General features: G+C 67.6%; 53 protein-coding genes, 1 tRNA gene and 6 pseudogenes (2 of these 60 running past the window's edge). 36 read left to right on the top strand and 24 right to left on the bottom strand.

Going from position 1 to position 55,492, the window contains the following annotated elements; all coding sequences use genetic code 11:
• The 18 genes and pseudogenes from secG to AAG689_RS16130 all read left to right on the top strand — a co-directional run.
• Window positions 1-127, top strand: the 3' end of a protein-coding gene (gene secG, locus AAG689_RS16215; protein ID WP_406622875.1) for a preprotein translocase subunit SecG. Its footprint begins 251 nt before the window's first position; the window shows 127 of its 378 coding nt (coding positions 252-378); its start codon lies beyond the left edge, outside the window; the stop codon is at window positions 125-127.
• Window positions 128-262: 135 nt separating this feature from the next.
• Window positions 263-347 (top strand) — tRNA-Leu (locus AAG689_RS16210).
• Window positions 348-424: 77 nt separating this feature from the next.
• Window positions 425-784 (top strand): NADH-quinone oxidoreductase subunit A, encoded by a 360-nt coding sequence (locus AAG689_RS16205; RefSeq protein WP_020226908.1) that lies wholly within the window; start codon window positions 425-427, stop codon window positions 782-784.
• 25 nt (window positions 785-809) lie between these two features.
• Window positions 810-1,287: pseudogene (locus AAG689_RS16200) on the top strand (NuoB/complex I 20 kDa subunit family protein).
• A gap of 9 nt (window positions 1,288-1,296) precedes the next feature.
• The gene (locus AAG689_RS16195) at window positions 1,297-1,905 is read left to right on the top strand and encodes an NADH-quinone oxidoreductase subunit C (RefSeq protein ID WP_406622874.1); all 609 of its coding nucleotides are present in this window, start codon (window positions 1,297-1,299) and stop codon (window positions 1,903-1,905) included.
• A gap of 27 nt (window positions 1,906-1,932) precedes the next feature.
• A complete protein-coding gene (locus AAG689_RS16190) occupies window positions 1,933-3,186 on the top strand; it encodes an NADH-quinone oxidoreductase subunit D (protein ID WP_406622873.1) in 1,254 nt (417 codons plus the stop codon).
• Entirely contained in the window at window positions 3,183-3,674 is a 492-nt protein-coding gene (gene nuoE / locus AAG689_RS16185; RefSeq protein ID WP_020226912.1) for an NADH-quinone oxidoreductase subunit NuoE, read from the top strand. The genes AAG689_RS16190 and nuoE overlap by 4 nt, the downstream gene beginning before the upstream one ends.
• Window positions 3,671-5,032, top strand: coding sequence for an NADH-quinone oxidoreductase subunit NuoF (nuoF, locus tag AAG689_RS16180; RefSeq protein WP_406622872.1), 1,362 nt, complete (start codon window positions 3,671-3,673; stop codon window positions 5,030-5,032). The genes nuoE and nuoF overlap by 4 nt, the downstream gene beginning before the upstream one ends.
• Before the next feature lie 16 nt (window positions 5,033-5,048).
• Window positions 5,049-7,184: an NADH-quinone oxidoreductase subunit NuoG gene (gene nuoG, locus AAG689_RS16175; protein ID WP_406622871.1), complete on the top strand. Its 2,136-nt coding sequence runs from the start codon at window positions 5,049-5,051 to the stop codon at window positions 7,182-7,184.
• The gene (gene nuoH / locus AAG689_RS16170; RefSeq protein ID WP_020226915.1) at window positions 7,181-8,257 is read left to right on the top strand and encodes an NADH-quinone oxidoreductase subunit NuoH; all 1,077 of its coding nucleotides are present in this window, start codon (window positions 7,181-7,183) and stop codon (window positions 8,255-8,257) included. The genes nuoG and nuoH overlap by 4 nt, the downstream gene beginning before the upstream one ends.
• Window positions 8,258-8,269: 12 nt before the next feature.
• Window positions 8,270-8,782: an NADH-quinone oxidoreductase subunit NuoI gene (gene nuoI, locus AAG689_RS16165; RefSeq protein WP_020226916.1), complete on the top strand. Its 513-nt coding sequence runs from the start codon at window positions 8,270-8,272 to the stop codon at window positions 8,780-8,782.
• A 39-nt stretch (window positions 8,783-8,821) separates the two neighbouring features.
• Complete coding sequence (locus AAG689_RS16160) at window positions 8,822-9,478, top strand: NADH-quinone oxidoreductase subunit J (protein WP_020226917.1); 657 nt, start codon at window positions 8,822-8,824, stop codon at window positions 9,476-9,478.
• Complete coding sequence (nuoK, locus tag AAG689_RS16155) at window positions 9,475-9,783, top strand: NADH-quinone oxidoreductase subunit NuoK (protein WP_020226918.1); 309 nt, start codon at window positions 9,475-9,477, stop codon at window positions 9,781-9,783. Before AAG689_RS16160 ends, nuoK begins: the two co-directional genes overlap by 4 nt.
• 30 nt (window positions 9,784-9,813) lie before the next feature.
• The gene (gene nuoL / locus AAG689_RS16150) at window positions 9,814-11,823 is read left to right on the top strand and encodes an NADH-quinone oxidoreductase subunit L (RefSeq protein WP_406622870.1); all 2,010 of its coding nucleotides are present in this window, start codon (window positions 9,814-9,816) and stop codon (window positions 11,821-11,823) included.
• A gap of 13 nt (window positions 11,824-11,836) precedes the next feature.
• Complete coding sequence (locus AAG689_RS16145) at window positions 11,837-13,312, top strand: NADH-quinone oxidoreductase subunit M (RefSeq protein ID WP_406622869.1); 1,476 nt, start codon at window positions 11,837-11,839, stop codon at window positions 13,310-13,312.
• A gap of 24 nt (window positions 13,313-13,336) precedes the next feature.
• Window positions 13,337-14,830, top strand: coding sequence for an NADH-quinone oxidoreductase subunit NuoN (nuoN, locus tag AAG689_RS16140; protein WP_020226921.1), 1,494 nt, complete (start codon window positions 13,337-13,339; stop codon window positions 14,828-14,830).
• 18 nt (window positions 14,831-14,848) lie between these two features.
• A complete protein-coding gene (locus AAG689_RS16135; protein WP_406622868.1) occupies window positions 14,849-15,187 on the top strand; it encodes a DUF2818 family protein in 339 nt (112 codons plus the stop codon).
• Entirely contained in the window at window positions 15,184-15,648 is a 465-nt protein-coding gene (locus tag AAG689_RS16130) for a DUF1178 family protein (RefSeq protein WP_406622867.1), read from the top strand. The genes AAG689_RS16135 and AAG689_RS16130 overlap by 4 nt, the downstream gene beginning before the upstream one ends.
• 18 nt (window positions 15,649-15,666) lie before the next feature.
• On the opposite strand, the gene AAG689_RS16125 is transcribed toward AAG689_RS16130, so the two are convergent.
• On the bottom strand, window positions 15,667-16,041 hold the full coding sequence (locus tag AAG689_RS16125) for a hypothetical protein (RefSeq protein WP_406622866.1): 375 nt from the start codon (window positions 16,039-16,041) through the stop codon (window positions 15,667-15,669).
• Here AAG689_RS16125 and AAG689_RS16120 point away from each other — a divergent pair.
• Both AAG689_RS16120 and AAG689_RS16115 read left to right on the top strand, forming a co-directional pair.
• Window positions 16,030-16,710, top strand: a complete 681-nt coding sequence (locus AAG689_RS16120; protein ID WP_406622865.1) for an ATP-binding cassette domain-containing protein — start codon at window positions 16,030-16,032, stop codon at window positions 16,708-16,710. The genes AAG689_RS16125 and AAG689_RS16120 overlap by 12 nt on opposite strands.
• A gap of 32 nt (window positions 16,711-16,742) precedes the next feature.
• On the top strand, window positions 16,743-17,378 hold the full coding sequence (locus tag AAG689_RS16115; protein ID WP_406622864.1) for a LysE family translocator: 636 nt from the start codon (window positions 16,743-16,745) through the stop codon (window positions 17,376-17,378).
• Between the two features lie 65 nt (window positions 17,379-17,443).
• Here AAG689_RS16115 and gdhA read toward each other — a convergent pair whose 3' ends face one another.
• The 3 genes from gdhA to AAG689_RS16100 form a co-directional block, all read right to left on the bottom strand.
• Entirely contained in the window at window positions 17,444-18,787 is a 1,344-nt protein-coding gene (gene gdhA, locus AAG689_RS16110) for an NADP-specific glutamate dehydrogenase (RefSeq protein WP_020226927.1), read from the bottom strand.
• A 230-nt stretch (window positions 18,788-19,017) separates the two neighbouring features.
• On the bottom strand, window positions 19,018-20,949 hold the full coding sequence (mutL, locus tag AAG689_RS16105) for a DNA mismatch repair endonuclease MutL (protein WP_406622863.1): 1,932 nt from the start codon (window positions 20,947-20,949) through the stop codon (window positions 19,018-19,020).
• A 50-nt stretch (window positions 20,950-20,999) separates the two neighbouring features.
• Window positions 21,000-21,245: a glycine zipper 2TM domain-containing protein gene (locus tag AAG689_RS16100; protein WP_020226929.1), complete on the bottom strand. Its 246-nt coding sequence runs from the start codon at window positions 21,243-21,245 to the stop codon at window positions 21,000-21,002.
• A gap of 185 nt (window positions 21,246-21,430) precedes the next feature.
• Here AAG689_RS16100 and AAG689_RS16095 point away from each other — a divergent pair.
• Window positions 21,431-22,083, top strand: a pseudogene (locus tag AAG689_RS16095) (DedA family protein).
• A gap of 55 nt (window positions 22,084-22,138) precedes the next feature.
• On the opposite strand, the gene AAG689_RS16090 reads toward AAG689_RS16095, so the two are convergent.
• The 4 genes from AAG689_RS16090 to tsaE all read right to left on the bottom strand — a co-directional run bounded on the left by AAG689_RS16090 (window position 22,139) and on the right by tsaE (window position 24,753).
• A complete protein-coding gene (locus tag AAG689_RS16090) occupies window positions 22,139-22,372 on the bottom strand; it encodes a glycine zipper 2TM domain-containing protein (RefSeq protein ID WP_020226931.1) in 234 nt (77 codons plus the stop codon).
• Between the two features lie 103 nt (window positions 22,373-22,475).
• Window positions 22,476-22,808: a cupin domain-containing protein gene (locus AAG689_RS16085; RefSeq protein ID WP_406622862.1), complete on the bottom strand. Its 333-nt coding sequence runs from the start codon at window positions 22,806-22,808 to the stop codon at window positions 22,476-22,478.
• Between the two features lie 35 nt (window positions 22,809-22,843).
• Entirely contained in the window at window positions 22,844-24,241 is a 1,398-nt protein-coding gene (locus AAG689_RS16080; protein WP_406622861.1) for an N-acetylmuramoyl-L-alanine amidase, read from the bottom strand.
• The gene (gene tsaE, locus AAG689_RS16075) at window positions 24,238-24,753 is read right to left on the bottom strand and encodes a tRNA (adenosine(37)-N6)-threonylcarbamoyltransferase complex ATPase subunit type 1 TsaE (protein WP_406622860.1); all 516 of its coding nucleotides are present in this window, start codon (window positions 24,751-24,753) and stop codon (window positions 24,238-24,240) included. The genes AAG689_RS16080 and tsaE overlap by 4 nt, the downstream gene beginning before the upstream one ends.
• Before the next feature lie 12 nt (window positions 24,754-24,765).
• Between tsaE and queG the strand changes: the two genes are divergently transcribed.
• Window positions 24,766-25,812 carry a tRNA epoxyqueuosine(34) reductase QueG gene (queG, locus tag AAG689_RS16070; protein WP_406626353.1) on the top strand — a complete coding sequence of 349 codons (1,047 nt, stop codon included), beginning with the start codon at window positions 24,766-24,768 and terminating at the stop codon, window positions 25,810-25,812.
• A 75-nt stretch (window positions 25,813-25,887) separates the two neighbouring features.
• A complete protein-coding gene (locus AAG689_RS16065; RefSeq protein ID WP_406622859.1) occupies window positions 25,888-28,503 on the top strand; it encodes a diguanylate cyclase in 2,616 nt (871 codons plus the stop codon).
• Here the strand turns inward: AAG689_RS16065 and AAG689_RS16060 are convergent.
• Window positions 28,469-29,385 (bottom strand): annotated as a pseudogene (locus AAG689_RS16060) (AEC family transporter). The gene AAG689_RS16065 and the pseudogene AAG689_RS16060 sit on opposite strands and share 35 nt — an antisense overlap.
• A 132-nt stretch (window positions 29,386-29,517) precedes the next feature.
• Here AAG689_RS16060 and AAG689_RS16055 point away from each other — a divergent pair.
• Window positions 29,518-30,480, top strand: a complete 963-nt coding sequence (locus AAG689_RS16055; protein WP_020226939.1) for a tripartite tricarboxylate transporter substrate binding protein BugE — start codon at window positions 29,518-29,520, stop codon at window positions 30,478-30,480.
• A 58-nt stretch (window positions 30,481-30,538) separates the two neighbouring features.
• A complete protein-coding gene (gene xerD, locus AAG689_RS16050; protein ID WP_406622858.1) occupies window positions 30,539-31,438 on the top strand; it encodes a site-specific tyrosine recombinase XerD in 900 nt (299 codons plus the stop codon).
• A gap of 71 nt (window positions 31,439-31,509) precedes the next feature.
• Here the strand turns inward: xerD and AAG689_RS16045 are convergent.
• Both AAG689_RS16045 and AAG689_RS16040 read right to left on the bottom strand, forming a co-directional pair.
• Window positions 31,510-33,125: pseudogene (locus tag AAG689_RS16045) on the bottom strand (methyl-accepting chemotaxis protein).
• 5 nt (window positions 33,126-33,130) lie between these two features.
• Window positions 33,131-35,650, bottom strand: a complete 2,520-nt coding sequence (locus AAG689_RS16040) for an EAL domain-containing protein (RefSeq protein ID WP_406622857.1) — start codon at window positions 35,648-35,650, stop codon at window positions 33,131-33,133.
• Between the two features lie 116 nt (window positions 35,651-35,766).
• On the opposite strand from AAG689_RS16040, the gene AAG689_RS16035 reads away from it, so the two are divergent.
• From AAG689_RS16035 to AAG689_RS16025, 3 genes are all read left to right on the top strand, one after another.
• Window positions 35,767-36,057 (top strand): helix-turn-helix domain-containing protein, encoded by a 291-nt coding sequence (locus tag AAG689_RS16035; RefSeq protein ID WP_406622856.1) that lies wholly within the window; start codon window positions 35,767-35,769, stop codon window positions 36,055-36,057.
• 65 nt (window positions 36,058-36,122) lie between these two features.
• Window positions 36,123-37,091, top strand: coding sequence for a Bug family tripartite tricarboxylate transporter substrate binding protein (locus AAG689_RS16030; RefSeq protein ID WP_406622855.1), 969 nt, complete (start codon window positions 36,123-36,125; stop codon window positions 37,089-37,091).
• 28 nt (window positions 37,092-37,119) lie between these two features.
• Complete coding sequence (locus tag AAG689_RS16025) at window positions 37,120-38,094, top strand: Bug family tripartite tricarboxylate transporter substrate binding protein (RefSeq protein ID WP_406622854.1); 975 nt, start codon at window positions 37,120-37,122, stop codon at window positions 38,092-38,094.
• On the opposite strand, the gene AAG689_RS16020 is transcribed toward AAG689_RS16025, so the two are convergent.
• The 3 genes from AAG689_RS16020 to AAG689_RS16010 all read right to left on the bottom strand — a co-directional run bounded on the left by AAG689_RS16020 (window position 38,095) and on the right by AAG689_RS16010 (window position 41,717).
• Window positions 38,095-39,387 carry an EAL and HDOD domain-containing protein gene (locus AAG689_RS16020; protein ID WP_406622853.1) on the bottom strand — a complete coding sequence of 431 codons (1,293 nt, stop codon included), beginning with the start codon at window positions 39,385-39,387 and terminating at the stop codon, window positions 38,095-38,097.
• Between the two features lie 186 nt (window positions 39,388-39,573).
• Window positions 39,574-40,842 (bottom strand): EAL and HDOD domain-containing protein, encoded by a 1,269-nt coding sequence (locus AAG689_RS16015; protein ID WP_406622852.1) that lies wholly within the window; start codon window positions 40,840-40,842, stop codon window positions 39,574-39,576.
• Window positions 40,843-40,916: 74 nt separating this feature from the next.
• Entirely contained in the window at window positions 40,917-41,717 is an 801-nt protein-coding gene (locus AAG689_RS16010) for a ferritin-like domain-containing protein (protein ID WP_034689800.1), read from the bottom strand.
• A 40-nt stretch (window positions 41,718-41,757) separates the two neighbouring features.
• Here AAG689_RS16010 and AAG689_RS16005 point away from each other — a divergent pair, with 40 nt between their 5' ends.
• Together AAG689_RS16005 and AAG689_RS16000 are read left to right on the top strand one after the other, a co-directional pair.
• Window positions 41,758-42,282: a gamma carbonic anhydrase family protein gene (locus tag AAG689_RS16005; protein WP_020226949.1), complete on the top strand. Its 525-nt coding sequence runs from the start codon at window positions 41,758-41,760 to the stop codon at window positions 42,280-42,282.
• 8 nt (window positions 42,283-42,290) lie between these two features.
• The gene (locus tag AAG689_RS16000; RefSeq protein WP_020226950.1) at window positions 42,291-43,277 is read left to right on the top strand and encodes an Hsp33 family molecular chaperone HslO; all 987 of its coding nucleotides are present in this window, start codon (window positions 42,291-42,293) and stop codon (window positions 43,275-43,277) included.
• A 3-nt stretch (window positions 43,278-43,280) separates the two neighbouring features.
• Here the strand turns inward: AAG689_RS16000 and AAG689_RS15995 are convergent, their stop codons facing one another.
• From AAG689_RS15995 to AAG689_RS15970, 6 genes and pseudogenes are all read right to left on the bottom strand, one after another.
• Window positions 43,281-43,670, bottom strand: coding sequence for a hypothetical protein (locus AAG689_RS15995; protein WP_024000837.1), 390 nt, complete (start codon window positions 43,668-43,670; stop codon window positions 43,281-43,283).
• A gap of 13 nt (window positions 43,671-43,683) precedes the next feature.
• Complete coding sequence (locus tag AAG689_RS15990; protein ID WP_020226952.1) at window positions 43,684-43,968, bottom strand: septum formation initiator family protein; 285 nt, start codon at window positions 43,966-43,968, stop codon at window positions 43,684-43,686.
• A gap of 14 nt (window positions 43,969-43,982) precedes the next feature.
• Window positions 43,983-45,269, bottom strand: a complete 1,287-nt coding sequence (gene eno / locus AAG689_RS15985; RefSeq protein WP_406622851.1) for a phosphopyruvate hydratase — start codon at window positions 45,267-45,269, stop codon at window positions 43,983-43,985.
• A gap of 85 nt (window positions 45,270-45,354) precedes the next feature.
• A pseudogene (locus AAG689_RS15980) lies at window positions 45,355-45,643 on the bottom strand (DUF1330 domain-containing protein).
• 3 nt (window positions 45,644-45,646) lie between these two features.
• The gene (kdsA, locus tag AAG689_RS15975; RefSeq protein WP_406626352.1) at window positions 45,647-46,504 is read right to left on the bottom strand and encodes a 3-deoxy-8-phosphooctulonate synthase; all 858 of its coding nucleotides are present in this window, start codon (window positions 46,502-46,504) and stop codon (window positions 45,647-45,649) included.
• Window positions 46,505-46,509: 5 nt separating this feature from the next.
• Window positions 46,510-48,159, bottom strand: a complete 1,650-nt coding sequence (locus AAG689_RS15970) for a CTP synthase (RefSeq protein ID WP_020226956.1) — start codon at window positions 48,157-48,159, stop codon at window positions 46,510-46,512.
• A 75-nt stretch (window positions 48,160-48,234) separates the two neighbouring features.
• On the opposite strand from AAG689_RS15970, the pseudogene coaBC reads away from it, so the two are divergent.
• The 3 genes and pseudogenes from coaBC (at window position 48,235) to AAG689_RS15955 (ending at window position 50,521) form a co-directional block, all read left to right on the top strand.
• Window positions 48,235-49,454, top strand: a pseudogene (coaBC, locus tag AAG689_RS15965) (bifunctional phosphopantothenoylcysteine decarboxylase/phosphopantothenate--cysteine ligase CoaBC).
• The gene (gene dut, locus AAG689_RS15960) at window positions 49,451-49,897 is read left to right on the top strand and encodes a dUTP diphosphatase (protein WP_406622850.1); all 447 of its coding nucleotides are present in this window, start codon (window positions 49,451-49,453) and stop codon (window positions 49,895-49,897) included. Before coaBC ends, dut begins: the two are co-directional and overlap by 4 nt.
• Before the next feature lie 141 nt (window positions 49,898-50,038).
• The gene (locus AAG689_RS15955) at window positions 50,039-50,521 is read left to right on the top strand and encodes a glycine zipper 2TM domain-containing protein (protein ID WP_020226959.1); all 483 of its coding nucleotides are present in this window, start codon (window positions 50,039-50,041) and stop codon (window positions 50,519-50,521) included.
• Window positions 50,522-50,527: 6 nt separating this feature from the next.
• On the opposite strand, the gene AAG689_RS15950 is transcribed toward AAG689_RS15955, so the two are convergent.
• Window positions 50,528-51,052 (bottom strand): peptidylprolyl isomerase, encoded by a 525-nt coding sequence (locus AAG689_RS15950; protein WP_406622849.1) that lies wholly within the window; start codon window positions 51,050-51,052, stop codon window positions 50,528-50,530.
• A gap of 16 nt (window positions 51,053-51,068) precedes the next feature.
• On the opposite strand from AAG689_RS15950, the gene AAG689_RS15945 reads away from it, so the two are divergent.
• The 3 genes from AAG689_RS15945 to AAG689_RS15935 all read left to right on the top strand — a co-directional run bounded on the left by AAG689_RS15945 (window position 51,069) and on the right by AAG689_RS15935 (window position 53,195).
• Entirely contained in the window at window positions 51,069-52,196 is a 1,128-nt protein-coding gene (locus AAG689_RS15945; protein ID WP_406622848.1) for a JmjC domain-containing protein, read from the top strand.
• Between the two features lie 24 nt (window positions 52,197-52,220).
• Complete coding sequence (locus tag AAG689_RS15940; protein ID WP_406622847.1) at window positions 52,221-52,724, top strand: hypothetical protein; 504 nt, start codon at window positions 52,221-52,223, stop codon at window positions 52,722-52,724.
• Between the two features lie 201 nt (window positions 52,725-52,925).
• A complete protein-coding gene (locus AAG689_RS15935; protein ID WP_020226963.1) occupies window positions 52,926-53,195 on the top strand; it encodes a hypothetical protein in 270 nt (89 codons plus the stop codon).
• 100 nt (window positions 53,196-53,295) lie between these two features.
• Here the strand turns inward: AAG689_RS15935 and bamC are convergent, their stop codons facing one another.
• The 3 genes in view from bamC to AAG689_RS15920 are tightly spaced (at most 20 nt apart) and all read right to left on the bottom strand, a layout consistent with a single transcriptional unit that may run on beyond the window.
• A complete protein-coding gene (bamC, locus tag AAG689_RS15930; RefSeq protein ID WP_406622846.1) occupies window positions 53,296-54,384 on the bottom strand; it encodes an outer membrane protein assembly factor BamC in 1,089 nt (362 codons plus the stop codon).
• Window positions 54,385-54,404: 20 nt separating this feature from the next.
• Window positions 54,405-55,301 (bottom strand): 4-hydroxy-tetrahydrodipicolinate synthase, encoded by an 897-nt coding sequence (gene dapA, locus AAG689_RS15925; protein WP_406622845.1) that lies wholly within the window; start codon window positions 55,299-55,301, stop codon window positions 54,405-54,407.
• An 8-nt stretch (window positions 55,302-55,309) separates the two neighbouring features.
• On the bottom strand, window positions 55,310-55,492 hold the final stretch of the coding sequence (locus tag AAG689_RS15920) for a class I SAM-dependent methyltransferase (protein ID WP_406626351.1). It continues 342 nt past the right edge of the window; 183 of the gene's 525 nt are visible here — the last part of the coding sequence; its start codon lies beyond the right edge, outside the window; its stop codon occupies window positions 55,310-55,312.

The following is a 55,492-nucleotide window of genomic DNA, read 5'->3' as shown; positions in this document are numbered from 1 at the left end:
AGGCAGCGTGCTCGAGACACCTGCTGCCGTGGCGCCCGCTGCCTCGGCACCGGCTGCATCGGAGGCCGCCGTTCCTGCGCCTGCCGCAGAGCCGGCATCGGGCGCTGCCCAGATTCCGACCAAGTAAGCACGTGCGGGCAGGGCGGGCCCGCACAAAAAAATCAGCCCGTCCTTTGTGACAGGGTTTTTCCGGAGTAGAATCTCAGATTGTCTGGAAAGCCAAAACCGTTCCGGTCCTCATGCCATCCAGACGCATACAACAGCCGTCGTGGTGAAATTGGTAGACACGCTATCTTGAGGGGGTAGTGGCGAAAGCTGTGCGAGTTCGAGTCTCGCCGACGGCACCAATCACAAAAAGGCCGCCTCCTTGGCCCGTGCATGCGGGACATGCGAGGCGGTTTTTCAACGGTGAGCGCGTCCCCTGATGAACCTCGATCAATACCTCCCCGTCCTCCTGTTCATCTTGGTCGGTATCGGTGTCGGTGTTGTGCCACTCGTGCTGGGCTACGTGCTGGGCCCCAACCGACCGGACGCTGCGAAGAACTCCCCGTACGAATGCGGCTTCGAGGCCTTCGATGACGCGCGCATGAAGTTCGACGTGCGCTACTACCTGGTCGCTATCCTCTTCATCCTGTTCGATCTGGAAATCGCCTTCCTCTTCCCCTGGGCCGTGACGCTGCAGGAGGTGGGTGTGACGGGCTTCGCCGCCGTGCTGGTCTTCCTGGCCATCCTCGTGGTGGGCTTCGCCTACGAATGGAAGAAGGGCGCCCTGAACTGGGAATGAGCGGCGCTACACAAGGAATATCACGATGATTGAAGGTGTGATGAAGGAAGGCTTCATCACCACGAGCTACGACTCCGTGGTGAACTGGGCCAAGACCGGATCCCTCTGGCCCATGACCTTCGGCTTGGCCTGTTGCGCCGTCGAGATGATGCATGCGGCCGCCGCGCGCTACGACCTGGGCCGCTTCGGCGCCGAGGTGTTCCGCGCCAGCCCGCGCCAGTCCGACCTGATGATCGTGGCTGGCACGCTCTGCAACAAGATGGCTCCTGCCCTGCGCAAGGTCTACGACCAGATGGCCGAGCCGCGCTGGGTCATCTCCATGGGCTCGTGCGCCAACGGCGGCGGCTACTACCACTACAGCTACTCAGTCGCGCGGCTGCGACCGTATCGTGCCGGTGGACGTGTATGTGCCGGGCTGCCCCCCGACCGCGGAAGCGCTGATCTACGGGATCATCCAGCTCCAGCAGAAGATCCGCCGCACCAACACCATTGCGCGTGTCTGAGGGGAAACGATGACTGCCATTGCCATTCGACCCGAAGAACTGCGCGACGCGGTCGCCGCCGCCCTGGGCGACAAGGCGCGCGAGATCACCATTGCGCTGGACGAGGTGACCGTGATCGTCCCCGCGGCACACTACCTCGAAGCCATGCAGACGCTGCGCGACGCGCCGCAGTGCCGTTTCGAGCAACTTATCGACCTGTGCGGGGTCGACTACTCGGCCTACGGCAACGTCGGTACCGAGGGCCCCCGTTACGCAGTCGTCTCGCACCTGCTGTCGGTCACGCTGAACCAGCGCGTGCGCGTGAAGGTATTCTGCCCGGATGACGACCTTCCCGTCGTGCCGTCGGTGAACGACATCTGGAATTCCGCCAACTGGTTCGAGCGTGAGGCCTTCGACCTGTACGGCATCGTCTTCGATGGCCACAACGACCTGCGCCGCATCCTGACCGACTACGGCTTCATAGGCCATCCCTTCCGCAAGGATTTCCCGCTGTCCGGCCATGTGGAGATGCGCTACGACGCCGAACAGCGCCGCGTGGTCTACGAGCCCGTGAGCATCGAGCCGCGCGAGGTCACGCCGCGCATCATCCGCGAAGACAAGTACGGAGGCCTGCACTGAGGCGGCCTGCCGCCCAGGTGACCAACCATGGCTGAAATCAAGAACTACTCCCTGAACTTCGGTCCGCAGCACCCGGCCGCGCACGGCGTGCTGCGACTGGTGCTGGAGCTCGACGGCGAGGTCGTGCAGCGTGCCGACCCGCACATCGGCCTGCTGCACCGCGCCACCGAGAAGCTCGCCGAGAGCAAGACCTATATCCAGTCGCTGCCCTACATGGACCGTCTCGACTACGTGTCCATGATGTGCAACGAGCAGGCCTATTGCCTGGCCATCGAGAAGCTGCTGGGCATCGAGGTGCCGCTGCGCGCGAAGTACATCCGCACGATGTTCGGCGAGATCACGCGCCTCTTGAACCACCTGATGTGGCTGGGGTCGCACGGTAACGACTGCGGCAGCTCCACGATCCTGATCTACACCTTCCGCGAGCGCGAAGACCTGTTCGACATGTACGAGGCCGTCTCCGGCGCGCGCATGCATGCGGCCTACTTCCGCCCGGGCGGCGTGTACCGCGACCTGCCCGACAGCATGCCGCAGTACAAGGTCAGCAAGGTCAAGAACGCGCGGGCCATTGAGGAGCTCAACCGCAACCGCCAGGGCTCGCTGCTGGACTTCATCGACGACTTCACCCGGCGCTTCCCCAAGTGCGTCGACGAATACGAGACGCTGCTGACCGACAACCGCATCTGGAAGCAGCGCACGGTGGGCATCGGCGTGGTGCCGCCCGAGCGCGCGCTCAATCTCGGCATGACCGGCCCCATGCTGCGCGGCTCCGGCATCGCCTGGGACCTGCGCAAGAAGCAGCCCTACGATGCCTACGACCGCGTGGAGTTCGACATTCCCGTGGGTGTGACCGGCGACAGCTACGATCGCTACCTCGTGCGCGTGAACGAGATGCGCGAGTCCAACCGCATCGTCAAGCAATGCGTGGACTGGCTGCGTGCGAACCCGGGTCCGGTCATCACCGACAACCACAAGGTAGCGCCGCCTTCCCGCGAATCCATGAAGTCGAACATGGAAGAGCTGATCCACCATTTCAAGCTCTTCACCGAAGGTTTCCGCGTGCCGGCGGGCGAAGCCTATGCCGCCGTGGAGCACCCCAAGGGCGAATTCGGCATCTACATGGTGAGCGATGGCGCCAACAAGCCCTACCGCTTGAAGATCCGTGCGCCGGGCTTCGTGCACTTGGCTACGCTCGACGAAATGGCGCGCGGCCACATGCTGGCCGATGCCGTGGCCATCATCGGCACCATGGATATCGTGTTCGGAGAGATTGACCGATGATTACCGAAGCGACCAAGCAACGTTTCGCCCGCGAAGTGGCCAAATACCCTGCCGATCAGAAGCAGTCGGCCGTGATGGCCTGCCTGTCCATCGTGCAGCAGGAGCAGGGCTGGGTCAGCGCCGAGAGCGAGGCCGTGATCGCCGACTACCTGGGCATGCCTCAGATCGCCGTGCACGAGGTCACGACCTTCTACAACATGTACAACCAGCAGCCGGTGGGCAAGTACAAGCTTGCCGTCTGCACCAACCTGCCATGCCAGCTGCGCCGGGGGCAGGACGCGCTGCACCACCTGGAGCACAAGCTGGGCATCGCCATGGGCGAGACCACGGCGGATGGCCTGTTCACGCTGCAGCAATGCGAATGCCTGGGCGCCTGCGCCGATGCGCCCGTGATGCTGGTCAACGACCGCAGCATGTGCAGCTTCATGGACGACGAGAAACTCGACCAGCTCGTGGACGGCCTGCGCGCCGCGGAGGGGCAGGCATGACTACGGCCGCACAGATCCTGTCCCAATTCCAGGCGACGGGCGTACAGACCTGCTTCCACGATCGCCATGTCAACCCGCAGATCTATGCGGGTCTGGACGGCAGCAACTGGAGCATCAAGGACTATGAGGCGCGCGGCGGCTACCAGGCGCTGCGCAAGCTGCTCGGCAGGGACGGCGGCGAGGGCATGACGCAGGACCAGGTCATCGCCACCGTCAAGGAGTCGGGACTGCGCGGCCGAGGCGGCGCAGGCTTTCCCACGGGCCTGAAGTGGAGCTTCATGCCCCGCCAGTTCCCCGGGCAGAAGTACCTGGTGTGCAATTCGGACGAGGGCGAGCCGGGCACATGCAAGGACCGCGACATCCTCATGTACAACCCGCACATCGTGATCGAGGGCATGATCATCGCGGCGTATGCGATGGGCATCTCCGTCGGGTACAACTACATCCACGGCGAGATTTTCCAGGTCTACGAGCGTTTCGAGGCTGCCCTGGAAGAGGCGCGTGCGGCGGGCTATCTGGGCGACAACATCCTGGGTGGCAGCTTCAGCTTCCAGCTCCATGGCCACCACGGCTTCGGCGCCTACATCTGCGGCGAGGAAACCGCATTGCTGGAATCGCTCGAAGGCAAGAAGGGCCAGCCGCGCTTCAAGCCGCCATTCCCGGCCAGTTTCGGCCTCTACGGCAAGCCCACCACGATCAACAACACCGAAACCTTCGCGGCCGTTCCCTGGATCATCCGCAACGGCGGACAGGCCTACCTGGAGTGTGGCAAGCCCAACAACGGCGGCACCAAGATCTTCTCCGTTTCCGGCGACGTGGAGCGCCCGGGCAACTACGAGATTCCGCTAGGCACGCCTTTCGCCAAGCTGCTGGAACTGGCGGGCGGCGTGCGCAAGGGGCGCCAGCTCAAGGCCGTGATCCCGGGCGGCTCCTCCGCGCCCGTATTGCCGGCGTCCATCATCATGGAATGCACGATGGACTACGACTCCATCGCCAAGGCAGGGTCCATGCTGGGTTCGGGCGCCGTCATCGTGATGGACGATTCCCGCAGCATGGTCGAGAGCCTGCTGCGCCTGTCGTACTTCTACCAGCACGAATCGTGCGGCCAATGCACGCCTTGCCGCGAGGGCACCGGCTGGATGTGGCGCGTAGTCCATCGCATCCAGCACGGCGAAGGTCGCGGAGGCGATCTGGACCTGCTCAACTCCGTGGCCGACAACATCCAGGGGCGCACCATCTGCGCGCTGGGCGATGCCGCCGCGATGCCGGTGCGCGCGATGATCAAGCACTTCCGTCCGGAGTTCGAGGCGCTGATCCGCAATGCCGCCTCCCAGGGTTCCGCTGCCGCCGGCGCCTGAACGCGAGTAAAGCAATATGGTTGAAATCGAACTGGACGGGCAGAAGGTAGAGGTCACCGAAGGTTGCATGGTGATGCATGCAGCCGAGAAGGCCGGCACCTACATTCCCCATTTCTGCTACCACAAGAAGCTCTCCATCGCCGCCAACTGCCGCATGTGCCTGGTAGAGGTGGAGAAGGCGCCCAAGCCCTTGCCTGCCTGCGCCACGCCGGTCACGCAAGGCATGATCGTGCGCACCAAGAGCGAGAAGGCCATCAAGGCCCAGCAGTCGGTGATGGAGTTCCTGCTCATCAACCACCCGCTGGACTGCCCGATCTGCGATCAGGGCGGCGAGTGCCAGTTGCAGGATCTGGCCGTGGGCTATGGCGGCAGCGCTTCGCGCTATGGCGAGGAAAAGCGCGTCGTGGTGCACAAGGACGTGGGGCCGCTGATTTCCATGGAGGAGATGAGCCGCTGCATCCACTGCACACGCTGCGTGCGCTTCGGCCAGGAGATCGCCGGCGTGATGGAACTCGGCATGGTCAACCGTGGCGAGCACTCCGAGATCACCACGGTGATCGGCGACACGGTCGATTCCGAGCTGTCGGGCAACATGGTCGACCTGTGCCCGGTGGGCGCATTGACCAGCAAGCCTTTCCGCTACAGTGCCCGCACGTGGGAACTGTCGCGCCGCAAGTCCGTAAGCCCGCACGATTCCACTGGCTCCAACCTGATCGTCCAGGTCAAGAACCACAAGGTGATGCGTGTCGTCCCGCTCGAGAATGAGGACGTGAACGAGTGCTGGATCGCGGACCGTGATCGCTTCTCCTACGAAGCGCTGAACTCCGAAGACCGCCTGACGCGTCCCATGCTCAAGCAGGGCGGCGAGTGGAAGGAAGTGGATTGGCAAACTGCGCTGGAATACGTCGCCAACGGCCTGCAGGGTGTCAAGGCCGAGCATGGCGCGCAGAGCATTGGCGCCCTGGTGAGTCCCCACAGCACGCTGGAAGAGCTGTTCCTGGCATCCAGGCTCGTGCGCGGCCTCGGTAGCGACAACATCGACCACCGCCTGCGCCACGCCGACTTCACTCCGGCGGACGGCGTGCGTTGGCTGGGCACGACCATTGCATCGCTGAGCACCTTGCAGTCCGTGCTGGTCGTGGGCTCCAACCTGCGCAAGGACCATCCGCTGTTTGCGCAGCGGATCCGCCAGGCGGCCCGCAAGGGGTGCTCGGTGAATGCGATCAATAGCACGGCTTATGACTGGGCCATGCCGGTGGCGCAGTCGCTGGTGGCTCCCGCATCCGGCTGGGCCCGGGCTCTGGCCCAGGTGGCGGCTGCCGTGGGCGAAGCCAAGGGGATCGCCGTTCCCGACCAGGAAGCAGGCAACATTGGCGACGCAGCGCGTGCCGTGGCTGCTTCGCTGCTGTCGGGCGAGCGCAAGGCTATTTTGTTGGGCAACGGTGCGGCGCACCACGCGCAGGCGTCGAGCCTGCTTGCGCTGGCGCAATGGATCGGTGCCCAGACCGGCGCGACCGTGGGTTATCTCACCGAGGCGGCCAATACCGTGGGTGCGCAGTTTGTCGGCGCGCAGCCGCTGCAGGGCGGCTTGCATGCGGCCCAGATGCTGGGCGGTGGCCTGAAGGCCGCACTGTTGCTCAATACCGAGCCCGAGCACGATTCTGCCCCCGGGGCGGCTGCCGCGCGAGGGCTGGCCCAGGCGGAAATGGTCGTGACCCTGAGCCCCTTCAAGACCAACCTGGAATTCAGCGACGTGCTGCTGCCCATCGCTCCGTTCTCCGAAACCTCCGGCAGTTTCGTGAATGCCGAAGGGCGGCTACAGAGTTTCCATGCGGTGGTCAAGCCTGCAGGCGAGGCGCGCCCTGCGTGGAAGGTGCTGCGCGTGCTGGGCAATCTCCTGGGCATGGAGGGCATGGACTACGAGGCGTCCCAGGACGTGCTGGCCGCTGCCACGGGCAAACCGGCGGGAGACGTCACCCAATTGCCTGCCGAGTGCCTGAGCAATGCCACCAGCGCCGACATCCAGATGTCGGTGGAATGCGCAGAGCCGGTGGTTGCCGGCATCTATCAGCTCGACAGCCTGGTGCGCCGCGCACCGTCGCTGCAATTGACCGCCGACGCGCGGACGGCACGTGAAGGAGCCGCAGCATGATCGACGCCCTCTATAACGGAGGCCTGAACCTGGTCGCGGCCGGCTGGTGGACCGGCGTGGTGTGGCCCGTCCTCTGGAACCTGATCAAGATCGTCTGCATCGTCGCGCCGCTGATGGGGGCGGTGGCTTATCTGACGCTATGGGAGCGCAAACTGCTCGGCTTCATGCAGGTGCGCTTCGGGCCCAACCGCGTGGGGCCCTTCGGCCTGCTGCAGCCGTTGGCCGACGGCCTCAAGCTGATCACCAAGGAACTGATCCAGCCTACGGCCGCCGCCAAGGGGCTGTTCTATCTCGGCCCCGTGATGGCCATCATGCCGGCCTTGGCTGCCTGGGTGGCCATTCCCTTCGGGCCCGACGTGGCGCTGGCCAATGTCAACGCAGGCTTGCTGCTCATCATGGCCATTACCTCCATCGAGGTGTATGGCGTGATCATCGCAGGCTGGGCATCCAACTCCAAGTACGCCTTCCTGGGCGCCCTGCGCGCCTCGGCGCAGATGGTGAGCTACGAAATCGCCATGGGCTTCTGCTTCCTGGTGGTGATCATGGTGTCGGGCAGCATGAACCTGACGGACATCGTGCTGGGCCAGGGCCACGGGACGATGGCGGGCATGGGCCTGAATTTCCTGTCCTGGAACTGGCTGCCCCTGCTGCCGATCTTCCTGGTCTACCTGATTTCCGGCGTGGCGGAGGTGAACCGCCATCCCTTCGACGTGGTGGAAGGTGAGGCCGAGATCGTGGCCGGCCACATGGTCGAGTACTCCGGCATGGGCTTCGCCGTCTTCTTCCTGGCCGAATACGCCAGCATGTGGCTGGTGTCCATCCTGGCGGTGATCATGTTCCTCGGGGGCTGGCTGCCTCCCATCGAGGTCCTGGCATTCATCCCGGGCTGGATCTGGCTGGGCATCAAGACCTTCCTGGTGGTGTCCATGTTCATCTGGATCCGCGCCACATTCCCGCGCTTCCGCTATGACCAGATCATGCGTCTGGGCTGGAAGATCTTCATTCCGGTCACCCTGGTGTGGCTGCTGATCGTGGGCGCCTGGCTGCTGTCGCCCTGGAACATCTGGAAATAAGCGGGGACATCCATGGCTGCTATCGCTGCTCCTGCATCTTTCTCCATCAAGGACTTCTTCAAGAGCTTCATGCTCTGGGAACTCGCCAAGGGCATGGCCCTGACGGGGCGCTACACCTTCCGCCGCAAGGTGACGGTGGAATTCCCCGAGGAAAAGACACCTCTTTCGCCGCGCTTCCGCGGCCTGCATGCACTGCGCCGTTACGACAACGGCGAGGAGCGCTGCATCGCCTGCAAGCTCTGCGAGGCTGTCTGCCCGGCCCTGGCGATCACCATCGAATCCGACGTGCGTGCCGACGGCTCCCGCCGCACAACGCGCTACGACATCGACCTGACCAAATGCATCTTCTGCGGCTTTTGCGAGGAAAGCTGCCCGGTGGACTCCATCGTGGAGACGCAGATCTTCGAGTACCACGGTGAAAAGCGTGGTGACCTGTATTTCACCAAGGACATGCTGCTGGCCGTCGGTGACCGCTACGAACCCGAGATCGCTGCCGCCAAGGCGGCGGATGCCAAGTACCGTTGATCGGGCCGTCAAGCCTGAACTTTTGAAAAGACCCGATTCATGGACGCCAAGACCGGTTTCTTCTATCTGTTCTCGGTAGTGCTGCTGTATGCGGCCTTCCGGGTGATCACGGCGCGCAATCCCGTGCACGCCGTGCTGCATCTGATTCTTGCCTTTTCGCAAGCCGCGGGCGTGTGGCTGCTGCTGAAGGCCGAATTCCTCGCCATCACACTGGTGCTTGTCTACCTGGGTGCGGTGATGGTGCTGTTCCTTTTCGTCGTGATGATGCTGGACATCCGTATCGACGCGATGCGGCGAGGCTTCTGGAAGCACTTTCCCCTGGCAGCCTTCATCGGTGCCCTGATCGCCTTCGAAATGGCCGCCGTGCTGATGACTGGTTTCCGGGGCATGGAAGAGCCCAAGGCCGTGGCTGCCGTAGTCGATGCAGCGGGCAAGGTCGTGCCGTACTCCAACACCAAGGCCCTGGGCAAGCTGCTCTATACCGAGTACATCTATCCCGTGGAAGTGGCGGCCGTGATTTTGCTGGTGGCCATGATCGCCGCCATTGCGCTCACGCTGCGCGAGCGCAAGGATTCCAAGGCGATCAACCCCGCGGAGCAGGTGCGCGTGCGCGCCAGCGACCGCGTGGTGATCGTCAACATGCCCGTCACCCAGGCGCCTGCTGCACAGGCAACTGGCGAGGAGAGCAAGCAATGACACTGACGCTGGGACATTTCCTCTCGCTGGGCGCGATGCTGTTCGCCATGGCGGTGATCGGCATCTTCCTGAACCGCAAGAACCTGATCGTCCTGCTCATGGCGATCGAACTGATGCTGCTGGCTGTGAACATCAATTTTGTGGCCTTCTCGCACTACCTGGGCGACATGCACGGGCAGGTGTTCGTGTTCTTCATCCTGACAGTGGCGGCAGCCGAGTCTGCCATCGGCCTGGCCATCCTGGTGCTGCTGTTCCGTAACAAGTCCAGCATCAACGCGGACGAACTCAACACCCTCAAGGGTTGAGGCCTCTCGGTACTTGCAAGGTTCTCAAGAATGAGTCAAACCCTTTCTGCTTCGACCCTGCTGGCGGTGCCCCTCGCGCCGCTTGCGGGCTCCGCGCTCGCTGGTATCTTCGGCACGGCGTTCGGTGGCAACCGGATCGGCCGCCGCCTCTCCCACACGCTGACCATTCTGGGCGTGCTGGTGGCCTTCGTGCTGTCGGCCATGACGCTCAAGAGCGTTGGCCTGGAGGGCGCGCGCTTCAACGAAACCATCTACACGTGGATGGTGGTGGGCGGCCTGAAGATGGAAGTCGGCTTCCTCATCGACAGCCTGACCGCCATGATGATGTGCGTGGTGACGTTCGTCTCGCTCATGGTGCACATCTACACGATCGGCTACATGGAGGAGGACGAGGGCTACAACCGTTTCTTCTCCTATATCTCGCTGTTCACTTTCTCGATGCTCATGCTGGTCATGAGCAACAACCTGCTGCAGCTGTTCTTCGGCTGGGAGGCTGTGGGCCTGGTGTCCTACCTGCTGATCGGTTTCTGGTTCAACAAGCAGACGGCGATCTTCGCGAACATGAAGGCTTTCCTGGTCAACCGCGTGGGTGACTTCGGCTTCATCCTCGGCATCGGCCTGATCGCAGCGTATGCGGGCACGTTCAACTACAGCGAAATCTTCGCCAAGGCGGGCGAACTGGGCAGCATCGGCTTCCCTGGCACCAACTGGATGCTGATCACCGTGATCTGCATCTGCCTGTTCATCGGGGCAATGGGCAAGTCCGCGCAATTCCCGCTGCACGTGTGGCTGCCCGATTCGATGGAAGGCCCGACCCCGATCTCCGCGCTGATCCACGCCGCTACCATGGTGACAGCCGGCATCTTCATGGTCTCGCGCATGTCGCCGCTGTTCGAGCTATCCGACACGGCACTGAACTTCATCCTCGTGATCGGCGCGATCACGGCCCTGTTCATGGGCTTTCTCGGCATCATCCAGAACGACATCAAGCGCGTGGTGGCGTACTCCACGCTGTCGCAGCTCGGCTACATGACCGTGGCGCTGGGTGCGTCGGCCTATTCGGTGGCCGTGTTCCACCTGATGACGCACGCCTTCTTCAAGGCATTGCTGTTCCTCGGCGCGGGTTCCGTGATCATGGGCATGCACCACAACCAGGACATCCGCTGGATGGGTGGCGTGCGCAAGTACATGCCCATCACCTGGATCACATCGCTGCTGGGTTCGCTCGCGCTGATTGGTACGCCGCTGTTCTCGGGCTTCTATTCCAAGGACAGCATCATCGAGGCCGTGCACGCCAGCACGCTGCCCGCCGCAGGCTTCGCACACTTCGCCGTGCTGGCAGGTGTGTTCGTGACGGCGTTCTACTCGTTCCGCATGTATTTCCTGGTCTTCCATGGCAAGGAACGCTACGACCAGAACCCCGACGCGCACCATGACGACCACCACGGCCATGACGCCAAGCCGCACGAATCCCCCTGGGTGGTGACGGTGCCGCTGATCCTGCTGGCGATCCCCTCGGTAGTCATCGGCTTCATGTACATCCAGCCGATGCTGTTCGGCGATTTCTTCAAGGACGTGATCTTCGTCGATGCGGCCAAGCATCCCGCCATGGCGGAGCTGGCCAGTATCTTCCACGGCCCGCTGGCGATGGCGGCCCACGGCCTGCAGACAGCTCCGTTCTGGCTGGCGCTGGCCGGTGTCGCGGCCTCCTATTACATGTACATGATCAACCCGGCGCTGCCTGCCGCGATCAAGCGCATCTTCCAGCCGATATACACGCTGTTCGAGAACAAGTACTACCTCGACTGGATCAACGAGAACATCATCGCCCGCGGCGCACGCGGCCTCGGCGTCGTGCTGTGGAAGGGCGGCGACCAGGGCGTGATCGACGGCGGCATCGTGAACGGCTCGTGGAAGCTCGTGGGCCGCATCGCGGGCCTCGTGCGCTGGGTGCAGTCCGGCTACATCTACCACTATGCGCTGGTCATGATTCTGGGCGTGTTCGCGCTCATGACGTATTTCGTGTGGCTCAACAAGTAGGAGAAGAAAACAAATGGGTTTGTTGAGTCTTGCCATTTGGACGCCCATCGCGTTTGGCGTCCTTCTGCTGGCGCTCGGGCGCGATGAGCATGCGCGCGTCGTTCGCTGGCTCGCGCTGGTCGGCGCACTGATCGGCCTGGCCGTCACGGTGCCGCTCATCAGCGGTTTCGATACGGGCAGCGCCGCTGCGCAGTTCGTGGAGAAGGCGCAGTGGATCGAGCGCTTCAACGTCTACTACCACCTGGGCGTGGACGGCATCTCCATGTGGTTCGTGCCGCTGACGGCGTTCATCACCGTCATCGTGGTCATTGCTTCCTGGGAGTCGATCACCGAGCGCGTGAACCAGTACATGGGTGCGTTCCTGATCCTGTCGGGCCTGATGATCGGCGTGTTCAGCGCGCTCGACGGCATGCTGTTCTACGTGTTCTTCGAGGCCACGCTGATCCCCATGTACCTGATCATCGGTATCTGGGGCGGTCCGAACAAGATCTATGCCGCGTTCAAGTTCTTCCTGTACACGCTGCTGGGCTCGCTGCTGACGCTGATCGCGTTCATCTACCTCTACAACCAGTCGGGCGGCAGCTTCGACATCGCCACCTGGCACAAGCTGCCGCTGTCCGCGACGGCGCAAACCCTGCTGTTCTTCGCGTTCTTCGCTGCGTTCGCGGTGAAGGTGCCGATGTGGCCGGTGCACACCTGGCTGCCGGATGTGCACGTGGAGGCGCCCACGGGCGGCTCCGCCGTGCTGGCCGCCATCATGCTGAAGCTGGGCGCCTATGGCTTCCTGCGCTTCTCCATGCCGATCGCTCCCGACGCGGCCCACAAATGGGCCTGGCTGATGATCACCCTGTCCCTGGTCGCGGTGATCTACGTGGGCCTGGTGGCCATGGTGCAGAAGGACATGAAGAAGCTGGTGGCGTATTCGTCGGTGGCGCACATGGGGTTCGTCACGCTGGGCTTCTTCGTGTTCAACGATCTGGGCGTGTCCGGCGGTCTGGTGCAGATGATCGCCCACGGCTTCGTGTCCGGCGCGATGTTCCTGTGCATCGGCGTGCTCTACGACCGCGTGCATTCGCGGGAGATCGCCTCCTATGGCGGCGTGGTCAATACCATGCCCCGCTTCACCGCGTTCGCGCTGCTGTTCGCCATGGCCAACTGCGGCCTGCCCGCGACGGCCGGATTCGTGGGCGAATGGATGGTGATCATCGCCGCGGTGAAGTTCGACTTCTGGATCGGCCTGGGCGCCGGCACAGCGCTGATCCTGGGCGCCAGCTACACGCTCTGGATGTACAAGCGCGTCTACCTGGGCCCGGTCGCCAACGACGACGTGCGCGGCCTCAGCGACATCAATTCCCGAGAGTTCCTCGTGCTGGCGCTTCTGGCGATCGCCGTGCTGTACATGGGCATCTATCCCAAGCCCTTCACCGATGTGATGGACGCGTCCGTCGCGGAACTGCTCAAGCACGTGGCGCAGTCCAAGCTCCACTGACCAGACTGAACCGAGAGATACGAGATGATTGACAACATCAGCTGGCTGGCGATTTACCCCGAGATCGTACTGCTGGTCATGGCATGCGTGATCGCCCTGGTGGACCTGGGCGTCACCAGCCCGCGGCGCACGGGCACCTATGTGCTGACCATGCTCACGCTCGCCGTGGTCGCCGTGCTGCAGGCCATGTACGCCAGCAGCGGCAACACTTTCTACGGCTGGGGGAACATGGTGGTGAGCGACGCCATGGGCAACTGGCTCAAGTGCTTCGCCACGGTGGCCATGATGGTCACGCTGGTCTACGGCCGTCCCTATGCAGCGGACCGTGACATGCTGCGCGGCGGCGAGCTGTTCACGCTGTGCATGCTGGCGCTGCTGGGCATCTTCGTGATGATCTCGGCCAACAACTTCCTGGTGATCTACCTGGGGCTGGAACTGCTCACGCTGTCGAGCTATGCGCTCGTGGCGCTGCGCCGTGACAACGTGACCGCGACCGAAGCGGCGATGAAGTACTTCGTGCTCGGCGCCATGGCCAGCGGTTTCCTGCTCTATGGCCTGTCCATGCTGTACGGCGCCACGGGTTCCCTGGATATCGGCCAAGTGTTCAAGGCCATCAATGCAGGTCAGATCCGCCACCAGGTGCTGGTGTTCGGCCTGGTGTTCGTCGTGGCGGGGCTGGCATTCAAGCTGGGCGTGGTGCCTTTCCACATGTGGATTCCCGACGTGTACCAGGGCGCTCCCACGGCCGTGACGCTGGTTATCGGCGGCGCCCCCAAGCTGGCGGCGTTCGCCATGGCGATCCGCCTGCTCGTGGACGGGCTGCTGCCGCTGGCCATCGACTGGCAGCAGATGCTGGCCGTCCTGGCCATCGGATCGCTGCTGGTGGGCAACCTGGCCGCCATCATGCAGACCAACCTCAAGCGCATGCTGGCGTATTCGACCATTTCGCAGATGGGCTTCGTGCTGCTGGGGTTGATGTCGGGCGTGGTGCACGGCAACGTGGATGCCAATGCCGTCGAGAACGCCTATAGCTCCGCCATGTTCTACGTGGTGACCTATGTGCTGACCACGCTGGCGGCGTTCGGCGTGATCTTGCTGCTGGCCCGCGAAGGCTTTGAAAGCGAAGAGATCTCCGACTTCGCCGGGCTCAACCAGCGCAGCCCTCTCTATGCCGGCGTGATGGCCGTGTGCCTGTTCTCCATGGCAGGCATCCCGCCGCTGGTGGGCTTCTATGCCAAGCTGGCGGTGCTGCAGGCGCTCGTGGCCTCGGGCCAGGCCTTCCACATCGGTCTGGCCGTGTTCGCGGTGATGATGTCGCTCATCGGCGCCTTCTACTACCTGCGCGTTGTGAAGGTGATGTATTTCGATGCGCCCCTCACCGCGACGAGCGTCTCCGCCCCGCTGGACGTGCGCATGGTGCTGACCGTGAACGGCGCGCTGGTGCTGATCCTGGGCCTGCTGCCGGGCGGCCTGATGTCTCTGTGCGCCGATGCCATCGTGCGCGCGCTGGCGACCTGATCCATCGGCGCGCGCCGCATGTCCCAGACGGCAGCCATCTGGCTCGTGATCGTGGCCGCCCTGGTGGCGGCCAATCTGCCATTTCTGACCGAGCGCTGGCTGCTGGTGGGGCCGCGCGTGCGTGCCGCGAAGCCCCTGGCCCTGCGCCTGTTGGAACTGGTGCTGCTGTACTTCGTGGTGGGCGGCATTGCGCTGCTGATCGAGAAGCGCGCGGGGCAGATCGCGGCCCAGGGCTGGGAGTTCTATGCCGTCACGGCGACCTTGTTCCTCACCCTGGCCTTTCCCGGATTCGTCTACCGCTACCTGATGCGCCGAGGAGGCGGGGCGCTGCGGCGGATTGACGGAGCGCTGGAATGAAGGTCCTCGACCTGCTCTGTCCCCTGGGCCACGCGTTCGAAGGCTGGTTTGCATCGGAAGATGATTTCCGGAGCCAGCACGCGCGTGGGCTCGTGCAATGCCCCCTGTGCGGCAGCGAGGAGATCCGCAAGGGGCTGAGTGCACCGCGCCTGAATCTCCGCGCGTCAGCGGATGCGCCCCGGGAGGCGCTGCCTGCGTCCTCCAGTGCCGACCCCGCCTCTGTTCCCTCTCCGCAGGCACTGCAGGCGGTGTGGCTGCAGATGGCGCGACGCATCATCGCCGGGACCGAGGATGTGGGCAGCCGTTTTGCTGCCGAGGCACGGCGCATGCACTATGGCGAGGTCGAGGAGCGCGGCATCCGTGGACAGGCCTCCGCGCAGGAAACCGCGGAATTGCTGGACGAGGGCATTGCCGTTCTGCCCCTGTTGCTGCCCGAGGCTGCCAAGGAACCGTTGCAATAGCCCTGTGCGCAGTGCGCGTCAAGGCGAGGGCAGCCCGAAGCGCTCGGCAAATGGCGCCGCGAAAGCCGGTGTGCCGCTGATGGACAAGGACAGTGTCACGCGCTCGCCGGCCTGGACTGGTGGCAGAGCGCGCAGAAGATGCGCTCCAGGGTCATAGGCAAGAGGCTGCAGGGCATGGTCGCCGCGCTCGCATTGCAGGTCGTAGTCCCAGAGCCCACCGTCATCCAGAGAGCCGCGCTGCTCGCCGAATTCTGCGCAGGCCCAGGCCAGCAGGGCCGTGATCTCTCGCAACAGTTCGGGCAGGCGCTCGGCTGTGGCGCTGGCCAGCGCGTCCCATGTGCAGGTGCCCTCGTTGTCTTCGCTGTAATCGAATTCCAGAAAATGCAATGCCATGATGAGGAAGAAAAAACCATGCTTGAAGTGAAAGAAAGCGCTTCCCTTGCGGTGCTGAAGGTGCGGAACCTGTGCTTCGGCTTTGCGGCGCGGCCTCTATTCACGGACTGGAATGCGGATTTTCCTGCAGGGCTGTCGTTGGTGCTCGGCGGCGAGGGTGTGGGCAAGACCAGCCTGTTGCGTCTGTTGGCCGGGGAATGTGCACCGCAGTCGGGCACCGTGACATACCAGGGCCCGGGTGCTGGCGTGCAGGACCTTTTAGGCTGCGAACTGGTGTTCTGGCGCGACCCGCGCACGCCATGGCCCGATGTCACGCCGCAAGGCTGGATGGACGGCCAGCGCGCGCAGTACCCCACATGGTGCGACAGTGCCTGGCGCAGGCATGTGTCCGGCTTCGGACTGGAGCCGCATTTGCACAAATCCATGCACCAGCTTTCGACCGGCAGCCAGCGCAAGGTGCTGCTGGCGGCAGCGCTGGCCAGCGGTGCGCCTCTGACCTTGCTGGATGAGCCCGAGGCGGCGCTGGACCGGCCTTCCATCGCCTATCTGCGGGCTGCGCTGGTGGAGGCGGCGAGCGATCCCCGCTGGCCCGCGCGGGCGGTGGTCGTGGCCCACTACGACACACTGGGCTCGCTGCCCTGGCGGCACATCGTCGAACTGAAGGAATAAACTCCACGCCTTCTGACCTCAGGAGCCCTGCCGTGGATGCCCTGCTTTTCGCCCCCGTCGCCGTGGCCATCGCGCTCACGCCCGGCCCCAATAATTTCTGCGGACTCAACAATGGCATCCGTGCGGGCGTCGGGGCCGCGCTGCTGGCCACCGTGGGCCGGGTGGCGGCATTCGCCATCTTCCTCACCATCTCGGCCATCGGGCTGGGGGCCATGCTCCTTGCGTCCGAGGCCGCGTTCACGGCCGTGAAATGGGCCGGGGCCGTCTACCTGTTCTGGATCGGCTGGCGCGCCTGGCGCAGCCGCGAATTCGGCGGCGCTGCGCTGGCCGAGGGGGCAGAGGCCGCAGTCCGCGCGGCGGCGCCCGTGTCCGTGCGCGCGATGGCCTTGCAGGAGTTCCTGCTGGGCATTACCAACCCCAAGGCGATCATCCTGTTCGCTGCCATCTTTCCGCAGTTCATCGATCCGGCGCAGCCTGCGGCCCGCCAGTTCGTGGTGCTGGGGGCGGTCTATCTGGTGGCGGAATTCGTTTCCACCGCGGTGTATGCAGCCTGCGGGCTGCAGATCCGCCGCGTGATCCGCACGCAGCGTGGCGTGGTGCGGTTGAACCGGGCGACGGGCGGGTTCTTCATGGGAGCGGGCGGCCTGCTGCTGGCCACCCACCGCTGAAGTCTATTTCCGAGGGAGCAGGGCAGGGGGCGCGTGCCGCCCCCTTCCTGCGGCGCAGGTCTGGGTCAGACCACGCCTTGCGCCATCATGGCGTCGGCCACCTTCACGAAGCCTGCCACGTTGGCGCCGTCCACATAGCTCACGCTGCCATCGGCGCGCTTGCCGTATTGCAGGCAGGCGGTGTGGATGCTGCGCATGATCTGCAGCAGGCGGCCGTCGACTTCCTCGCGGGGCCAGGACAGGCGCAGGGCGTTCTGGCTCATTTCCAGGCCTGAGGTCGCCACGCCGCCGGCATTGCTGGCCTTGCCCGGCGCGTAGAGCACTCCAGCGGCTTCGAAGGCCTTGGCGGCCTCGATGGTCGATGGCATGTTGGCGCCTTCGGCCACGCAGACCACGCCGTTCTTGATGAGGGTCGCGGCGTCCTTTTCGTCCAACTCGTTCTGCGTGGCGCAGGGCAGGGCCACGTCCACGGGCACGTGCCAGGGGCGCACGCCGGCCTCGAACTTCACGCCGGTGCGCTGCGCGTAGTCGCTCACGCGGCCGTAGTGGTGGTTCTTCACGTCCATCAGGATGGCCAGCTTCTCGGGGGTGAAGCCATCCTCGTCGATGATGGTGCCGCTGGAGTCGGACACGGTGATGACCTTGGCGCCCAGTTCCATGGCCTTCTCGACCGCGTACTGCGCCACGTTGCCGGAGCCGGAGACGGACACGCGCAGGCCGTCGAACGACTTGCCGCGGGTCTTGAGCATCTCGTCGGCGAAGTAGACGGTGCCGTAGCCCGTGGCCTCGGGGCGGATCAGCGAGCCGCCGAACGACAGGCCCTTGCCCGTGAACACGCTGGCGGCGTTGTTGGCCAGTTTCTTGTACATGCCGGCCATGAAGCCGACCTCGCGGCCGCCCACGCCGATGTCGCCGGCCGGCACGTCGGTGTCGGGGCCCACGTGGCGGTACAGCTCGGTCACGAAGGCCTGGCAGAAGCGCATGACTTCAGCGGGGCTCTTGCCCTTGGGATCGAAGTCCGAGCCGCCCTTGCCGCCGCCCATGGGCAGCGTGGTCAGCGCATTCTTGAAGGTCTGCTCGAACGCCAGGAATTTCAGCACCGACAGGTTCACCGACGGGTGGAAGCGCAGGCCGCCCTTGTAGGGGCCGACGGCCATGCTGTGCTGGATGCGGTAGCCGCGGTTGACATGCACATTGCCGTGGTCGTCGAACCAGGAGACGCGGAACATCACCACGCGCTCGGGTTCCACCAAGCGTTCCAGCAGCGCTTGATCGGCGTAGCGCGGGTGCTTTTCGATGAACGGCCAAAGGCTTTCCATCACCTCCGTCACGGCTTGGAGGTATTCGGGCTGGCCGGGGTTGCGCTGGGCGACCTGTTCAAGGAATTGGCCCACGGACTGGTGCTTCATACAAGGACTTTCTGCTCTGGAAATGGACAAATGCGGCAATGCAGCATCGAATTATGCCAAAAAGACATGTGGTTATGCACCTGTTTGGTGAGGGGTGTCCGACCTTGGTGCGGCCGTGCACACCCATGCGCTGCTCCGCACCACGGCAGTGCCATGGGTGCGGACCATGATGGGCAGAGGGAGAAGAGGCCACGCCATGACTGCATGGCGTACGCAAAGCAGGGAGGAGATCAGCGCCCGCGCAGGAAAAGCGCGTCGAGCTCTTTCATCGTGAGCTGGCGCCAGGTGGGGCGCCCGTGGTTGCACTGGTCGGAGCGCTCCGTCACTTCCATCTGGCGCAACAGGGCGTTCATCTCGTCCAGCGTGAGGCGGCGATTGGCGCGCACCGCGCCGTGGCAGGCCATGGTGCCCAGGATCTCGCTCTGCGCACGCTGCACCACGGTGCTCGCGTCGTGCGTGGCCAGTTCGGCGAGCACGCTGCGCGCCAGTTCCACCGGATTGCCCTGCGCCAGCGTGGTGGGGACGGCGCGCACGGCCAGGGTGCGGGGGGAGAAAGGGGCGATCTCCAGCCCCAGCATGTCCAGCGTGTCGCCATGGGCCTCGGCGGTGGCCACCTCCTCGGGAGTGGCGGCGAAGGTGGCGGGAATCAGCAGCGGCTGGCTGGCGATGCGCGCGCCGCTGTCCACCTGGGACTTGAGGCGCTCGTAGACGATGCGTTCATGGGCCGCGTGCATGTCCACCACGACGAGGCCTTGCGCACTCTCGGCCAGGATGTACACGCCGTGGATCTGCGCCACGGCGCGGCCCAGCGGCCAGGCAGACGCCTCGTCCTGCACGGCAGGGAGCGAAACGCTGGCCGGCCACGCTGCGGCAGCCTCGCGCTGCGACGCCCCGGCCGGTGCGGGCGCCACGTCCTCGTCAGCAGCCGCCGGCGGCGCGGAGGGGGACCACAGCGCCTGCAGGTCGGATACCTTGTGGCCGGTGGGGTTGTCGAATTTGATAGCTGCTTGCGCTTGCCAGATGGGCGTTTGTGGCCTATTTGATGTGTATTCCGGCGCTGCCGGGACTGGCGTGCCGCCGGGGGATTCTGCGGCAGCGGCCAGCGCCTGTGCGCGGGGCGCAGCCAGCGCGTTCTCCACGGCGTGGCGCACGGCTTGGTGCACCTCGCGGCTGTCGCGGAAGCGCACTTCGATCTTGGTGGGGTGCACGTTCACGTCCACCCGCTGCGGGTCGATGCGCACATAGAGCGCATACACGGGCTGCCGCTGGCCGTGCAGGACGTCCTCGTAGGCGCTGCGGGCCGCATGGGTGAGCACCTTGTCGCGCACGAATCGGCCGTTCACGTAGCAGAACTGCTGGTCGGCGCGCGAGCGGGCGGTATCGGGCAGGCCCGCGCGGCCGGTCACGGTGACATGGCCCGTGCGCTGGTGCACGGCCACGGAGTCGCGCAGGAAATCGTCGCCCAGCACGTCGGCCAGGCGTCGGTCCAGCGCCTCGCGCAGTGCGCTCTCATCGGCAGGCGCATCGGGTGCCAGCGTGGCGCGCCACTGCTCGACCAGCTTTCCCTCGTGCCAGATGGCGAAGCCCACGTCCGGTCGCGCCAGCGCGTGGCGGCGCACGGCCTCGATGCAGTGGGCGAGTTCGGTGGCGTCGGTCTTGAGGAATTTGCGCCGCGCGGGGGTGGAGAAGAACAGCTCCTTCACCTCCACGGTCGTCCCCTGGCCGCGCGCGGCAGGACGCAGCTCGCCTGTCGGGGCGTGCAGCAGGAAGGCGCTGGGCTGCTGCGCGGTGCGCGAGAGCAGCGACATCTCCGACACCGACGCGATAGCCGCCAGCGCTTCGCCGCGAAAGCCCATGGTGGCGACGGACTCCAGGTCGTCCAGGCTGGCGATCTTGCTCGTGGCGTGGCGGCGCAGGGCCACAGGCAACTCGTCCTGCGGAATGCCGGCGCCGTCGTCCTCCACGGAGATCAGGCGCACGCCGCCCGCGGACAGGCGCACGGTGATGGCAGTGGCCCCGGCGTCCAGCGCGTTGTCCACCAGCTCGCGCACGGCGGAGGCTGGGCGCTCGACCACTTCGCCCGCCGCAATCTGGCTGATGAGCTCGTCGGGCAGGTCGCGGATGGGGCGGCGGGAAGGAGAGGTCGGTGCGGGCGCGTTCACCGGTGCATTCTATGCAGCGCGGCCAGGCCCGCAGGTGCTGGGCGGGCCGGTCAGCGGCGGCGGTGGCCGCGGTCGTTGTTGCGGCCGACTTCGTTGCCGATCAGCGCGCCGGCGGCCGCTCCCCCGACGGTCCCGAGCGTGGAGCCGAACACGGCATTGCCGACCAGGCCGCCCGCAACGGCCCCCACGCCGGTGCCGATCTGGCTGTTGGTGGGACGGTGCGCGCAGCCAGAGAGTGCCAGTGCGCCGGCGATCAGGGCGGCGGCGGCCAGGGTGCGGGTGAATCGTGCGGTCATGGTGTGTTCCTCCTTGTAGATGGCCCGACTATGCCCGCGCTCTTTGAAGCGCAGCCGTCCAATGCGTACCGTTTTGCGAGCGGTTGTGTCCGATTGCTAAGAACGCACCGGCAGTGCCACAGGGCATGCCAGGGGCATCCGGGTGAGGCGCTACAGTACGGCGCCAGTCACAAGAGGTTGCCGTTTTGGAAGTCTTCCAGTTCCTGATCGATTTCATCCTGCACGTGGATAAGCATCTCGCGGCCTTCGTCGCGAGCTACGGGCCCTGGGTGTACGCGTTGCTGTTCATCATCGTGTTTGTGGAGACGGGCGTGGTGGTCATGCCCTTCCTGCCCGGCGATTCGCTGCTGTTCGTCGTGGGCGCGCTCAGCGGCGCCGGCCTCATGAGCTTTCCGCTGGCCTGCGCCGTCCTGCTGGTAGCTGCGATCCTGGGGGACCAGTGCAACTACAGCATCGGCCGCTATTTCGGGCCGAAAGTGTTCCAGTGGAACAACTCGCGCTGGTTCAACAAGCGGGCGTTCGACCAGGCCCATGCGTTCTATGAGCGTTATGGCGGCATCACCATCGTGCTGGCGCGATTCATGCCCTTCATCCGCACCTTTGCCCCGTTCGTGGCAGGCGTGGCGGCCATGGGCCGCGGCAAGTTCACCGCCTACAACGTGGGGGGGCCGTACTGTGGGTGATGGGCATCTGCACCGCAGGCTACTTTTTCGGCAACCTCGCCTGGGTGCAGCAGCACCTGGACAAGATCATCTGGGCGATGATCTTCGTCCCCGGCCTCATCGCCATCGGAGGGGCTTGGCGGGCCAGCCGCAAAAGCGCCTCTGCTACGGTTTAAGTAGCTGCTCGCGCCCGCTGGGCGGGCGCAAGAGGCCGCTTTGGCTTCAAACGCTTTAGCGGCGGCCCTGGCGGCCGTCGCGGTCTTCGCCCAGTTCGTGGCCGATCAGCGCGCCGGCAGCGGCGCCGCCGACCGTAGCGGCCGTGCCGCCGAGCGCGCTACCCACTACGCCCCCGGCCACGGCGCCTACGCCGGTGCCGATCTGCGCATTCGTGGGATTGCTGGAGCAGCCGACCATGCCCAGCGCTGCTGCGCAGGCGGCTGCGGAGAGAAGATGACGGTAGTTCATGATGGGCTCCTTGTCGTGAAAGCACCCTGTGTGGGTGGATGTCTTCACTGTGCCCTGCGCTCCTGCGCGGGGCTGTAGGTGTGCCCATTCGCCGGCTGTAGGACTAGCCCGGTGCCAGGCAGATGGTGACGAGCAGCGACGCGTCCCGGATCGCGCGCAGCGCATGCGGCGCGCGCGGTGCCAGGTGCAGGAAATCGCCTGCGCGCAGCATGTGCGCCGTGGGTCCGACGCTGAACTCCACCTCGCCCTCTATGCACTGCACGGTGATCTCGCCGGGCGTGTCGTGCTGGCGCAGGGCCTTGCCCGCGGGCAGCACCACGCGGATCACTTCCAGTTGCTGCGCCTTGATGATGGCGAAGGTGGTGGCCTCGGTCAGGCACTGGCCCAGGGGCCGGACGCTGACGACTTCGGAGGATTGGGCGTGGGGCAGTGCCATGGTGGTCTCCTGGTGCGCCGCCCGCGCCGCGCCGGTCACACGGACCGGCTGCGCGCCAGCGGCGGGTTCTTGGCGAAGTACCGGATGATGCCGCGCATCAGCGCATCGGCCAACTGCTGCTGGTAGGCGCTCGACCGCAGCTTGGCCTCTTCCTCGGGGTTGCTGATGAAGGCGGTCTCCACCAGCACGCTGGGAATGTCGGGTGCCTTGAGCACGGCGAAGCCCGCCTGCTCCACGCGCGGCTTGTGCAGCCGGGCCATGCCGCCGATCTCGCCCAGCAGCACGCTGCCGAGCTTGAGGCTGTCGTTGATCTGCGCCGTGGTGCTCATGTCGAGCAGCGCGCGCTGCAGGTGGCGGTCGCGCTGCGAGCCGACGTTCACGCCGCCGATCAGGTCGGCCTGGTTCTCCTTGTTGGCGAGCCAGCGCGCGGCCGAGCTGGAGGCGCCGCTCTGGCTCAGCGCGAACACGCTGGCCCCGCGCGCGGCCGGAGTGGTGAACGCATCGGCGTGGATGGAGACGAACAGGTCCGCCTGCACGCGCCGTGCCTTGTCCACGCGCGTGGCCAGGGGCACGAAGTAGTCCGCGTCGCGCGTGAGGAAGGCGCGCATGGGGTTGCCGCCCACGCTGGTGGCGTTGATGCGGTCGCGCAGGAGGTGGGCCACCTTGAGCACCACGTCCTTCTCGCGCGTGCCGCCGGGACCGATGGCGCCCGGGTCTTCCCCTCCGTGGCCCGGGTCGAGGGCGACGATGATGAGGCGGTCCGTTGCCCGGGCCACGGTGGGTGCCGGCGGGCGCGCCGGCGGAGAGGCGGCCAGAGGGGGCTGCTGTGCGGGTGCGGCCGGTGCCGCGGGCACTGGCGGGACCTTGAGGCTGTGCTGGGCGATCAGGTCGCCGAGCGGGTCTTCCGCCAGGGACGCCGGTGGCGGCGCGGGGGTGGTCAGCGGCGCCTCGCGTAGCCGCTCGGCGATCAGCGCTTCCAGCGGGTCGGGCGCCTGGGCGGGGTAGAGGTCGAACACCAGCCGGTGCTGGTAGGCCGCGATGGGCGGCAGCGTGAACACCTGCGGCAGCGCGGCCTGCTTCAAATCCACCACCAGGCGCACCACGCCGGGTGCGTTCTGCCCCACGCGGATGCCGGCGATGTTGGGGTCGTCCGGCATGACCCGGGCCACCAGCTCGCGCAGCGAGGGGTTGAGGTCGATGCCCTCGATGTCCACCGCCAGGCGCGGCGGCGTGGCCACGAAGAACTGCTTGGCGACCAGCTGGCGATCGGACTCGATGGTCACGCGCGAGTAGTCCTGCGCGGGCCACACGCGCACCGCCACGATGGCGGCGCCGCGCGCGATCTGCTGCGCGCCCAGCAGCAGCACCAGGCTGCCTGCCTGCAGCAGAGAGCGGCGGGTGGAGCGTGAGCGGGGTGGGGGCGCGTCACTCATGGCGTGGAAAGTCCTAGGAGCACGTCACGGCCATGGGGCGTGTGGGCCTGCAGCGTCACGTGCCGGGCGTGATCATCCACTGCTTCAATGTAAATAGCAATATCCGCAGGCGGGGTGAGGCTTCCTGCGTTCCCGGGCCATTCGGCAAGCTTGAGGCCGGGGCCGGCGAAGATGTCGCGGAAGCCCGCGTCCTCCCACTCGCGCGGATCGGTGAAGCGGTAGAAGTCGAAGTGCCAGACGGGCAGGTCCCTCGCCTGGTGCGGCTCCACCACCGCATAGGTCGGGCTCTTGATGCGGCCTTGCACCCCCAGCGCGCGCAGCAGGTGGCGCACCAGCGTGGTCTTGCCCGCGCCCAGGTCGCCATGCAGGGTGATGAAGGCATTGCGCAGGCCGGGCTGAGCGGCCAGCCGCGCGGCGCACAGGGCCGTGTCGTCCTCGCTCTGCCAATGCTGCACCAGGCTGTGCAGGGGAGGGCTTTCTACAATTTGGCGGTAATGGTGTGCAGCAGTCAACTTGTTCCTCAGATACGAGGCTGGGCCCGCGAGCTGGGATTTTCCCAAATCGGCGTGGCGGGGGTGGATTTGTCCGAAGCCGAACCCGGATTGATGCAATGGCTGGCCCAGGGGTTCCATGGCGAGATGCACTACATGGCGGCCCACGGCCTCAAGCGCGCCCGGCCGGCCGAGCTGGTGCCCGGCACCGTGAGCGTGATCACCGCGCGCATGGACTACCTGCCGCGCGATACGGCGCCGGAGTGGCAGGCCGTCGAGCTGGGCCGGCTGGCGCGCCCGCAGGAGGCCGTCGTCTCCGTCTACGCCCGGGGCCGCGACTACCACAAGGTGCTGCGCGCGCGGCTGCAAAAGCTCAGCGACCGCGTCGCCGAGGCGGTGGGACCCTTCGGCCACCGCGTGTTCACCGACTCGGCTCCGGTGCTGGAGGCGGAACTCGCGCGCCGCAGCGGCCAGGGCTGGCGGGGCAAGCATACGCTGGTGCTCTCGCGCGAGGCGGGCTCCATGTTCTTCCTCGGCGAGATCTACGTGGACATGGCGCTGGAGCCCACCGCGCCCGTCAGTGCGCACTGCGGCAGCTGCCAGGCCTGCATGGACGTGTGCCCGACGCAGGCCATCGTGGCGCCGCACCGCGTGGACGCGCGGCGCTGCATCTCGTACCTGACCATCGAGCACGCGGGCAGCATCCCCCTGGAGCTGCGCCCGCTCATAGGCAACCGCATCTACGGCTGCGACGACTGCCAGCTCATCTGTCCCTGGAACAAGTTCGCGCAGACAAGCAGGCTGCCGGACTTCGACGCGCGCACAGGCCTGGTGGCGCAGCAGCTCGCGCACCTGTTCTCCTGGGACGAAGCCACCTTCCTGCGCATGACCGAGGGCGGGCCGATCCGCCGCATCGGCCACGAGCGCTGGCTGCGCAACATCGCCGTGGCGCTGGGCAATGCGCTGCGCGCTGCCGGCCCGGCGCAGGCGCCCGCGCTCGAGGCCGCGCTGCGCACCCGTGCAGAGCACGGCAGCGCCCTGGTGCGCGAGCATGTAGGCTGGGCCCTGGCGCAACAATAGGACGGACATGCCCACCAAGACCGCCTTTTTCCCGCCCGCTTCCCAGCGGGGCTGACACCGTTCGCATGGAATCTGGTGGCGGGCATCGCCTGCCTGGTGCTGGCCATGGGCGCCTACTGGTCGGTGCTGCTCAACGGCTACCGCACGCAGCAGCGCGAAACCGAGGCGCAGACCTGGCTGCGGGTGGGCCAGATATCCCATGCGGTGTCCGTGCAGGTGCAGACCCTGCTGTCGGGGCTGGACTACACCCTGCAAAGCCTGGCGACCGGCTATGCCGCCGGAGACGGGGCGGCTTTCCGGCAAATGGTCACGACGGTGTTCGACGCCTACCCCTTGGGCGTGCTCGTGCAGGTGGCCGTCGCCGATGCGGGCGGCGACATCGTCTATTCCAACCTGGCCCCGCCCGGCGGGCCGCAGGAGAAGGTGTCGATCCGCGACCGCGAGCATTTCCAGGCGCATGCCGAGCGGCGTGCCGCGGGCATGTTCGTGGGGACGCCCGTGCAGGGGCGCCTGTCGCGGCAGTGGACGATCCAGCTGAGCCGGCCCCTGCTGCGCGGCGGCGAATTCGACGGCGTGGTGGTGCTCTCGCTGTCGCCCGACTACATCGCCCGCTATTTCCGGGCCATCCTCGACGGGCCGGGCGACATCATCTCCCTGCTGCGCACCGACGGCACCTACCTCGCCCGCTCCCGGCAGCAGGATGCCGTGCTCGGCCGCGCGGTGCCGCCCGAGCGGCTGCACCTGTTCGAGCCGCAGCGCATGCAGGGCACCTACGACGTGGAGGCCCCTCCGGACGGCGTGCGGCGGCTCTATGCCTGGAGCCGCGTGCCGGACCAGCCGCTCATCGTCGCCGTGGGCTTGGACCGCCATGCCGTCTTCGGGCCGTTCCAGGCTACCGTGGCCCGCAGCCTGGTGCGCAACGGCGTGACGAGCGCGCTGATCCTGCTCGGCGCCCTGCTGACCGTCTGGCTGGCCGTGCAGCGCGAGCGCAGCGAGCGACTGCGCCTGCAGGGCGAGCGCCGCTTCGCCCGCCTGGCGCAGGAGGTGCCCGGCGGCCTGTTTCAGAGCCGCATGGACGAGGCGGGGGATTTCCGCCTGCTGTTCACCACGCCGGGCTTCTTCGAGGTGCATGGCCTGCCCCCCGCTGCCGGCCCGGCGGGCGAGGCTGGCCTGGCAAGCCGCGTGCACCCCGCCGACCTGCCGGCGCTGGCCGCGTCCGTGCGTGCCAGCATGGCCACGCAGGGTCTCTGGGACCACAAATACCGCGTGCGCCACCCCGGAGGCGGCCTGCGCTGGCTGCACGGCCATGCGCGGCCCCAGCGCGAGGACGACGGCACGCTGCTCTGGTACGGCTACGTACACGATGTGACGCAGGACCAGGCGCTGCAGGAAGCCATCCGCCGCAGCGAGGAGCGCCTGCGCGCCACCGTGCAGGCCGTGCGCGACGGCCTGTGGCAATGGGACTGCGAGAGCGGCCGCGTCGAATGGGATGCGCGCTGCTACCAGATGCTGGGTTTCGAGGACGGCGCCTTTGCGCTGCTGTACGAGGACTTCCTGGCCAGGATCCACCCCGCGGACGGCGAACGGGTGCGTGAAAGGCTGCGCCGCCACCTGGAGCTGGGCGAGGAGTTCCGCGTGGAAATGCGCCTGCGCACCGCGGAGAACGGCTGGCTCCACGTCGAGTCGCGCGGCGAGGTGTCCGAGCGCGACGCGCGCGGCCGCCCGCTGCACATGCTGGGCACGCACACCGACATCCAGCAGCGCGTGGAGCAGGGCCGCATGCTCAAGGCGCTGATCGACCGTGGCGGCGCGCTGGTGATGGTGGCCACGCCCGGCCGCGACATTCTCTACGCCAACGAACGCGCGGCCCAGGTCTTCGGCCTGCAGGCCGGCAGGCAGCCGCCGGGGCTGTCGTTTCGCCTGCTGCACGACAGCGACGAAGGCTTCGCCCGGTTCGCCGCGCTCTACGACCGGCTCCAGGCGGAAGGATCCGTGCGCGTGGAATGGGCGCTGCGCCTGCCTTCGGGCGACCCGCGCTGGTTCGACATGCAGGGCACGCAGCTCGACCCCGAGGACGGCGACGGCGGCGTGATCTGGACCCTGATCGACACCGACGCGCGCCGCCAGCGCGAAACGCGGCTGGAGACGCTGGCGCTCACCGACGCGCTCACCGGCATCCCCAACCGCCGGGCCTTCATGGAGCGGCTGGACATGGAGCTGGACCACCTGCGCGCCGGCCTGGTGGACGCGGCCACGCTCATCATGCTCGACATCGACCATTTCAAGCGCGTGAACGACACCTACGGCCACGCCGTGGGCGACGTGGTGCTCCAGGCACTTGCATGGGTGCTGGAGCAGGAACTGCGCAAGGACGACATGGTGGGCCGCCTGGGCGGCGAGGAGTTCGCGGCGCTGCTGTCCTCGGCCGGCGCGGAAGCCGGCTACCTGCGTGCCGAGCGCCTGCGCGAGGCGGTGGCAGCGCACCCGATTGCCGTGGATGGCGTGGGCGACATCCGCATCACCATCAGCCTCGGTGTCTATGCCCTGGCGCCGGACGATGCGCGGGCACTGGCCTGCCTGGAGCGTGCCGACGCGGCGATGTATTTCTCCAAGCGCAACGGGCGCAACCGCTCCACGCCGTGGAGCGAGAACCTGGCTACCGCACCATCCCCAGCGCCAGCGGCAGGCTGACCGCACCCAGCACGGTGGACAGCGTGACCAGCCCCGCCACGTAGGCCCCGTTGTGCCCCATGCGCGCCGCCAGCACGTAGCAGGTGGAGGCGGTGGACACGGCGCAGAACGCCATCAGCACCGCCGTCTGCGCGGCATCCAGGCCGAGCAGCCGGGCCAGGCCCCAGGCGATCAGCGGCTGCACCACGTGGCGGATGGCCAGCAGCGCCGTGGACAGCAGCTTGCTGCGCGTGAGCAGCCCGAACTGCAGGCCCGCGCCCGCCGCCATCAGCCCCAGCGCGAGCGACGCGGCGCTGATGCGGCTCACCGTCGGCTCCATCCAGAACGGAATGCGAAAGCCCAGCAGGTTCGCCGCCAGCCCCGTGGCGGTGGCCACGATCAGCGGGTTGCGCACCAGCTCGCGCACGAAGCCCTGCCGGCCGCCGCGCGCCATGGGCCACACGGCCGCCACGTTGAAGAGCGGCACGCACACGCCGATGAGCACGGCTGCCATCAGCAGGCCCTGGGCGCCCGCCAGGCGCTCGGCCAGCGCCAGCACGATGAAGGAATTGAAGCGGAAGGCCACCTGCGCGCTGGCCGCATGGTCGCGCCGGTCGATGTGACGGCCCAGCCAGGGCAGGTGGGGCAGGCTGTAGGCCAGCGCGATGCCGCACAGGCCGGTGCCCAGACCTGCGGCGATCAGGCCCGAGGCCTCGCCCACGTTGATGGGACTCTTGACGATGGACTGGAACAGCAGCACCGGAAAGAGCAGGTAGTACACCAGGCTTTCCACCGGCTGCCAGACCGAACGGTTCAGGGGGTGCAGCGGCACAGCAGGTAGCCGCACAGGATCAGGGAGAAGTCGGGAACGAGGAGCTGCGCGTAATTCACGGCGCGCAGCATACCGTGCGCAGTGTGGGGAAATCCCCAACAGATAATGGGCCCAGAGGGCGGGCATGGGCGGGCTGTGCGTTTAGGATCGCCGCCTACCCCCTCTTTTCTTTCACCAAACACAATTTGATGAGGAGCTTTTCTATGCAACGCCGCAATTGGCTGGGACTGGCACTGGCCGTCGCCGCAGGTACATCCTTCGCCCAGGGCTATCCCAACAAGCCCGTCAAGCTGCTGGTGCCCTTCGCACCCGGCGGCACCACGGACATCATCGGCCGCGTGATCGCCGATCCGCTGGGCAAGGCCCTGGGCCAGCCCGTGGTGGTGGAGAACCGCGGTGGTGGCGGCGGCGTCATCGGCGCGCAGGAAACCTCGCGCGCCGCGCCCGACGGCTACAACCTGGGCGTGGCCACCGTGTCCACCACGGCGGCCAACCCGGCGATCAACACCAAGATCCCCTACAACCCGGTCACCGACTTCACGCCCATCATCAACATCGCGGCCACGCCCAACATCATCGCGGTGCACCCGAGCTTCCCGGCCAAGGACTACAAGTCCTTCCTGGCGGAGATCCAGAAGAACCCCGGCAAGTATTCGTATTCCTCCTCGGGCACGGGCGGCATCGGCCACCTGCTGATGGAGCTGTACAAGAGCCTTACCAACACCTTCATCACGCACATCCCCTACCGTGGCGCGGGCCCGGCCCTGAACGACACCGTGGCGGGCCAGGTGCCCATGATCTTCGACAACCTGCCTTCGGCGCTGCCCTTCATCAAGGCCGGCAAGCTGATCCCCATCGTGGTTTCGGCACCCCAGCGCGTGGCGGCTCTGCCCAACGTGCCCACCTTCAAGGAAGTGGGCCTGGAGCCCGTGAACCGCATGGCCTACTACGGCATCCTGGGCCCCAAGAACCTGCCCAAGGAAGTGGTGGACAAGATCAGCGCCGGCACCAAGAAGGCCCTGGAAGACCCGGCAGTGCGCAAGCGCATCGAGGACACCGATTCCATCATCGTCGCCAACACGCCCGAGCAGTTCGCCGAGCAGATCAAGGCCGAGTTCGAGATCTACAAGCAGGTGGTGCAAAAGCAGAAGCTCACGCTGGAGTAAGCTGCGCGTTCCCCCAGACCAAAGCCGCCCCCGGGCGGCTTTTTCCTTTGTCCAAGCCATGCTGCCCGAAAGCCAGAACGCCATCGACCTGTTCATCGACGCCTTGTGGCTGGAGGACGGCCTCTCGCGCAACACCCTGGCCGCCTACCGCCGCGACCTCTCGATGTACGCACAGTGGCTTGCTGCGCAGGAGCCTGCGCTGGCGCTCGATGCGACGCAGGAGCACCACCTGGGCGGCTACTTCGCCGCGCGCCATGCCGAGACGCGCGCCACCTCCGCCAACCGGCGCCTCACGGTGCTGCGGCGCTACTTCCACTGGGCGCTGCGCGAGCGGCGCATCGCGCACGACCCCACGGTGCGCCTGCAGGCCGCACGCCAGCCGCTGCGCGTGCCGGGGACGCTCACGCAGGCGCAGGTCGAGGCGCTGCTGCAGGCGCCCGACGATGCCACGCCCCTGGGCCTGCGCGACCGCGCCATGCTGGAGCTGATGTACGCGAGCGGCCTGCGCGTCTCGGAGCTGGTCACGCTCAAGACCTTCCACGTGGGGCTGTCCGAGGGCGTGCTGCGCATCATGGGCAAGGGCGGCAAGGAGCGGCTCGTGCCCTTCGGCGACGAAGCGCGGCGCTGGCTGGAGCGCTATCTGGCCGAAGCGCGCGGCGCCATCCTGGGCGGGCAGCAGACCGACGACCTGTTCGTCACCCAGCGCGGCAGCGGCATGACGCGCGTGATGTTCTGGGTCATCGTCAAGAAATGCGCGCAGGCGGCGGGCATCACCGCGCCGCTCTCGCCCCATACGCTGCGCCATGCGTTCGCCACGCACCTGCTCAACCACGGCGCCGACCTGCGCGTGGTGCAGCTGCTGCTGGGGCACGCGGACATCTCCACCACCACCATCTACACCCACGTGGCGCGCGAGCGGCTCAAGGCGCTCCATGCCCAGCACCACCCGCGCGGGTGATGTTGATAGGGAAATCGGCCTCTGGCGCTTTACCAGAAAGCGCGAGCAGCTATTAAAAGAGAAGCGCTGCCTCAGCCTGGCAGCGCTTGGCGCCCGCGGCGCAGGGCCGCCGCGTCGATCTGCGAGAGCGACGCCTCGCCGTGCGCCAGGCGCAGCAGCCGCATCGTGTCGGCCACGCCGCGCACCTGGCCCTGCAGTGCCTCGCCGGCAGCGGCGAGCTGCTCCACCAGCGCGGCGTTCTGCTGCGTGATGGAGTCCAGGTGCGCGACGGCCGCGTTGATCTGCGCGATGCCGCTCTGCTGCTCGGCTGCGGCGGTGCTGATCTCGCCCAGCGCCGTGTCCACGCGGCGCACGGTCTGCAGCGCCTCGTCCATGCGCTCGCGCGCCTCGCCCGCGGCCGCGGTGCCCGAGGCCACGCGCGCGGACGATTCGCCGATGAGCTGCTTGATGTCGCGCGCGGCCTGCGCGGTGCGCGAAGCCAGCGTGCGCACCTCCGCCGCCACCACGGCGAAGCCCCGCCCGGCATCGCCCGCGCGCGCTGCCTCGACGGCGGCGTTGAGCGCCAGCAGGTTGGTCTGGAAGGCCACGCCTTCGATGATCTGCACGATGCCCTCGATGTGCCGCGACGCGCTGGCGATGCCCTCCATGGTGGCGCCCACGGCCTGTACCGAATCGCTGCCGCGCTGGGTGGTGGCCGTGGCCTCGGCCGCGAAGCGTGCGCCCTGGCCGGCGGAGGCGGCGCTGCTGTGCACCGTGCCGTTGATCTGCTCCATCGATGCGGCCGTCTGCTCCAGGCTGCCGGCCTGGGCCTCGGTGCGCGACGACAGATCGTGGTTGCCGCGGGCGATCTCGCGCACCGAGGTGTCGAGCCGCTGCAGCTCCGCGCGCACGTCGCGCACCACGGTGCGCAGGTTCACGCACAGCTGGAACAGCGCGCGCTGCAGTTGCCCCACGCTGCCGCTGGCGCCCGTCTGCACGGTGTGCGACAGATCGCCCGATGCCAGGTGGTTGGCATCCCGCACCAGGGCGTCCAGCGGCGCGATGGCGAGCCTGCGCGTCAGCGCCACCGCGGCCGCCGCTGACGCCACGGCCGCCGCGCCCGTCGCCGCCCAGGGCGCGCCCAGCGCCGCGCACGCCAGCGGCGCCACCACGGCGAGCGCCTGTGCCAGCGCCAGCCGCACGGGCGTGGAGGGGCGGCCAGCCGTGCCAGGCGACCGCGCAGGTCTCGCCGCACCACGGCGCCGCGCTGCAGCGCGTGCACCGTGCGCCCCGCATCGGCCTGCACGCGCATGGCCGTGTAGAGCGCTTCGGCGGCTTGCACCTGCTCGCGCGCGGGCAGGGTGCGCACCGACAGGAAACCCGTGATCCGGTTGCCGTCGCGCATGGGCGTGACGTTGGCCTGCACCCAGTAGAAATCGCCGTTCTTGCGCCGGTTCTTCACGAGGCCCGTCCATGGCTGGCCGGCCTGGATGGTGTCCCACAGGTCGCGGAAGGCCTCGGCGGGCATGTCGGGGTGGCGGATCAGGTTGTGCGGCTGGCCCAGCAGCTCGTCCTGCACGAAGCCGCTCACCGCGATGAAGGCCGGGTTGCAGTAGGTGATGCGGCCCTTGGTGTCGGTGACGGAAACCAGCGTTTCCTGCGCGGGGAACGCGTATTCGCTGGCGGTGACGGGGAGGTTGATCCGCATGGCGCCTATCCTTGGAGTGTGTCGTCGGTGGGGAGGGGGGCAGGGCGCAGCCAGCGGCGCTCCAGCTCGGCCGCGGGCATGGCGCGGCCGAACAGCCAGCCCTGCACCTCGTCGCACTGCAGCGCGTGCAGCCTGTGGCGCTGCTCCTGCGTTTCCACGCCCTCGGCCACGGTCCGCAGCCCCAGGGCGCGGGCCATGCCGATCACCGCCGTCACGATGGCGAGGTGGCCGGGCTCGGCGAGCATGCCGTGCACGAAGGACATGTCGATCTTGATGCGCGAGACGGGAAAGTCGCGCAGCCGCGCGAGCGAGGAGTAGCCCGTGCCGAAATCGTCGAGGGAGAGCGTGAAGCCCAGCTCCACGAGGCGCGAGGCCACGCGGCGCGCGCGGTCGGGGTGCAGCATCAGCGCGGATTCGGTGATCTCCAGCTCGATCGCCTGCGGGCGCACGCCGTGCGCGCGCACCAGCGCCAGCGCGCGCTCGGCGAATGCATCGCCCATCATCTGCGTGGCCGAGACGTTGACGGCGATGGGCGGCGGCCGCGCCACGCCCGCGTCGCGCCAGGCCCGCCATTGCCGCGCGGCGGCGTCCAGGCTCCAGTCGCCCAGCGCCATGATGAGCCCCCGCTCCTCGGCGGCCACGATGAACTCCGCCGGGCTCACCCATCCCCATTCGGCGTCGTGCCAGCGCGCCAGGGCCTCCACGCCCACGATCCGGCCCGATGCGATGTCCACCTTCGGCTGGAAGTGCAGCTCCAGCAGAGACTGCTGCAGCGCGGCCTCCAGCCGCGTGCCGAGCGCGATGCGCCGCTGCACCTGCCGGCCCAGAGCCTCGTCGTAGAGCAGGCAGCCGCAGCCCTGCATCTTGGCCCGGTACATTGCCATGTCCGCGCACTGCAGCAGCTCGTCCACGTCCTGGCCATGCGCGGGGTAGAGGGCCACGCCGATGCTGGCGCCCACCTCGAAGCGCAGGCCGTCCACCCACACGGGACGCTGCAGCGCAGCGTGCACCTGTCGTGCCAGGGCCAGCACGTCCTCGCCATCGGCCAGGGGGTGGGCGAACATGAATTCGTCGCCGCCCAGGCGCGCCAGCACGCCGCCTGCGCCCAGCGCGTCCTGGCAATGCCGGGCCACCGCCACGAGCACGCGGTCGCCAGCGGCGTGGCCCTGGGTGTCGTTGATCTCCTTGAACTTGTCGAGATCCGCGAACAGCACCACGGCGCGCTGCTTCTGCTCGCCCGCCTCGTGCAGCAGGCGCTGCACCTGCTTCATGCCGTGCATGCGGTTGGGCAGGCCGGTGAGCGTGTCGAAGAAGGCCAGCCGCTGCATGTACTGCTCGGTGTGGTGGCGTTCCGTGATGTCGAGCACGGTGCCGTAGCCGCGCACGGGCTGGCCGGCCGCGCCGTGCTCGGTCCTGCCGCGCAGGTCCACCCAGCGCACCTGGCCGCCGTGGCGCACGCGCAGCGAGAAGGCGTGGTGGCCGCGCGCCAGCCCCTCGGCCCACTGGGCATCCGCGTAGCCGCGGTCGTCGGGGTGCACGCAGTCCAGCAGGTCGCCGTAGCCGAACGGCTGGCCTTCGGGCCAGCCGAGGATGCGCGCGGCCTGCGGCGTGAGGGCGATGCGTCCGTCGAACAGGGTGTGCCAGGTGCCGATGTTGGCCACCTCCTGGGCGTTGAGCAGGTCGCGCAGGAACTGCTCGCGCTCGCGCAGGTCCTCGATGGTCAGCAGCAGGCGCGGCGCGGCGCCGCTGCCCGGCTGCAGGGTGTGCGCGGTGACGGCCACCGGCAGGGCCAGGGCCTGCGCGCGCGGGCGCAACTGCACCGTGCCCCGCGCATGGCCGTGCAGCAGCGCCTGCTGCGCCAGCGCGGGCAGGCCGCCCACGTCCATCAGGGCGCCCAGCGGATGGCCCACCAGCGCCTCGGGCGCGCAGCCGGCCAGGTGCGCGAAGGCCTCGTTGGCGAACACCACGTCCAGGTCGGCGGTGGCGACCACCGTGCCGTAGGGCAGGCGCGCGAAGGCGGCGCCGTAGTCGCGCAGCTCCGAGATCATCTCGTCGCGCAGCGCGATGTAGGTGTCGATGGCCAGTCCCATGTCCAGGAAGACCACCTTGACGAGCGCCTGGAGCGCGGCCACCCAGTCGTCGGCGGGCAGGCCCAGGCGCGCCACCACGGGCAACAGCTGCGTGAGGTACTGGCTGTAGGCGCCGAGGTACCAGCCGGGGGGCAGCCCGACGCGCGCGTGCGTCAGGCCCACGCGCTGGCGTTCCAGCCCATAGGCCTCGTCGTAGCGGCCGGCGGTGAGCGTGTGGAAGTAGCGGGTCTGCAGCCGCTGCAGGCGGGCGAGGGAGTCGTCGTCCGGGATGAGCGCGCGCATCTCCTCGAACGAGAGCAGGTGGCGGTAGAAGCCTTCGACGAAGCCCGGCGCTCCTTCGCCCAGCGCGGCGTGCAGGCCCTGCAGGATGCGCTCGTCCTTCGCGGTCAGGTTCAGGAACTCTTTGCGGTGCTGAAAGCTTTGGGGCTTTTCCAAATTCCCTCCCCGGGCCACGGGCGCTGCGGGTACGACAAGCGGTCGCGCCGTTGTCCTATCCCAAATGTACGAATTGGTGTGTGTATGAATGAGTATACGTAACCAACAGTGCGCGGGTGGACCAACCGACTTCAGACCCGCGCAAGCTCCTCGGCCAGAGGATCAGGGAATTGCGCGCGCGCAAGGGGGTCACGCAGGAGGAACTGGCCGACCGCTGCGACATGTTCCGCACCTATCTGAGCCGCATCGAGTCGGGGCAGGCCAACCCCACGCTGACCGCCCTGCACGTGCTGGCACGGGGGCTGGAGGTGTCCGTGCCGGAGCTGTTGTCGCCGCCCGAAATGCCGATGGAACGGGTGCGCGTGCAGGGCGCGCAGCCCGTCTCCCGCGGCAGGGTGCGGCGGTAAGCAGGGCGGCCGCAGCTCGGTTACGCTTGCGCCCTTCCACCCGATAACACCCCCAAGGAGACTCCATGAATCTCAAGCACTGGGCTGCCGCCCTGGCGCTGGCCGGCACGGCGACACTGGCCTTCGCGCAGGCCTGGCCCGCAGCCAAGCCCATCCGGCTCATCGTGGGCTATCCGCCTGGCGGCGGCATCGACTTCGCCGCGCGCACGGTGCAGGTGCCGCTGCAGGAGGCGCTGGGCCAGCAGATCGTGATGGACTACAAGCCCGGCGCCAGCGGCATGATCGCGGCGACGGAGCTCACGCGCGCCGCGCCCGACGGCTACACGCTGCTGCTGGCCAACACCGGGCCCTTCGCCATCGCGCCCTACCTGCAGGCCAAGAAGCCCTACGACCCGCTCACGCAGTTCACCTACATCGGGCAGATCAGCCAGGGCAGCTACATCGCCGTCACGCGGCCCGACCATCCGGCCAAGGACCTGAAGGACTGGGTGCAGTGGGCGCGCGCCAACACGGGCAAGGTCAACTTCGCCTCGGGCGGCACCGGCACCTCGACGCACCTCAACGGCGAGCTGATGAACCAGGCCACGGGGCTCAACGTCACCCATGTGCCCTACAAGGGCAGCGCGCCCGCGATCCAGGACCTGCTCGGCGGCCAGACGCAGCTGCTGATCGACGCGGGCAGCGTGCTGCTGCCCCAGGTGAAGGGCGGCAAGCTCAAGGCCCTGGCCGTGACCGGTCCGCAGCGCGACCCGCAGCTGCCCGACGTGCCCACGGTGCGCGAACTGGGCCTGGGCGCCATGGAGTCCGTGGGCTTCCAGGGGCTCGTGGCGCCCGCGGGCCTGCCGCAGGCCATCACCGACCGCCTCTCGGCCGAGCTGGCCAAGGTGCTCGCGCAGCCGGAGGTCAAGGCCAAGTTCGCGGGTGCGGGCGCCGAGGTGCATCCGCTGGGCGCCGCCGAGTTCGCGGACTTCGTGAAGGCGGACAACGAAAAATGGGCGCGCCTGATCCGCGAGCGCAAGCTGCAGCTCGATTGATTTTTCCAACCCCTACAGGACTGTTTCCATGCCATCCCCTACCCGCCGCCAGCTTCTGGCTTCCCTTGCCGTCGCTCCGCTGTCCGTGGCTGCCCAGCCGGCGCCGTGGCCGTCCAATCCCATCCGCATCGTCGTCGCCTATCCGGCCGGCGGCGTGAGCGACGTGGTGGCGCGTGCGCTGGGCGACAAGCTCTCCGCGCGGCTGGGTACGCCCGTGGTGGTGGAGAACAAGGCGGGCGCGGGTGGCACGATCGGCATGGACATGGTGGCCAAGGCGGCCCCGGACGGCTACACGCTGGGCTTTTCCGCCATCAGCCCGCTGGTGCTCAACCCGCACCTGGGCAAACCCCCCTTCGACCCGGTGCGCGACATCGCGCCCGTGGCCAGCGTGATGTATTCGCCGGTGCTGCTGCTGGGCACGCAGGCCACCGCCGCGCGGGACTTCCGCCAGCTGCTGGCGGCGGCCAAGGCCAAGCCGGGCGACGTGCGCTGGGCGACGTCGGGCCTGGCGTCGCTGGGCCACATCATGCTGGAGCACATCATGCAGGGCAGCGGCGTGCAGATCACGCATGTGCCCTACAAGGGCGGCGGCCAGCAGCTCAACGACGCGCTCTCCGGCCAGTTCGAGGTGCTCTCCACCAATGCAGGCCCGGCGGTGATGCAGCACATCAAGGCCGGCAAGCTGCATCCGCTTGCCGTGGGCGCGCCCAAGCGCCTGCAGGCGCTGCCCGACGTGCCCACGCTGGCCGAGCTGGGCCTGCCCGCAGCCAACCTGACGTCGGTGTTCGGCATCTTCGCGCCCGCCAAAACGCCCGCGCCGGTGCGCGAGCGGCTCAATGCCGAGATCAACCACGCGCTGGCGCTGCCCGACATCCGGGCGCGGCTGGAGGCGTCCGACAACGTGCCCACGGGTGGCACGGCGGCCGAGTTCGCGCGCCAGATCGCGCAGGAGTCCGAGAGCAACGCGCGCATCATCCGCGCGGCGAACATCCGCCTGGATTGATCAGTCGTCGCCCTGCAGGTTCTCGGCCCAGGCCAGGGCCTGCAGGTGGGCCCAGTTGACCTGCCGGTTGGACAGGTGCAGCGCCTCCGCTGTGCGGGCGAAGGTGACGTCGTCCCCGCTTTCGCAGGCCTTGGTCAGCTCCAGGAAGGGGGCGAACACGCCCTGGTTGTGCAGCAGCGCGTCCAGCACGGACTGGGGCAGGGCCACGGTTTCGAGCGCACGCTCCAGCGGCACGCCGAGCATGGTGTCCAGCAGCGAGAACACGCCGACCACGAAGGCGTTGTCGCACTCCTCGGGCGGCAGCAGCTCGGCCGCCAGCAGCTCCATGAGGCGCCCGCGCACCACGGCGGTCTGGCCCACGGCAGGCGGCGAGCCGCTGGCGCGCGAGGTGGTCATGAGCAGCGCAGCCCAGCGGAACAGCTTCTTGAGCCCCAGGATCATCACCGCGTGGCGGAACGAGGTGATCTCGCACGACAGGCCGAAGCCCGAGGAGTTGATGAAGCGCAGCAGGTTGAAGGACAGCGTCGGGTCCTTCTTGAGCAGGTCCTCGATCTCGGCCGTGCTGGCCTGTTTGCGCACCAGGTTGATGAGCTGGATGATGGTGGCCTGCGAGGGGCGGATGGTTTGCGCCTTCACTACGGACGGCTGCGCGAACCAGTAGCCCTGGAACAGCTTCACCCCCAGGGCGGCCATGCGCTCGTGCTGCTCGGCCGTCTCCACCTTTTCCGCCACCAGCGTGGCCTGGGTGTGGGCGCGCGCGAATTTCACCAGCGGTTCGGCCAGCTCGGGCTTGAAGGCCTGCATGTCGAGCTTGATGAACGAGGCCAGCGGCAGCCAGCTCGCATAGGCGCGGCGCAGCACGCTCTGGTTGAAGGCCACGCGAAAGCCCCGCGTGCGCAGGGCGTGGAGCACGGGGATCTGCGCCTCGATCTGCTCGGGCGTGGCGTCGGCCGCGAGGACGGGCACTTCCAGCACCACTTTCTCGGGGTGGATCAGCTCGAGGTGGGCGCCGGCCAGGCTGTCGTGCGTGCAGTTGATGAACACCGTCTTGCGGCCCACCAGGGCCTCGGTGCCGGCGTAGGAGAGGGCGTTGAACAGCAGCGCCGCGTCGCTCGCGGCCGTGTGCGCATCGGCCGCGGTGGAGCGGTCGAACAGCTCGTAGCCGAAGACGGCGCGGTGCTCGTCCAGGATGGCTTGGCGGGCGATGATGACCAGGTTCTCGGCGCCCGTGCCTGCATCCTGCGGGGAGGGCGGCGCGAGGGTTGTCTCTGCGGAATCGGGGGTGCTCGACATGGTGGGCCTCTGGGGCAAGGGACTCAGGGTGATTTTAGGGCGTGTCATCCATCAAATCCCCCGCGTGCTGGCCCCGCAATGGGGATGGATGCGCGAAGCGCGGCGCAGCCAATAGCCGCAGCTATTGGCAAGCCGTGCGACAAAGCAGACGCCCCTCGCGCGGGGGGATTTGATGGATGACAAGCTCTAGGAGTGCGCCAGCTGGTCGGCCCAGGCCAGCGCCTGCAGGTGCGCCCAGTTGATCTGCTGGTTGGAGAGCTTGAGCGACTGCGCCGCATGGTCGAAGGCGCTGTCGTTGCTGGTTTCGCAGGCCTCCACGAGGGTGAGCAACTCGCCGAACACGCCCTGGCGGTGCAGCAGCGCGTCGTCCACCCCGTCGGGCATGTGCAGCAGGCCCACGGCGGAGGCCAGCGGCATGCCCAGCATCTGGTCGAGCATGGAGAAGATGCCGATGACGAAGGCCTTGTCCGCCTCCTCGGGCGGCAGGAATTCCTGGGCCAGCAGCTCCATGAGCCGCCCGCGCACCACGGCGGTCTGGCCCACGGCGGGCGGCGTGCCGCCGCTGCGCATGGCCGTCAGCAGCAGGGCGGCCCAGCGGAAGAGCTTTTTCAGGCCGAGCAGCAGCACCGCCTGGCGGAAGGATGTGACCTCGTGCGCCAGCCCCAGGCCCGCGGAGTTGATGAGCCGCATGAGGTTGAAGGCCAGGCCCGCATCCTTCTTGAGCACTTCCTCGATCTCGGCGGTGGAGGCCTGGCTGCGCACCAGGTTCAGCAGCTGCACGATGCTGGCCTGCGTGGGGGTGAGCAGCTTGGCCTCGATCAGCGCCGGGCGCGAGAACCAGTAGCCCTGGAAGAGCTGCACGCCCAGGGAGGACACCATGTCGTACTGCTGCGCGGTCTCGATCTTCTCGGCGATCAGCTCGGCTTGGGAGTGGCGGCCGGCGTAGTTGATGAGCACGGCCACCTGGTCCGGCGCCAGCACCGACAGGTCGAGCTTGATGTAGTCCGCCAGCGGCAGCCAGGGCGCGTAGGCCGATTCCAGCACCGTGTGGTTGAACGCCAGGTGGAAGCCCCGCGCGCGCAGGCCTGCCAGGATGGGCAGGCGCGCGGCCACTTCGTGGTTGGCGGTATGGCCGAGCGCGGGGATCTCCAGCACCACCTTGTCGGGGTTCACCAGCTCCAGGTGCCCGCCGGCCAGGCTCTCGTGGGTGCAGTTCACGAAGATCAGCATCTTGCCCACCAGCTCTTCCGTGCCCGCGTGGGACAGGGCGGTGAAGACCAGGATCACGTCGCTGGCCGCCGTGTGCGCGCCGTGGGAGCGGGAGCGGTTGAAGAGCTCGTAGCCCACCACCGCCTGCTGGCCGTTCATGATGGCCTGGCGCGCGATCATCGCGCCGCTGGTGCCGCCGGCTGCCGGGCTGGAAGGGGGAGGAGGGGCGGTAGGCGATGTGGACATGGGCAGACAGGAAACGGTGAGCGGGCGCCACGCGCCGCGCGGATACCGGGGGCATTGTAGGAAAAGAACGTGGCCTAGCCATGCTGCAGCCAGAGCATCTCCGCCTCGGTGAAGCCCGCCGCGCGCCGCGCCGCCTCGTTGAGCGGCGGCTTGGGGCGTGGCGCCTCGTGGCGCTGCACCAGCACGGCGTAGTGCGCCACCGGGTCCAGCCCCTCGCGCTCGCACAGCCAGCCGTACCAGTGGTTGCCGATGGCCACGTGGCCCACCTCCTCGCGCAGGATGACATGAAGGATGTCCACGGCCGCCAGAGCGTCGGGCGTGCCCACGTTGCGCAGCTTGTGCTGGATCAGCGGCGTGGCGTCCAGGCCGCGCGCCTCCAGCGTGCGCGGCACCAGGGCCATGCGCGCCACGATGTCGTGGGCCGTCTTCTCGCACATGCTCCACAGGCCCTGGTGCGCGGGAAAGTCGCCGTAGTCGTGGCCCAGGTGCGTGCGCAGGTGGCCCTGCAACAGGCGGAAGTGCCGGGCCTCTTCACCGGCCACGCGCAGCCAGTCCAGGTAGAACTGGCGGGGCATGCCGGGAAAGCGCCAGACGGCGTCCAGCGCGAGGTTGATGGCGTTGAACTCGATGTGGGCGATGGCGTGGACCAGCACCGCGCGCCCCTCGGCCGTGGCCGGCGAGCGGCGCGCCACGGCCGTGTGGTGCCGCAGCTCGGGCCGCACAGGGTGGCCGGGCAGGGGCTGGTTGGGGGTGAGTGCTGCGTCGAATGCTATTGAAAGCGTAGCTGCCTGCGCTTGCAGGTCAAGCGCTGCAGTCGATTTTTGTTCAGGGTCCGTCAGGCACAAGACCTGCAGGGCACGTTGGCGAAGCTCCATCCCTACAATTCTAGGTTTCCCCCACATGGAGACAACGGCGATGGCGCTCTACGAACTGGATGGCACGGCACCGCAGGTGGCCGCATCGGCCTGGGTGGCCGACAGCGCGCAGGTCATGGGCAACGTGTCGGTGGGCGAGGACGCCAGCGTCTGGTTTGGCACCGTGGTGCGCGGCGACTGCGAGAGCATCGCCATCGGCGCGGGCTCCAACGTGCAGGATGCCAGCGTGCTGCATGCCGACGTGGGCAAGCCGCTGGTGATCGGCGAGCGCGTCACCGTGGGCCACCAGGTCATGCTGCACGGCTGCACCATCGGCGACGAGTCGCTGATCGGCATCGGCGCCATCGTGCTCAACGGCGCCAGGATCGGCAAGAACTGCCTGGTAGGCGCCGGCTCGCTGGTCACCGAGGGCAAGGAATTCCCCGACGGCTCCATGATCCTGGGCAGCCCCGCCAAGGCGGTGCGCCAGCTCACGCCCGAACAGATCGAAGGCCTGCGCCAGAGCGCGCAGCATTACATCGAGAACGCGCGCCGCTTCCGTGGCGGACTGCGCAAGATCGGCTGAAAGACGAAGTGTCCGAACTCCACAAGTTTCTATTCGACGGCTTGCCCGTGCGCGGCATGGTCGTGCGCCTGACCGATGCCTGGACGGAGCTGCTGGCCCGCCGCGCCGGTAACACCGAAACGGGGCCCTATGCCCCGCCCGTGGCCGAGCTACTGGGCGAGATGGCCGCCGCGGGCGTGCTGATGCAGTCCAACATCAAGTTCAACGGCGCGCTGGTGCTGCAGGTGTTCGGCGACGGCCCGGTCAAGCTGGCCGTGGCGGAGGTGCGCTCCGACCTGGGCCTGCGCGCCACCGCCACCGTGGCGGGCGAACTGCCGGTGGATGCGCGGCTCCCCGACATGGTGAACGTGGGCGGCGGCGGGCGCTGCGCCATCACGCTGGACCCGCAGGACCGCCGGCCCGGCCAGCAGCCCTACCAGGGCGTGGTGCCGCTGCATGGCGACCGGGGCGAGAAGCTGCACCGCCTCTCCGACGTGCTGCAGCACTACATGCTGCAGTCCGAACAGCTCGACACCACGCTGGTACTGGCCGCCAACGACCAGGTGGCGGCCGGCCTGCTGATCCAGCGCATGCCGATCAAGGGCGAGGGCAACCTGGGCGCCATGACCGCCGCCGAGAACGAGGATGCCATCGGCCGCAGCGAGGACTACAACCGCATCGCCACGCTGGCCGCGAGCCTCACGCGCGAGGAACTGCTCACGCTGGACGTGGACACCATCCTGCGCCGCCTGTTCTGGGAGGAGAAGCTGCTGCGCTTCGCCCCGCGCCAGGGGGCGGACGGCCCGCGCTTTTCCTGTACCTGCAGCCGCGAGCGCGTGGGCAACATGCTGCGCAACCTGGGCGCCGAGGAGGTCGAGAGCATCCTGGCCGAGCGCGGCAACGTGGAGGTGGGCTGCGAATACTGCGGCCAGCAGTACCACTTCGACCCGGTGGATGCGGCGCAGCTCTTCACCGAGCCGGGCAAGCAGCCGCCTGCGACGTCGCGGGTGCAATAAACCTCAGTACTCGCGCAGCGCCGTGAACAGACGGTGCTCGCACTCGGGGTCGCTGCATTTCTCGCAGCCCCAGGGACGCAGACGCTGTTTTGAATGAAATCGGGCCTCAGCGCTTTCTGGTAAAGCGCAAGCAGCTATTAAATCAATAGCTTCCAGCGCGCTGCGCAGTTGCGAATCCGGCGGGCCGTGCAGCACCTGGTGCGCCACGCCCGCCTGCAGGAGCGCGGCACGCAGCTGCATCTCGCGGGCAGCGGGGCTGGGCAGTGCGCAGAGCAACGTTAATTGAAAGCCGGGGCCGGGCGGCCCGGTGACGACTTCGGTGCGGGCGAGCGGCCGTGCCTCGTGCAAACCCCGCGCCAGCGCCGCACAGGCCCCGCCATCGGCGCCTGTCACCGCTATGCGCAGATCAGCGGCGGGCCGGAGTGACATGCACGTAGATCTCGCCCGGCTTGACCATGCCGAGTTCGCTGCGCGCCTTTTCCTCGACCATCTCCAGCCCGTCCTTGAGGTCCTGCACCTCGGCGGCCAGGTGCTCGTTGGCCTGGCGCGCCTGGGCGTTGGCCGCCTGCTGCGCGGCGATCTGGCGGCGCATGTCCTCCACGTGGCCCACGCTGCCGCGCCCCGTCCACAGCTGCGCATGGATGCCCACGAGCAGCAGCAGCAGGAACAGCGGGACGATGCGTGAGCCCACGGGCTACCGGCCGATCAGCGCAGGTTGTAGAACGCGTCGCGGCCGGGATAGTGGGCGATGTCGCCCAGGTCTTCCTCAATGCGCAGGAGCTGGTTGTACTTGGCGATGCGGTCGGAGCGGCTGAGCGAACCGGTCTTGATCTGCCCCGCGTTGGTGCCCACGGCGATGTCGGCGATGGTGGAGTCCTCGGTCTCGCCCGAGCGGTGCGAGATCACGGCGGTGTAGCCCGCGCGCTTGGCCATCTCGATGGCGGCGAAGGTCTCGGTGAGAGTGCCGATCTGGTTGATCTTGATGAGGATCGAGTTGCCGATGCCCTTGTCGATGCCTTCCTTGAGGATCTTGGTGTTGGTCACGAACAGGTCGTCGCCCACGAGCTGCACGTTCTTGCCCAGGCGCTCGGTGAGGATCTTCCAGCCGTCCCAGTCTCCCTCGGCCATGCCGTCCTCGATGGAGATGATGGGGTACTTGTCGCACCACGTGGCGAGCATGTCCGTCCACTGCTGGGCGCTGAGGCGCAGGCCGCCTTCGCCTTCGAGCACATACTGGCCGTCCTGGAAGAACTCGCTGGCGGCGCAGTCCAGGCCCAGGGCGATCTGCTCGCCCGCCGTGTAGCCCGCGGCCTCGATGGCCTGCAGGATGAGCTGGATCGCGGCCTCGTGGCTGTCCACGCTCGGGGCGAACCCGCCTTCGTCGCCCACGGCGGTGCTCATGCCCTTGTCGTGGATGATCTTCTTGAGCGCGTGGAACACTTCGGCGCCCCAGCGCACGGCCTCGCGGAAGCTGGGCGCGCCCACGGGGATGATCATGAATTCCTGCAGGTCCAGGCTGTTGTTGGCGTGCGCGCCGCCGTTGATGACGTTCATCATCGGCACGGGCAGCTGCATGCCGCCCATGCCGCCCAGGTAGCGGTACAGGGGCAGGCCGGATTCCTCGGCGGCGGCGCGGGCCACGGCCATCGAGACGGCGAGCATGGCGTTCGCGCCCAGGCGGCTCTTGTTGTCGGTGCCGTCCAGGTCGATCAGGGTCTTGTCGAGGAACGCCTGCTCGGAGGCATCGAGGCCCAGCACGGATTCGCTGATCTCGGTGTTGATGTGCTCCACGGCCTTGAGAACGCCCTTGCCCAGGTAGCGGCTCTTGTCGCCGTCGCGCAGCTCGATGGCTTCGCGGCTGCCGGTGGACGCGCCGCTGGGCACGGCGGCGCGGCCCATCACGCCGCTTTCCAGCAGCACGTCGCATTCGACGGTGGGATTGCCGCGGCTGTCCAGCACTTCGCGGCCTACGATGTCAACGATGGCACTCATGGTTTCCTCTTTGTAGGGAAGTTTTGAATCGAATCGAGCTCCAGCGCTTGACAGGCAAGCGCTGGAAGCTATCAAACAAGTAGCGTCACAGGCCTTCCACGCACACCAGCCGCATGATGGCCGCGCCCTCGCGCGGCGCGGGCCTTGCCGTATTCAGGAGAGTGGTAGAACGCCTTGGCGGCCTCGAAGCTCGGGAACTTGGCGATCACCACGCGCTCGGGCGTCCAGTCGCCTTCCATCACCTCGACCTGGCCGCCGCGCACGCAGATCTCGGCCTTGTGCGCCTCGAAGGCGGCCGTGCTCCACTTCTTGTATTCCTCGTACTGCGCGGGGTTGGTGACGCGTACGTTGGCGATGACGTATCCACTGGGCATGTCTCAGGCTCCAAAGTTGTTTTCGAGAAAACCGTTCTGCTTGGTCACGTCGTCCAGCGCGACCAGGGTTTCGAGCAGCGCGCGCATGTGCTTGAGCGGCACGGCGTTCGGCCCGTCGGACCAGGCTTCTGCCGGGCACGGGTGGGTTTCCATGAACAGGCCCGCCACGCCCACGGCCACGCCCGCGCGGGCCAGCACGGGCACCATGTCGCGCGCGCCGCCGCTCACGGCGCCCAGGCCGCCGGGCTTTTGCACCGAGTGGGTTACGTCGAACACCACGGGCGCGCCGGAGTTGCGCATCTCGGCCAGGCTGGTCATGTCGGCTACCAGGTTGTTGTAGCCGAAGCTCACGCCGCGCTCGCAGGCGAGGAAGCGGTCTTCGTCCAGGCCCACTTCGCGCGCAGCGGCGCGGGCCTTGTCGATCACGTTCTTCATGTCCCAGGGCGCGAGGAACTGGCCCTTCTTGATGTTCACCGGCTTGCCGGACTGGGCCACGGCGCGGATGAAATCGGTCTGGCGGCACAGGAACGCGGGCGTCTGCAGCACGTCCACCACGCTGGCGACCTCGGCCACCTGCGACGCGTCATGTACGTCGGTCAGGATGGGCAGTTGCAGCTGGCGGCGCACTTCGTCGAGGATCTTGAGCCCCGCATCCATGCCCACACCGCGCTGGCTGGCGCCCGACGAGCGGTTGGCCTTGTCGAACGAGCCCTTGTAGATCAGCGGGACGCCCAGGGCGCCGCACGCTTCCTTGAGCTGGCCGGCCACGTCCAGCGACATCTGCAGGCTTTCGATGGAGCAGGTGCCCGCGATGAGGAAGAAACGGTGTTCCAGACCAACGTCGAAGCCGCAGAGTTGCATGATGGTCAAGCCTTTTTCTGATGCGCCACGGCCGCCTTCACGAAGGCGTTGAACAGCGGGTGGCCGTTCCAGGGCGTGGATTTGAACTCGGGGTGGAACTGCACGCCGATGAACCAGGGGTGGACTTCGCTGGGCAGCTCGACGATCTCGGTCAGGTGCTCGCGCTGGGTGAGCGCGGAGATCACCAGGCCTGCCTTGCGCAGCTGTTCGAGGTACTGCACGTTGGCCTCGTAGCGGTGGCGGTGGCGCTCGGTGACCACGTCGCCGTAGATGCTGTGGGCCAGCGTGCCGGGCTGCACGTCGGAGCTTTGGGCGCCCAGGCGCATGGTGCCGCCCAGGTCGGAGTTGGCGTCGCGCGTCTTGATCGTGCCGTCCTCGTCCTTCCATTCGGTGATGAGGGCGATCACGGGGTGCTTGCAGTGCGCGTCGAACTCGGTGGAGTTCGCGCCGTCCAGGCCCGCCATGTGGCGCGCGTACTCGATGGTGGCCACCTGCATGCCCAGGCAGATGCCCAGGTAGGGCACCTTGTGCTCGCGGGCATACCTGGCGGTGCTGATCTTGCCTTCCACGCCGCGCGAGCCGAAGCCGCCGGGCACCAGGATGGCGTCGTAGGCCCCCAGCTGCTGCGCGGCGTTGGCGTCGGTGATGGTTTCCGAATCCACGTGGGTGATCTTCACGCGCACGTGGCTCTGCATGCCGGCGTGCTTGAGCGCCTCGTTGACGGACTTGTAGGCGTCCGACAGCTCCACGTACTTGCCCACCATGGCGATCTGCACCTCGCCTTGCGGATGCTCGGTCTCGCGCACCAGGTCGTCCCAGCGCTTGAGGTTGGCGGGCGGGGTGTTCAGGCGCAGCTTGTCGCAGATCAGGCCGTCCAGGCCCTGCTCGTGCAGCATGCGCGGCACCTTGTAGATGGTGTCCACGTCCCACATGCTGATCACGCCCCACTCGGCCACGTTGGTGAACAGGGAAATCTTCTCCCGCTCTTCCTCGGGCACGGCGTGGTGCGCGCGGCACAGCAGCGCGTCGGGCTGGATGCCGATCTCGCGCAGCTTCTGCACCGTGTGCTGCGTGGGCTTGGTCTTGAGTTCGCCCGCCGTGGCGATCCAGGGCAGGTAGGTCAGGTGCACGAAAGCCGAATTGTTGGGGCCGAGCTTCAGCGAGAGCTGGCGCACGGCTTCGAGGAAGGGCAGCGACTCGATGTCGCCCACCGTGCCGCCGACCTCGCAGATGGCCACGTCCACCGCGTCGGGCGTGCCGATGCCCGCGCCGCGCTTGATGAATTCCTGGATCTCGTTGGTGACGTGCGGGATCACCTGCACCGTCTTGCCCAGGTAGTCGCCGCGGCGTTCCTTCTCCAGCACGCTCTGGTAGATGCGGCCAGTGGTGAAGTTGTTGGCCTGCTTCATGCGCGTTTCGATGAAGCGCTCGTAGTGGCCCAGGTCGAGGTCGGTCTCCGCCCCGTCGTCGGTCACGAAGACCTCGCCGTGCTGGAAGGGAGACATGGTGCCCGGATCGACGTTGATGTACGGATCGAGCTTGATGAGGGTGACTTTGAGACCCCGCGATTCGAGGATCGCGGCAAGGGAGGCTGAGGCGATTCCCTTGCCCAGGGAAGACACCACACCGCCGGTGACGAAGACAAATTTGGTCATGTCTTTTTTGGTGGTGGGAAATCGGGATTATAGAAGTCCCGCTCCCGCACGCCCGGTCTGCCAGAATGCGCCCCCATGAATGCACTTGCTGGCAAACACATCGTTTTGGGCCTCTCCGGCGGCGTGGCCTGTTACAAGTCCGCCGAGCTCGCCCGGCTGCTGGTGAAGGCCGGCGCCACGGTGCAGGTCGTGATGACGGAGGCGGCCGAGCGGTTCATCACGCCCGTGACCATGCAGGCGCTCACGGGCCGGCCCGTCTACGGCTCGCAGTGGGACGCGCGCGAGCCCAACAACATGCCGCACATCAACCTGAGCCGCGAGGCCGATGCGATCCTCATCGCGCCGTGCAGCGCCGATTTCGTCGCGCGGCTCGTGCAGGGCCGCGCCGACGAACTACTCTCCCTGCTGTGCCTCGCGCGCCCTATCGCGCGCGTGCCGTTGCTGCTCGCGCCCGCGATGAACCGCGAGATGTGGGCCCATCCCGCCACGCAGCGCAACCTGGCCCAGGTGGTACAGGACGGCGCCACCGTGCTCGGCGTGGGCAACGGCGACCAGGCCTGCGGCGAGACGGGCGACGGCCGCATGCTGGAGGCCGAGGAGATCATGGAAGAGCTGGCCGCCTTTTTCGCGCCCAAGCGGCTCGCGGGCCAGCGCGTGCTCATCACGGCCGGGCCCACGTTCGAGGCCATCGACCCGGTGCGCGGCATCACCAACCTCTCCAGCGGCAAGATGGGCTTCGCCATCGCCCGCGCGGCACGCGAGGCCGGGGCCGAGGTCACGCTGGTCGCCGGGCCGGTGCACCTGCCCACGCCGCGCGGCGTGCGGCGCATCGACGTGCGTTCAGCAAAAAATATGCTTGAAACCGTTGCTGGACAAGCGCAAGAAGCTACTATTTTCATAGCGACGGCAGCCGTGGCCGACTGGCGGCCGGCCAATGCCGCCGACCAGAAGATCAAGAAGGACAGCTCGGGCCAGGTGCCTCAGCTCTCCTTCGTGGAGAACCCCGACATCCTCGCCACCATCGCGCAATCGGAACGCGCGCGCGCCGGCCAGCTCTACTGCGTCGGCTTCGCGGCCGAGAGCGAGAACCTTTGGCCCACGCCAGTGCCAAGCGCGTGCGCAAGGGCGTGCCGCTGCTCGTGGGCAACATCGGCCCGGCGACCTTCGGCCAGGACGACAACGCGCTGCTGCTCATCGACGAGAACGGCAGCCACGAACTGCCGCGCGCGAGCAAGGCCGAGCTGGGCCGCCAACTCGTCACCGAGATCGCCCGGCGCCTGAACACTTCCTCATGAAAATCGACGTCAAGATCCTCGATCCGCGCATGGCGGATCAACTGCCCGCCTATGCCACCCCTGGCAGCGCGGGGCTCGACCTGCGTGCGTGCATCGACGCGCCGCTGACCCTGGAGCCCAACGCCTGGCAGCTCGTGCCCACGGGCATCGCCATCTACCTGAAGGACCCCGGCTACGCCGCGCTGATCCTGCCGCGCTCGGGCCTGGGGCACAAGCACGGCATCGTGCTCGGCAACCTCGTGGGCCTGATCGACAGCGACTACCAGGGCCAGCTCATGGTCAGCGCCTGGAACCGCAGCGACACGGCCTTCACGCTGCAGCCCATGGAGCGGCTGGCGCAGTTGGTCATCGTGCCGGTGGCGCAGGCGCAGTTCAACGTGGTGAGCGAGTTCCCCGCGAGCGAGCGCGGCGAGGGTGGCTACGGCTCCACCGGCAAGCACTGAAGGGCCGCAGGCGTAGGCCTGGGCTTACGAACCGCGTGCGCCTGGAACTACGGCGCGCGCGGCGATCGCCCGGCGCCAGCCTGGAGGGCGGGGTGCTGCAATGGACGCATAGCGCATTCCAGTGAATGCGAGGAGTGAACCATGCGCAACCCTTCCCGTTTTGCATCCCTGTGCGTGGCGGTGGGCCTGTCAGGCCTGCTCGCGGCCTGCGGCCAGCAACCGCGTAGCTATGGCCCGGAATACGTCGGCCAACCCGCCCCCGGCTACCAGGCCTATCCCGATCGCGGCATCGAATACGGCTCGGTGCTCTACATCGAAGGGATGCAGGCCCAGAACCGCACCAGTGGCGCTGGCGCCATCCTCGGCGCGGTGGTAGGCGGCGTGCTGGGCAACCAGGTCGGCGGCGGCACCGGCCGGGCTGCGGCTACCGCCATCGGCGCCGTGGGCGGCGCCGTGGCCGGCAACGCCATCGAGGGGCGCAACAGCCGCACCGAGTACGACACCTACCGCATCACCGTCCGGCTGGACCAGGGCGGCCAGCGCGTCTACGACGTGCCTTCGCCCGGCGACCTGCGCCCCGGCGACCGGGTGCGGCTGGACGGCGGCCAGATATCGCGCATGTAAGCCGCGTCAGTGCAGCAGGTCGCTGCCCGGCGCCTGCGGCTGGATGCGGAAGAAACCGGTGCCGGCGGAGCCGCGTCCGATTTCTTCCTCTGTGGCTTCGCGCACGCCGTGCACCATGAGCTGCAGGCGCAGCGCGATCCCGGCCAGCGGGTGGTTGCCATCGAGCACCACATGGTCGGGGTAGAGTTGGGCCACGGTGTAGAGCGCGTCGCGCGGCGCATCGGGGTTCACACCCTGGGGCAATGCAGCGCCGTCGAAGGTCATGCCTTCTTCGGTGTCCGCAGGGAAGAGCGAGCGCGACTCCAGGAACAGCAATTGGTCCTGGTAGTCGCCGAACGCCTCTTCCGGCTCCAGGTGCAAGGAGAGTTCTGCGCCTACGCCGTGGCCTTGCAGGGCCTGTTCGATGCGTGCGAGCAGGTCGTCCCCGCCGACCAGGAATTCCACAGGATCGTCGAGCACGTCGAGTTCCTCGCCCAGCGTGTCTTTCAAGATCCAGGTCAAGGCGACCACACATTGTTCGGTAATTTCCATAAGAGAATTGTCGCTTATGGACATTCAACAACCATCGCCCCTGCTCGCAGGCCTGAGCCCGGCGCAGTTCATGCAGCGCCACTGGCACAAGAAGCCGCTCCTCGTGCGGCAGGCCATCCCGGGCTTCAAGCCCCCTGTCGGGCGCGCGGCGCTGTTCGAACTGGCTGCGCGCGAGGAGGTCGAATCCCGCTACATCCAGCATCTGGACGGCCGCTGGCGTCTGCGCCACGGCCCGCTCGCACGGCGTTCCCTGCCATCGCTGGGCACGCGCGAATGGACGGTGCTGGTGCAGGGCGTGGACCTGCACAACGAGGCCGTGCATGCGTTGCTGCAACAGTTCCGCTTCGTGCCGCAGGCGCGGCTGGACGACCTGATGATCAGCTATGCCAGCGACGGCGGCGGCGTGGGCCCGCACTTCGACAGCTACGACGTCTTCCTGCTGCAGGCCCACGGCCGGCGGCGCTGGCGCATCGGGCGCCAGAAGAATTTTGCGCTGCGCGACGGCCTGCCGCTGAAGATCCTGGAGCAGTTCGAGCCCGAGGAGGAATACGTGCTGGAGCCGGGCGACATGCTGTACCTGCCGCCGCGCTGGGCCCACGATGGCATCGCCGAGGGAGAGTGCATGACCTACTCCATCGGTTTTCGTTCGCCCAACCGCGCGGATCTGGCCCATGAGGTGCTGCTGCGCATGGCGGACGCGGCGGTGGACGAGGAGGATTCGCCCATCTACCGTGACCCGCGCCAGCCGGCCGTGTCCGCCTCGGGCGCCATTCCGCAGGAATTGCAAACCTTCGCGCGCGATGCGGTGCGCCGTGCCCTGGAAGAGCCGCTGGCACTGGAGCGTGCGCTGGGTGAAGCCCTGACCGAGCCCAAGCCCAACGTCTGGTTCGAGCCCTCGGCATCCGCAGGCATGATGGAATGCGTGGTGCTCGACCGGCGCACGCGCATGATGTACGACGCCAGGCACGTCTTCATCAACGGCGAGAGCTACCGCGCCGCCGGGCGCGACGCCACGCTGATGCAGCGGCTGGCGGACCAGCGCCGCCTGGACGCGCGGGACCTGGCCCGTGCGAGCGATGCGGCGCTGGAGCTGCTGTCGTCCTGGTGCGAGGCCGGCTGGGTGCATGCCAGCTCTCCAGCCTGAGGCGGCAGCGAAAAGGAGCAGGGAATGACCGATACCGAAATCGTCCCGCTCCCCAGCGGGCGCTTCGAGGGCCGGGAGGCCTTCCAGCAGCTGGTGCGCGATGCCCTGCAGTGCGCGGCGCGCGAGGACTGGCCCGAGCTGGTGTTCAGCGACGCCAGTTTCCACGACTGGCCGCTGGGCGAACGCGCCGTGGCAGACGCGCTGCAGCAATGGTCGCGCACGGGCCGGCGCTTCACCCTGCTTGCGGCGGATTTCAGCGAGATAGTGCGCCGGCACGCCCGTTTCGTGCAGTGGCGGGTGCGCTGGGACCACATCATCGTGTGCCGCAGGGCTGCTGCTGCCGACCCGCTGGACCTGCCCAGCGCCATCTGGTCGCCGGGCTGGGTGTTGCAGCGCCATGACCCGGTGCGCTGCGTTGGCGTGACCGGGAGCGAGCCCGACAGGCGCGTGCTGCTGCGCGAGGCTTTGAACGAATGGCAGGAGCGCAAGAGCAGCCCGGGTTTCCCGGCCACCGTGCTGGGACTGTGACGCGGCACGGGCGCCATTTGTAACAGGGGTTGCCAGATCCTGGTATTAACCAGTATTGACGAAACCTCCCTATAATTTCGACCCGGTATAGCCCCAGGGTGCACCGCAAGAATGCGCCCGCGCCGGGTTCACCGCTGCAAGAGGCGGACGCCGGCATTTTCATAATAATCACCTGTCATCTGTCCAACCAAGGAAACCGACATGAAAAACTCCGTCGTTCTGGCCGCCCTGATCGCTGCTGCCGCTCTCGCCGCTTGCGGCAAGAAGGAAGAGCCCGCTCCGGCACCCGCACCCGCGCCCGTGGAAGCACCTGCCCCCGCGCCTGCTCCGGAACCCGCTCCCGCGCCCGCAGAAGCGCCTGCCTCCGCAGACGCACCGGCTGCCGCCAACGACGCTGCCGCTGACGCCGCCAAGGCCGCTGCCGATGCAGCCGCCGCAGCCGCTACCGGCGCCGCTTCCGAAGCCAAGTAATCCGCTGGCCTCTCTGCCTTCCGTGCTCCTCTCGGGAGCATGGGACGCAAAAAGCCCCGAGCCGTCAGGCCGGGGCTTTTTGTTTGGGCCGGTGCCGGGCCTACTTCAGGTCGTCGGCAAGCACGCGCACGATGCGCTCGGCATTGGCGGACGACTCGGGTGCGCCTGCCGCGTTCAGCACCGAGACGGTGCTCTGGTTGCCTTCGCTGCGCACCACGATGCGGTACTTGAGCGGCGCGGCCGCATCCGGCGAGCGGCCGAAGAGCTTGCTGAAGAAGCCCTGTTCCTTCTTCTCGGTGGGCGCGACATAGCGCACGAAGTACACGCCCTGGCTGCGGTCGCGGTCTTCCACGGTGAAGCCGGTGCGGTCCAGCGACACGCCCACGCGGCGCCATGCGCGATCGAAATTCTCGTCGAGCTGCACCACCGGCACGCCGCCCGCCGTGGCCATGCGGGCCGAGGGTGCCGGGGGCACGACGGCGGCCGCTGCCGCCTTGGACTGCTCCTCGCTCACGCCCAGCTTGACCATCAGGCGGCGCAGGAACTCGGTTTCCAGCTCGGGATCGGCGGGACGCGGCTGCCAGATCGTGCTGTCCTTCTGCGCGGTGCTGTAGACCTCGACCATGCCGCGGTGGCTGACGTAGATCTCGGTGCGGCCGTCGGAGGCGCGCTCCAGGCGTGTGCGGAACTTGTCGCGCTCGCCGGTGGAATAGAGCGAATCGAAGACCTTGCCGATGGTGGAGCGGATGATGTCCTGCGGCAGCTTGGCGCGGTTCTCGGCCCAGTCGGTCTCGAGCAGGCCCAGGTTGGGCTGCTCCAGCGTATAGACGAAGCCGTTTTCGAGCCAGAAGTCGCGCACCGGCTCCCAGAGCTGGTCGGCCGGGCGGTCCACCACCAGCCAGCGCTGGTTGCCGTCGCGCTCGATGCGCACGTCTCCGATGGCCTGGGGCGCGGCATTCGCCGCACCGCGCGGCTGCTGGGCCTGGCCGGCCTCGAAGGCCGCGGCGGACACCACGCCGCCGGGCACGGTGTAGCGTGTGTCGCGCGAGAGCTGGCTCAGGTCCGGCGGCACTTCCAGCGATGCGCCCTTGGTGGCGCTTTTGTAGTCGATCTTGTCGCTCTCCAGCACGGAGCAGGCAGACAGGGTCACGGCAAGGCCCAGCAGGCCCAGGCGGGTGGTAGCGTTCACGCGAATATCCTTGGAACGTGTTACAGCAGGCCGGCGGCGCGCAGGGCGCCTTCCACCACGGCCTCGTTGCTCTGGGCCAGCGGCGTCATGGGCAGGCGCAAGGCGCCGCCGCACAGGCCCATGCGCTGCATGGCCCACTTGACGGGGATGGGATTGGCCTCGACGAAAAGATGCTTGTGCACGGGCAGCAGGCGGAACTGGATCTCCATGGCCTTGCGCGCATCGCCCGCGATGGCGGCCACGCACAGCTCGTGCATCAGGCGCGGCGCCACGTTGGCGGTGACGCTGATGTTGCCCTGGCCGCCGCACAGCATGAGCGCCACGGCCGTCGGGTCGTCGCCCGAATAGACGGCGAAGCCCTTGGGCACGTCGCGGATCAGCCACTGCGCGCGCTCGATGTTGCCCGTGGCCTCCTTGATGCCCACGATGCCCGGCACCTGCGTGAGGCGCAGCACAGTCTCGTGGTGCATGTCGGCCACCGAGCGGCCGGGCACGTTGTAGAGCACCATCGGCAGGTCGCCCACGGCTTCGGCTATTGATCTGAAGTGGCGGTACTGGCCTTCCTGCGTGGGCTTGTTGTAGTAGGGCACCACCTGGAGCTGGCTGTCGGCGCCCACCTTCTTGGCGAAGCGGGCCAGCTCGATCGCCTCGGCCGTGGAGTTGGCGCCGCAGCCGGCCATCACGGGCACGCGCCCGGCCGCCTGTTCGACCGACACGCGGATGATCTCGCAGTGCTCCTCCACGTTCACCGTGGGCGATTCGCCCGTGGTGCCCACGACGCCGAGGCAATCCGTGCCCTCCTGGATGTGCCAGTCGATGAGCTTGCGCAAGGTGGGGTAATCGACGCTGCCGTCGTCGTGCATGGGAGTGACGAGGGCGACGATGCTGCCCGTGAGGGTGGCGCTGGGAGAGGTCATGTCCGCGTTCAAAAACGGTAAAGGGGCATTCTAACTAGGGCGGGTTCGCGCACGGCGGCGATGCGCTGCACGAAGCGCACGGGGTCGTCGAGGAAGCCGTTTTCGTAGGCCACCACCCGCAGACTCTTGCAGGCGTGCAGAAGTTCACCGGGGCGCAGCAGGAACTCGGGCCGCGCGGGCCGCCCCACGGT

Source organism: Acidovorax sp. SDU_ACID1, assembly GCF_045291395.1.
Taxonomy (GTDB): domain Bacteria; phylum Pseudomonadota; class Gammaproteobacteria; order Burkholderiales; family Burkholderiaceae_C; genus MR-S7.
This window is presented reverse-complemented; position numbering and strand designations above follow the sequence as displayed.

Bases quoted from the DNA above. Each gene is read 5' to 3' on its own strand.
- nuoH (WP_020226915.1), top strand. From the start codon at position 7,181: ATGATCGACGCCCTCTATAACGGAGGCCTGAACCTGGTCGCGGCCGGC.
- eno (WP_406622851.1), bottom strand. From the start codon at position 45,269: ATGAGTGCCATCGTTGACATCGTAGGCCGCGAAGTGCTGGACAGCCGC.
- AAG689_RS16025 (WP_406622854.1), top strand. From the start codon at position 37,120: ATGCCATCCCCTACCCGCCGCCAGCTTCTGGCTTCCCTTGCCGTCGCT.
- nuoE (WP_020226912.1), top strand. From the start codon at position 3,183: ATGATTACCGAAGCGACCAAGCAACGTTTCGCCCGCGAAGTGGCCAAA.
- AAG689_RS16100 (WP_020226929.1), bottom strand. From the start codon at position 21,245: ATGACCGCACGATTCACCCGCACCCTGGCCGCCGCCGCCCTGATCGCC.
- AAG689_RS16080 (WP_406622861.1), bottom strand. From the start codon at position 24,241: ATGAGTGACGCGCCCCCACCCCGCTCACGCTCCACCCGCCGCTCTCTG.
- AAG689_RS16130 (WP_406622867.1), top strand. From the start codon at position 15,184: ATGAAGGTCCTCGACCTGCTCTGTCCCCTGGGCCACGCGTTCGAAGGC.
- dut (WP_406622850.1), top strand. From the start codon at position 49,451: ATGAAAATCGACGTCAAGATCCTCGATCCGCGCATGGCGGATCAACTG.
- kdsA (WP_406626352.1), bottom strand. From the start codon at position 46,504: ATGCAACTCTGCGGCTTCGACGTTGGTCTGGAACACCGTTTCTTCCTC.
- nuoL (WP_406622870.1), top strand. From the start codon at position 9,814: ATGAGTCAAACCCTTTCTGCTTCGACCCTGCTGGCGGTGCCCCTCGCG.
- AAG689_RS16135 (WP_406622868.1), top strand. From the start codon at position 14,849: ATGTCCCAGACGGCAGCCATCTGGCTCGTGATCGTGGCCGCCCTGGTG.
- nuoK (WP_020226918.1), top strand. From the start codon at position 9,475: ATGACACTGACGCTGGGACATTTCCTCTCGCTGGGCGCGATGCTGTTC.
- AAG689_RS16055 (WP_020226939.1), top strand. From the start codon at position 29,518: ATGCAACGCCGCAATTGGCTGGGACTGGCACTGGCCGTCGCCGCAGGT.
- AAG689_RS15940 (WP_406622847.1), top strand. From the start codon at position 52,221: ATGACCGATACCGAAATCGTCCCGCTCCCCAGCGGGCGCTTCGAGGGC.
- AAG689_RS16090 (WP_020226931.1), bottom strand. From the start codon at position 22,372: ATGAACTACCGTCATCTTCTCTCCGCAGCCGCCTGCGCAGCAGCGCTG.
- nuoI (WP_020226916.1), top strand. From the start codon at position 8,270: ATGGCTGCTATCGCTGCTCCTGCATCTTTCTCCATCAAGGACTTCTTC.
- gdhA (WP_020226927.1), bottom strand. From the start codon at position 18,787: ATGAAGCACCAGTCCGTGGGCCAATTCCTTGAACAGGTCGCCCAGCGC.
- AAG689_RS16005 (WP_020226949.1), top strand. From the start codon at position 41,758: ATGGCGCTCTACGAACTGGATGGCACGGCACCGCAGGTGGCCGCATCG.
- AAG689_RS15935 (WP_020226963.1), top strand. From the start codon at position 52,926: ATGAAAAACTCCGTCGTTCTGGCCGCCCTGATCGCTGCTGCCGCTCTC.
- dapA (WP_406622845.1), bottom strand. From the start codon at position 55,301: ATGACCTCTCCCAGCGCCACCCTCACGGGCAGCATCGTCGCCCTCGTC.
- AAG689_RS16015 (WP_406622852.1), bottom strand. From the start codon at position 40,842: ATGTCCACATCGCCTACCGCCCCTCCTCCCCCTTCCAGCCCGGCAGCC.
- AAG689_RS15950 (WP_406622849.1), bottom strand. From the start codon at position 51,052: ATGGAAATTACCGAACAATGTGTGGTCGCCTTGACCTGGATCTTGAAA.
- AAG689_RS16195 (WP_406622874.1), top strand. From the start codon at position 1,297: ATGACTGCCATTGCCATTCGACCCGAAGAACTGCGCGACGCGGTCGCC.
- AAG689_RS16020 (WP_406622853.1), bottom strand. From the start codon at position 39,387: ATGTCGAGCACCCCCGATTCCGCAGAGACAACCCTCGCGCCGCCCTCC.
- AAG689_RS16145 (WP_406622869.1), top strand. From the start codon at position 11,837: ATGGGTTTGTTGAGTCTTGCCATTTGGACGCCCATCGCGTTTGGCGTC.
- nuoG (WP_406622871.1), top strand. From the start codon at position 5,049: ATGGTTGAAATCGAACTGGACGGGCAGAAGGTAGAGGTCACCGAAGGT.
- AAG689_RS16010 (WP_034689800.1), bottom strand. From the start codon at position 41,717: ATGGAGCTTCGCCAACGTGCCCTGCAGGTCTTGTGCCTGACGGACCCT.
- AAG689_RS16205 (WP_020226908.1), top strand. From the start codon at position 425: ATGAACCTCGATCAATACCTCCCCGTCCTCCTGTTCATCTTGGTCGGT.
- AAG689_RS16120 (WP_406622865.1), top strand. From the start codon at position 16,030: ATGCAATGCCATGATGAGGAAGAAAAAACCATGCTTGAAGTGAAAGAA.
- AAG689_RS16190 (WP_406622873.1), top strand. From the start codon at position 1,933: ATGGCTGAAATCAAGAACTACTCCCTGAACTTCGGTCCGCAGCACCCG.
- AAG689_RS15955 (WP_020226959.1), top strand. From the start codon at position 50,039: ATGCGCAACCCTTCCCGTTTTGCATCCCTGTGCGTGGCGGTGGGCCTG.
- nuoN (WP_020226921.1), top strand. From the start codon at position 13,337: ATGATTGACAACATCAGCTGGCTGGCGATTTACCCCGAGATCGTACTG.
- AAG689_RS15970 (WP_020226956.1), bottom strand. From the start codon at position 48,159: ATGACCAAATTTGTCTTCGTCACCGGCGGTGTGGTGTCTTCCCTGGGC.
- AAG689_RS16030 (WP_406622855.1), top strand. From the start codon at position 36,123: ATGAATCTCAAGCACTGGGCTGCCGCCCTGGCGCTGGCCGGCACGGCG.
- xerD (WP_406622858.1), top strand. From the start codon at position 30,539: ATGCTGCCCGAAAGCCAGAACGCCATCGACCTGTTCATCGACGCCTTG.
- AAG689_RS15945 (WP_406622848.1), top strand. From the start codon at position 51,069: ATGGACATTCAACAACCATCGCCCCTGCTCGCAGGCCTGAGCCCGGCG.
- nuoF (WP_406622872.1), top strand. From the start codon at position 3,671: ATGACTACGGCCGCACAGATCCTGTCCCAATTCCAGGCGACGGGCGTA.
- AAG689_RS16085 (WP_406622862.1), bottom strand. From the start codon at position 22,808: ATGGCACTGCCCCACGCCCAATCCTCCGAAGTCGTCAGCGTCCGGCCC.
- AAG689_RS16125 (WP_406622866.1), bottom strand. From the start codon at position 16,041: ATGGCATTGCATTTTCTGGAATTCGATTACAGCGAAGACAACGAGGGC.
- AAG689_RS16160 (WP_020226917.1), top strand. From the start codon at position 8,822: ATGGACGCCAAGACCGGTTTCTTCTATCTGTTCTCGGTAGTGCTGCTG.